The 57,671-nt window shown below is 35.9% G+C and carries 59 protein-coding genes; 25 read left to right on the forward strand and 34 right to left on the reverse strand.

What is annotated here, in order from left to right; all coding sequences use genetic code 11:
- Window positions 1-137: 137 nt before the first annotated feature.
- Window positions 138-743 (forward strand): superoxide dismutase, encoded by a 606-nt coding sequence (locus ABIZ51_10410; protein MEO7089192.1) that lies wholly within the window; start codon window positions 138-140, stop codon window positions 741-743.
- A 93-nt stretch (window positions 744-836) separates the two neighbouring features.
- Here ABIZ51_10410 and ABIZ51_10415 read toward each other — a convergent pair whose 3' ends face one another.
- The 24 genes from ABIZ51_10415 to ABIZ51_10530 all read right to left on the reverse strand — a co-directional run bounded on the left by ABIZ51_10415 (window position 837) and on the right by ABIZ51_10530 (window position 21,568).
- A complete protein-coding gene (locus ABIZ51_10415) occupies window positions 837-1,196 on the reverse strand; it encodes a DUF3127 domain-containing protein (protein ID MEO7089193.1) in 360 nt (119 codons plus the stop codon).
- 18 nt (window positions 1,197-1,214) lie between these two features.
- The gene (locus ABIZ51_10420) at window positions 1,215-2,105 is read right to left on the reverse strand and encodes a flavin reductase family protein (protein MEO7089194.1); all 891 of its coding nucleotides are present in this window, start codon (window positions 2,103-2,105) and stop codon (window positions 1,215-1,217) included.
- Window positions 2,106-2,218: 113 nt separating this feature from the next.
- Window positions 2,219-2,674, reverse strand: coding sequence for a hypothetical protein (locus tag ABIZ51_10425; protein ID MEO7089195.1), 456 nt, complete (start codon window positions 2,672-2,674; stop codon window positions 2,219-2,221).
- Between the two features lie 10 nt (window positions 2,675-2,684).
- Window positions 2,685-3,596 (reverse strand): hypothetical protein, encoded by a 912-nt coding sequence (locus ABIZ51_10430; protein ID MEO7089196.1) that lies wholly within the window; start codon window positions 3,594-3,596, stop codon window positions 2,685-2,687.
- A 215-nt stretch (window positions 3,597-3,811) separates the two neighbouring features.
- Window positions 3,812-4,444 carry an ice-binding family protein gene (locus tag ABIZ51_10435; protein ID MEO7089197.1) on the reverse strand — a complete coding sequence of 211 codons (633 nt, stop codon included), beginning with the start codon at window positions 4,442-4,444 and terminating at the stop codon, window positions 3,812-3,814.
- A gap of 458 nt (window positions 4,445-4,902) precedes the next feature.
- Window positions 4,903-5,256, reverse strand: a complete 354-nt coding sequence (locus tag ABIZ51_10440) for a hypothetical protein (protein ID MEO7089198.1) — start codon at window positions 5,254-5,256, stop codon at window positions 4,903-4,905.
- Between the two features lie 166 nt (window positions 5,257-5,422).
- Window positions 5,423-5,737, reverse strand: coding sequence for an HPF/RaiA family ribosome-associated protein (locus ABIZ51_10445; GenBank protein MEO7089199.1), 315 nt, complete (start codon window positions 5,735-5,737; stop codon window positions 5,423-5,425).
- A 67-nt stretch (window positions 5,738-5,804) separates the two neighbouring features.
- The gene (locus tag ABIZ51_10450) at window positions 5,805-6,188 is read right to left on the reverse strand and encodes a hypothetical protein (protein ID MEO7089200.1); all 384 of its coding nucleotides are present in this window, start codon (window positions 6,186-6,188) and stop codon (window positions 5,805-5,807) included.
- A gap of 216 nt (window positions 6,189-6,404) precedes the next feature.
- Window positions 6,405-6,821: a hypothetical protein gene (locus tag ABIZ51_10455; protein ID MEO7089201.1), complete on the reverse strand. Its 417-nt coding sequence runs from the start codon at window positions 6,819-6,821 to the stop codon at window positions 6,405-6,407.
- Entirely contained in the window at window positions 6,808-7,152 is a 345-nt protein-coding gene (locus ABIZ51_10460; GenBank protein MEO7089202.1) for a phage holin family protein, read from the reverse strand. The genes ABIZ51_10455 and ABIZ51_10460 overlap by 14 nt, the downstream gene beginning before the upstream one ends.
- Before the next feature lie 15 nt (window positions 7,153-7,167).
- Entirely contained in the window at window positions 7,168-7,437 is a 270-nt protein-coding gene (locus ABIZ51_10465; GenBank protein ID MEO7089203.1) for a YtxH domain-containing protein, read from the reverse strand.
- 28 nt (window positions 7,438-7,465) lie between these two features.
- Window positions 7,466-7,675, reverse strand: coding sequence for a hypothetical protein (locus tag ABIZ51_10470; GenBank protein MEO7089204.1), 210 nt, complete (start codon window positions 7,673-7,675; stop codon window positions 7,466-7,468).
- Window positions 7,676-7,845: 170 nt separating this feature from the next.
- The gene (locus ABIZ51_10475) at window positions 7,846-8,238 is read right to left on the reverse strand and encodes a response regulator (protein ID MEO7089205.1); all 393 of its coding nucleotides are present in this window, start codon (window positions 8,236-8,238) and stop codon (window positions 7,846-7,848) included.
- Between the two features lie 241 nt (window positions 8,239-8,479).
- Entirely contained in the window at window positions 8,480-8,635 is a 156-nt protein-coding gene (locus ABIZ51_10480; protein MEO7089206.1) for a lmo0937 family membrane protein, read from the reverse strand.
- Window positions 8,636-8,680: 45 nt separating this feature from the next.
- Window positions 8,681-9,283, reverse strand: a complete 603-nt coding sequence (locus tag ABIZ51_10485; protein ID MEO7089207.1) for a porin family protein — start codon at window positions 9,281-9,283, stop codon at window positions 8,681-8,683.
- Between the two features lie 59 nt (window positions 9,284-9,342).
- A complete protein-coding gene (locus tag ABIZ51_10490; GenBank protein ID MEO7089208.1) occupies window positions 9,343-9,813 on the reverse strand; it encodes a hypothetical protein in 471 nt (156 codons plus the stop codon).
- Between the two features lie 132 nt (window positions 9,814-9,945).
- On the reverse strand, window positions 9,946-10,683 hold the full coding sequence (gene mddA, locus ABIZ51_10495) for a methanethiol S-methyltransferase (GenBank protein MEO7089209.1): 738 nt from the start codon (window positions 10,681-10,683) through the stop codon (window positions 9,946-9,948).
- 46 nt (window positions 10,684-10,729) lie between these two features.
- A complete protein-coding gene (locus tag ABIZ51_10500) occupies window positions 10,730-12,700 on the reverse strand; it encodes an OmpA family protein (protein MEO7089210.1) in 1,971 nt (656 codons plus the stop codon).
- Window positions 12,701-12,720: 20 nt separating this feature from the next.
- Window positions 12,721-13,662, reverse strand: a complete 942-nt coding sequence (locus ABIZ51_10505) for a type IX secretion system membrane protein PorP/SprF (GenBank protein ID MEO7089211.1) — start codon at window positions 13,660-13,662, stop codon at window positions 12,721-12,723.
- Between the two features lie 36 nt (window positions 13,663-13,698).
- Complete coding sequence (locus ABIZ51_10510) at window positions 13,699-16,485, reverse strand: ice-binding family protein (GenBank protein MEO7089212.1); 2,787 nt, start codon at window positions 16,483-16,485, stop codon at window positions 13,699-13,701.
- 74 nt (window positions 16,486-16,559) lie between these two features.
- Window positions 16,560-18,074, reverse strand: coding sequence for a catalase (locus ABIZ51_10515; protein MEO7089213.1), 1,515 nt, complete (start codon window positions 18,072-18,074; stop codon window positions 16,560-16,562).
- Between the two features lie 107 nt (window positions 18,075-18,181).
- The gene (locus ABIZ51_10520) at window positions 18,182-19,789 is read right to left on the reverse strand and encodes an ice-binding family protein (GenBank protein MEO7089214.1); all 1,608 of its coding nucleotides are present in this window, start codon (window positions 19,787-19,789) and stop codon (window positions 18,182-18,184) included.
- 240 nt (window positions 19,790-20,029) lie between these two features.
- The gene (locus ABIZ51_10525) at window positions 20,030-21,067 is read right to left on the reverse strand and encodes a zinc-dependent alcohol dehydrogenase family protein (protein MEO7089215.1); all 1,038 of its coding nucleotides are present in this window, start codon (window positions 21,065-21,067) and stop codon (window positions 20,030-20,032) included.
- A 168-nt stretch (window positions 21,068-21,235) separates the two neighbouring features.
- Window positions 21,236-21,568 carry a four-helix bundle copper-binding protein gene (locus tag ABIZ51_10530; GenBank protein ID MEO7089216.1) on the reverse strand — a complete coding sequence of 111 codons (333 nt, stop codon included), beginning with the start codon at window positions 21,566-21,568 and terminating at the stop codon, window positions 21,236-21,238.
- A gap of 358 nt (window positions 21,569-21,926) precedes the next feature.
- Between ABIZ51_10530 and ABIZ51_10535 the strand changes: the two genes are divergently transcribed.
- Window positions 21,927-22,658 carry a hypothetical protein gene (locus ABIZ51_10535; protein ID MEO7089217.1) on the forward strand — a complete coding sequence of 244 codons (732 nt, stop codon included), beginning with the start codon at window positions 21,927-21,929 and terminating at the stop codon, window positions 22,656-22,658.
- 330 nt (window positions 22,659-22,988) lie between these two features.
- Here the strand turns inward: ABIZ51_10535 and ABIZ51_10540 are convergent, their stop codons facing one another.
- From ABIZ51_10540 to ABIZ51_10555, 4 genes are all read right to left on the reverse strand, one after another.
- Entirely contained in the window at window positions 22,989-23,474 is a 486-nt protein-coding gene (locus tag ABIZ51_10540; protein MEO7089218.1) for a hypothetical protein, read from the reverse strand.
- 106 nt (window positions 23,475-23,580) lie between these two features.
- Window positions 23,581-24,579 carry an NADP-dependent oxidoreductase gene (locus tag ABIZ51_10545; protein MEO7089219.1) on the reverse strand — a complete coding sequence of 333 codons (999 nt, stop codon included), beginning with the start codon at window positions 24,577-24,579 and terminating at the stop codon, window positions 23,581-23,583.
- Between the two features lie 483 nt (window positions 24,580-25,062).
- The gene (locus ABIZ51_10550) at window positions 25,063-26,172 is read right to left on the reverse strand and encodes an alkene reductase (GenBank protein MEO7089220.1); all 1,110 of its coding nucleotides are present in this window, start codon (window positions 26,170-26,172) and stop codon (window positions 25,063-25,065) included.
- Between the two features lie 141 nt (window positions 26,173-26,313).
- Complete coding sequence (locus tag ABIZ51_10555; protein MEO7089221.1) at window positions 26,314-27,237, reverse strand: slipin family protein; 924 nt, start codon at window positions 27,235-27,237, stop codon at window positions 26,314-26,316.
- 283 nt (window positions 27,238-27,520) lie between these two features.
- On the opposite strand from ABIZ51_10555, the gene ABIZ51_10560 reads away from it, so the two are divergent.
- The 5 genes from ABIZ51_10560 to ABIZ51_10580 all read left to right on the forward strand — a co-directional run bounded on the left by ABIZ51_10560 (window position 27,521) and on the right by ABIZ51_10580 (window position 32,728).
- Complete coding sequence (locus ABIZ51_10560; protein ID MEO7089222.1) at window positions 27,521-28,153, forward strand: TetR family transcriptional regulator; 633 nt, start codon at window positions 27,521-27,523, stop codon at window positions 28,151-28,153.
- A gap of 34 nt (window positions 28,154-28,187) precedes the next feature.
- Window positions 28,188-29,510: a TolC family protein gene (locus ABIZ51_10565; GenBank protein ID MEO7089223.1), complete on the forward strand. Its 1,323-nt coding sequence runs from the start codon at window positions 28,188-28,190 to the stop codon at window positions 29,508-29,510.
- 17 nt (window positions 29,511-29,527) lie between these two features.
- Window positions 29,528-30,574 (forward strand): HlyD family secretion protein, encoded by a 1,047-nt coding sequence (locus ABIZ51_10570; protein ID MEO7089224.1) that lies wholly within the window; start codon window positions 29,528-29,530, stop codon window positions 30,572-30,574.
- 34 nt (window positions 30,575-30,608) lie between these two features.
- Complete coding sequence (locus tag ABIZ51_10575; GenBank protein ID MEO7089225.1) at window positions 30,609-32,156, forward strand: DHA2 family efflux MFS transporter permease subunit; 1,548 nt, start codon at window positions 30,609-30,611, stop codon at window positions 32,154-32,156.
- A 62-nt stretch (window positions 32,157-32,218) separates the two neighbouring features.
- Window positions 32,219-32,728, forward strand: coding sequence for a GNAT family N-acetyltransferase (locus tag ABIZ51_10580; GenBank protein ID MEO7089226.1), 510 nt, complete (start codon window positions 32,219-32,221; stop codon window positions 32,726-32,728).
- A gap of 300 nt (window positions 32,729-33,028) precedes the next feature.
- Here ABIZ51_10580 and ABIZ51_10585 read toward each other — a convergent pair whose 3' ends face one another.
- A complete protein-coding gene (locus ABIZ51_10585; GenBank protein MEO7089227.1) occupies window positions 33,029-33,415 on the reverse strand; it encodes a hypothetical protein in 387 nt (128 codons plus the stop codon).
- A 334-nt stretch (window positions 33,416-33,749) separates the two neighbouring features.
- On the opposite strand from ABIZ51_10585, the gene ABIZ51_10590 reads away from it, so the two are divergent.
- The 7 genes from ABIZ51_10590 to ABIZ51_10620 all read left to right on the forward strand — a co-directional run bounded on the left by ABIZ51_10590 (window position 33,750) and on the right by ABIZ51_10620 (window position 40,772).
- On the forward strand, window positions 33,750-33,989 hold the full coding sequence (locus ABIZ51_10590; GenBank protein MEO7089228.1) for an acyl carrier protein: 240 nt from the start codon (window positions 33,750-33,752) through the stop codon (window positions 33,987-33,989).
- 25 nt (window positions 33,990-34,014) lie between these two features.
- Complete coding sequence (gene fabF, locus ABIZ51_10595; GenBank protein MEO7089229.1) at window positions 34,015-35,268, forward strand: beta-ketoacyl-ACP synthase II; 1,254 nt, start codon at window positions 34,015-34,017, stop codon at window positions 35,266-35,268.
- Between the two features lie 76 nt (window positions 35,269-35,344).
- Complete coding sequence (gene rnc, locus ABIZ51_10600; protein MEO7089230.1) at window positions 35,345-35,998, forward strand: ribonuclease III; 654 nt, start codon at window positions 35,345-35,347, stop codon at window positions 35,996-35,998.
- A 144-nt stretch (window positions 35,999-36,142) separates the two neighbouring features.
- Window positions 36,143-36,778, forward strand: coding sequence for an outer membrane beta-barrel protein (locus ABIZ51_10605; protein ID MEO7089231.1), 636 nt, complete (start codon window positions 36,143-36,145; stop codon window positions 36,776-36,778).
- A gap of 165 nt (window positions 36,779-36,943) precedes the next feature.
- A complete protein-coding gene (gene paaZ / locus ABIZ51_10610) occupies window positions 36,944-38,989 on the forward strand; it encodes a phenylacetic acid degradation bifunctional protein PaaZ (GenBank protein ID MEO7089232.1) in 2,046 nt (681 codons plus the stop codon).
- A 97-nt stretch (window positions 38,990-39,086) separates the two neighbouring features.
- Window positions 39,087-39,542, forward strand: a complete 456-nt coding sequence (locus ABIZ51_10615) for a hypothetical protein (protein ID MEO7089233.1) — start codon at window positions 39,087-39,089, stop codon at window positions 39,540-39,542.
- 24 nt (window positions 39,543-39,566) lie between these two features.
- Window positions 39,567-40,772, forward strand: coding sequence for a hypothetical protein (locus tag ABIZ51_10620; GenBank protein ID MEO7089234.1), 1,206 nt, complete (start codon window positions 39,567-39,569; stop codon window positions 40,770-40,772).
- On the opposite strand, the gene ABIZ51_10625 is transcribed toward ABIZ51_10620, so the two are convergent.
- Window positions 40,718-41,803, reverse strand: a complete 1,086-nt coding sequence (locus tag ABIZ51_10625) for a glycosyltransferase (protein ID MEO7089235.1) — start codon at window positions 41,801-41,803, stop codon at window positions 40,718-40,720. The two genes, ABIZ51_10620 and ABIZ51_10625, sit on opposite strands and share 55 nt — an antisense overlap.
- Before the next feature lie 599 nt (window positions 41,804-42,402).
- Between ABIZ51_10625 and ABIZ51_10630 the strand changes: the two genes are divergently transcribed.
- Together ABIZ51_10630 and ABIZ51_10635 are read left to right on the forward strand one after the other, a co-directional pair.
- The gene (locus ABIZ51_10630; protein ID MEO7089236.1) at window positions 42,403-43,227 is read left to right on the forward strand and encodes a hypothetical protein; all 825 of its coding nucleotides are present in this window, start codon (window positions 42,403-42,405) and stop codon (window positions 43,225-43,227) included.
- Between the two features lie 8 nt (window positions 43,228-43,235).
- Window positions 43,236-43,997, forward strand: coding sequence for an SDR family oxidoreductase (locus tag ABIZ51_10635; protein ID MEO7089237.1), 762 nt, complete (start codon window positions 43,236-43,238; stop codon window positions 43,995-43,997).
- Window positions 43,998-44,057: 60 nt separating this feature from the next.
- Here ABIZ51_10635 and ABIZ51_10640 read toward each other — a convergent pair whose 3' ends face one another.
- Together ABIZ51_10640 and ABIZ51_10645 are read right to left on the reverse strand one after the other, a co-directional pair.
- The gene (locus ABIZ51_10640; protein MEO7089238.1) at window positions 44,058-46,550 is read right to left on the reverse strand and encodes a TonB-dependent receptor; all 2,493 of its coding nucleotides are present in this window, start codon (window positions 46,548-46,550) and stop codon (window positions 44,058-44,060) included.
- Window positions 46,551-46,662: 112 nt separating this feature from the next.
- Complete coding sequence (locus ABIZ51_10645; GenBank protein ID MEO7089239.1) at window positions 46,663-47,205, reverse strand: hypothetical protein; 543 nt, start codon at window positions 47,203-47,205, stop codon at window positions 46,663-46,665.
- A 179-nt stretch (window positions 47,206-47,384) separates the two neighbouring features.
- Between ABIZ51_10645 and ABIZ51_10650 the strand changes: the two genes are divergently transcribed.
- The 9 genes from ABIZ51_10650 to ABIZ51_10690 all read left to right on the forward strand — a co-directional run bounded on the left by ABIZ51_10650 (window position 47,385) and on the right by ABIZ51_10690 (window position 56,467).
- Entirely contained in the window at window positions 47,385-48,098 is a 714-nt protein-coding gene (locus ABIZ51_10650; GenBank protein MEO7089240.1) for a DUF4290 domain-containing protein, read from the forward strand.
- Between the two features lie 27 nt (window positions 48,099-48,125).
- On the forward strand, window positions 48,126-49,433 hold the full coding sequence (murA, locus tag ABIZ51_10655; GenBank protein ID MEO7089241.1) for a UDP-N-acetylglucosamine 1-carboxyvinyltransferase: 1,308 nt from the start codon (window positions 48,126-48,128) through the stop codon (window positions 49,431-49,433).
- 121 nt (window positions 49,434-49,554) lie between these two features.
- Window positions 49,555-50,103, forward strand: a complete 549-nt coding sequence (locus tag ABIZ51_10660; GenBank protein ID MEO7089242.1) for a TlpA disulfide reductase family protein — start codon at window positions 49,555-49,557, stop codon at window positions 50,101-50,103.
- Between the two features lie 153 nt (window positions 50,104-50,256).
- A complete protein-coding gene (locus ABIZ51_10665; GenBank protein MEO7089243.1) occupies window positions 50,257-50,805 on the forward strand; it encodes a nucleotide exchange factor GrpE in 549 nt (182 codons plus the stop codon).
- Window positions 50,806-50,830: 25 nt separating this feature from the next.
- Window positions 50,831-51,982, forward strand: coding sequence for a molecular chaperone DnaJ (gene dnaJ, locus ABIZ51_10670; GenBank protein MEO7089244.1), 1,152 nt, complete (start codon window positions 50,831-50,833; stop codon window positions 51,980-51,982).
- Between the two features lie 23 nt (window positions 51,983-52,005).
- Window positions 52,006-52,953, forward strand: coding sequence for an ATP-binding cassette domain-containing protein (locus ABIZ51_10675; protein MEO7089245.1), 948 nt, complete (start codon window positions 52,006-52,008; stop codon window positions 52,951-52,953).
- A gap of 10 nt (window positions 52,954-52,963) precedes the next feature.
- Window positions 52,964-54,304, forward strand: a complete 1,341-nt coding sequence (locus tag ABIZ51_10680) for an ABC transporter permease (GenBank protein ID MEO7089246.1) — start codon at window positions 52,964-52,966, stop codon at window positions 54,302-54,304.
- A gap of 45 nt (window positions 54,305-54,349) precedes the next feature.
- Window positions 54,350-55,282: an exopolyphosphatase gene (locus ABIZ51_10685; GenBank protein ID MEO7089247.1), complete on the forward strand. Its 933-nt coding sequence runs from the start codon at window positions 54,350-54,352 to the stop codon at window positions 55,280-55,282.
- Between the two features lie 15 nt (window positions 55,283-55,297).
- Window positions 55,298-56,467, forward strand: a complete 1,170-nt coding sequence (locus tag ABIZ51_10690) for a sigma-54 dependent transcriptional regulator (protein ID MEO7089248.1) — start codon at window positions 55,298-55,300, stop codon at window positions 56,465-56,467.
- Between the two features lie 64 nt (window positions 56,468-56,531).
- On the opposite strand, the gene ABIZ51_10695 is transcribed toward ABIZ51_10690, so the two are convergent.
- A complete protein-coding gene (locus tag ABIZ51_10695; protein MEO7089249.1) occupies window positions 56,532-57,041 on the reverse strand; it encodes a DinB family protein in 510 nt (169 codons plus the stop codon).
- Between the two features lie 10 nt (window positions 57,042-57,051).
- Window positions 57,052-57,597 carry a DUF5606 domain-containing protein gene (locus ABIZ51_10700; GenBank protein MEO7089250.1) on the reverse strand — a complete coding sequence of 182 codons (546 nt, stop codon included), beginning with the start codon at window positions 57,595-57,597 and terminating at the stop codon, window positions 57,052-57,054.
- Window positions 57,598-57,671 lie beyond the last annotated feature (74 nt).

The raw sequence follows: 57,671 nt of genomic DNA on the forward strand, positions 1-57,671 counted from the left end.
GGCTTCAAAAAATTAATTTTTTGAAGCCGAAAAAATCCACCAAAATATTAAGAGGAATCTCTTTTTTGCTCCCAATTATTTATGTAATTTTGAGGCATCAATTTATTTCTCGGAACATTAACTAAAAAAATAAAATTATGGCTTTCGAATTACCAAAATTACCATATGATTACAAAGCGCTGGAGCCCTATATAGATGCTCGCACCATGGAAGTTCATTACACCAAACACCACAATGGTTATGTGACAAATTTAAACAATGCCATTGCGGGAACAGATGCTGAAAAGCTTAGCTTGGAGGAAATTTGCAAAAATATTTCCAAGTATCCAGTTGCTGTGAGAAACAATGCCGGTGGGCATTTTAACCATTCTTTGTTTTGGACGATCCTTTCGCCGAAAAAAAATGGAGAACCTACGGGAGCATTGGCTGTGGCTATTAATGCAGCTTTTGGCTCGTTCAACGATTTTAAAACACAATTTGCTGCTGCAGCCGCAACCCGTTTCGGCTCTGGCTGGGCGTGGCTTTGCGTATGCGATGGAAAATTATGTATTTGCTCTACTCCCAATCAAGATAATCCTTTGATGGATGTTGTTGAGAAAAAAGGCACGCCTATTTTAGGTTTGGATGTTTGGGAACACGCGTATTATTTGAATTATCAAAATCGTCGTCCAGATTACATTACTGCTTTTTGGAACATTGTAAATTGGGAAGAAGTTTCTGTACGATTTAATCACGCGAAATAATTTCTTAGTATACTTGAAAAAAGAGGCTTCGAAAAATTAATTTTTCGAAGCCTCTTTTTATGCCTTATTTTTCGGCATCAAAAAAATAATTTTTTAAAAAGGCAAATCATCTTCTTGTTGTGCTGCACTCACTACCGAGCTTGCAGATTCATTGTTTGGAGCATTTCCAGAAGCTTTAGAGCCTTCCAATTTCCATGCTTCTAAAGAATTAAAATATTTTAATTCTCCGTCTTTTGCCGTCCATTCTCTTCCGCGCAAATTGAAAAAAACTTTCACATCATCGCCCACATTGTACCCATCCATCAAACTGCATTTATCTTGCGTTAGTTGAAAAGAAATATGTTGCGGATATTGACTCGAATTATCAGTAATGACAAATTCTCTTTTTTTAAATTTTTCGGAAATTTGTTGTTCTTTTCCTTTTACTTTTAAGGTTCCTGTGATGTTAAACATGATTTATTTTTTTAAGATTTATGATTCATTTTCTATTGATAGCAACACATTCCAAGCTTCCGCCACTTTCCCTTCGTCCAATAATTTTTTGGCAGCGGAATGTAAATTTAATTTATTTTTTTCGGTTGTGAGAATTAATTTTTTAAACAATTCCGATTTTTTAAATAGAAAAATTTCTTCTGCAGAAGGAATTTTTTCCACATTCCCCAACTGCCCAAGGTTATTACCAGTAAGCACTTCGCTGTTGCGGATAAATTCAGGGATGGCATCCACGCCAATTCCGATTTTCGACAATGGTTTTTCCACTTCAAACAAGGCATTTCCGGAAGCTCTGCAATACCAGTCGCCACCCATTCTTCCCACTAAATCAATTTTATTCGGATCAATTTTTTGGTTCGCATCCAAAATAGATTCGTTGATGTGTATTAATACAATTTCGCAAATAATTAAATTGGGAGCACCGCCTAAATGCCCCATTTCTTTTACTTCTAACACTTTACACTCCATTTGTACTGGCGATTCTTTTACTCGAAAAGGTCTGACCAATTCCGATGCAATTGGTGTAAAACCAGCTTTTGCAAACTCGTTTACGCCTGTTGCATATTCGGTACTCGACAAAGAAGTTTGATGCACCATATCGTAATTTACCACGTTAATCACCACTTCCGGAACTTTTTTTATGTTTTCGTAGGTGTGTTTTAAGGTGTTTCCACGACCTTTTCGCGCTGGCGAAAAAATAGCAATTGGTGGATTGGCGCCGAATACGTTGAAGAAACTAAAAGGACTTAAATTTGGGTTTCCGTTTTCATCTATCGTACTCGCAAAAGCAATTGGACGGGGCGCAACGGAGCCCACTAAATAGTGTTGAAGTATAGGAATTGGAATTTCAGATGGTGAAATGCGTAACATTTTCTTGAATATTTATATTTCTCGCAAAGATAACCGAAAAATTATTTTTTCGGAAGATATAAAAGCGTGCAAAAAACTGTCTTGAAAAATTATTTTTTCGAGCGGTAAAACTATTAAGGTTTTCCTTGTGCTTTAAAACCAACGAGTATGGAAACGCAACCACTTTGCATTAATCCATCGGCTGCATCTGAGGGAGGAACTGTTACCTCAATGGTAAATTCCTGTGTTGTATTTACATTAAAATCCCAAAAATCGGGATCGTTATTTTGTGTACTATCGAAAATAACATGTTGTGCTTTATCTAATAATTTGAATTGAATAGTTCCTAAAACTTCCTGTGCGCATACCACGATGCGGTATGATTGCCCGGCATAAAAAGTCATTGGCATATCCGCTATTTGCCCCGAAGTCATCGTGGTGGTGTTCATTTGTCCGTTGCTAATAAAAGGCGCAATTTTATATTCGCAATGTTTTTTCACAAAACTTTTGCATTGCGCGAAAGACAAACAAGGCAAGGTGCAAATAAAGGCACTGAAAAAAATAATTTTTCGAACTATTTTTATTTTCATGGACAAGCTTTTAATATTGTTTGATGACATTATTTCGTATCGTTTCCACCTTATCTGCAATGGTTTTCAGCTGTTCATTTGTGATTGTTGTTTTGCTGTTATTTCCGATGGTGGTGATGTTGTGTGCTTTGTCGGTGCTAACAGTTGTTTTGGATTGTGTTGTTTGCAATACGGCAAAATCAGCATTCAATTCTTTTAATTGCACCAATAAATTACGAATGTCTTGATCCTGATTGCTGCTGTTTTGAAGTAAAGAAATTAAGTTTTGCAATGATGATTTTTGTTCCGCAATGCGTACCGCGATATTTTGATTATTGGACGAAACCGCAATTTTAGTGGCAATGTACAAGCCTTCTATCCAACCTCCGGCAATAATCATGGAAGAAGTATTGGGGCGCTGATTATCTTTTAAATAACTGTCTGCCGCCCAATATGCATCGGAAATAATGTGAAGCAAGGAGTCTTTGTTGTCCATATTTGCTTGCACGCGCGAAGTGGTAGATTCTCCAAAAGCCCCGTTAATACCTAATCCCGTGGCGAGTGTATTGGTGCATTTTAAATAAAACATGGATTCCTGTGATTTATCAAAAATGCTGGTGAAACTTAAATCCGTTCCATACACGCCTAAATTCAAGGCTTTCCCGTTAGAGGTAACATATTTGGAAACATTTTCAACCGGATTCAAATAATCTTTGTTATAGGTTGCACCGGCAGATTTTAATAACTGTCCAATTTCAATTGGTGAAGGAATAGAATAAAAAATATTTTTTGGCGCTATTTTTTTAGCAGCAGTATCTTGCGAAGCAGTGGCTGATAAATCATTCGCTTCCGATGATTTATTGGAATGACAAGCAAGCATTCCGAATGATAACAAAACAACAATAACAATGTTTGCTGAAGCAAAACGAGGAGTGAATTTCATAGGTTGAAAAAATTATTTTTTGAAAACGATTTTTCTCCCGAAGGAGGATGAAGCAAATGTATAAAAATATCTGTCAAGATGAATTTAGAATTCTATAAAAAAATAAAAAAAGGAAAGTACGTCCTTTCGGATATACTTTCCTTTGGAGTGGTCTCCAATTTAAGCTTAAAAAGGCATTTTAGAATATGCAATGTCTTTTATGGTTTTGCAATTATTTATTGTTGAACAATAGTGTTACCAGCTAAAGTAACAGCTGCAATTCTTGCTAATAATCGACCATCAACTGTGGCACCTGTTTGCAATGAAATGGATTGATTTGCCATAATGGTTCCTTTAAAAACAGACGTTGTTCCCAAAGTGGCAGAAGTACCTACTTGCCAAAAAATATTAGATGCAACTGCTCCACCACTTAAAATTACTTTCCGACCAGATGATGTTGTCAATGTAGATGCTATTTGTATAATAAATACAGCATTAGCATTACCATTTGCATTAAAAGTTAAATCGCCTGATGATATTTGAAGTGAACCACTTGACTTATAAAGACCTGGTGTAAGAGTCAAGCCACCAATATTACCAGCTAAGAGCACCATATCTGTGCAGGTTCTTCCTGCTGCATTATTATAGGCTGTTGTTAAATCACCTTTTGCTGTTGTCAAATTTGCTGGTGTAGGAACTCCATAATCTGCTGCGTACAACGACCCAGTTACTTGAGATGATGTTGCAGCTGCTGCTCCTGTGGGGTGAACCAAGGAAAATCCAGTAAGGAATGATCCTGCTGCAGGGCTTAAGCCAATATTTCCTGTAATGGCAGAAGTTGGAACATTGGAGACTTTCGATCCGGCCAAGATGACATAATTCCCAGCAGAAGCCAGATTTACAGGAAGCTGTACTGTAGTTTGAGTAGTGATTACGTTTGTATTAATTGTTCCTCCTGTTGGAGCCGGCGAATTGGTATCTTTCTTACATCCAGCAATTAAAACAACCGATATTATTGCAAGGCTTGTAAATAGGTTTTTAGTTTTCATTTTTTTCCTTTTTAGTTATACGCTATTGGCGCTCAGGTGTGAATTGTTTTCACATGGCAAAGATGAGCGGATAAGTATTGATAAGTGTTACAGAGTAAAATGAATTAGTTACATTATTCACACTTTTTCAAATGTGCTTAACTCTCCTTCCGAATATTATATTCTTGACTTTTCTAGTTCTTTATTTTTCAAAATGTTGCTGAGTATTAATAAAAAAGGGTAGAGTTTTAAAACTCTACCTTTTTTTATTGTTTACTTAAATCGGGAAACAAGTGCATTTAAGCCGTCTGTCCCTTTTTGATGATATCAATCACCTCTTCACGCTTTTTGCTCAGTCTATTTCCCATTCTGGTGAGCAATTCATTTTCTTTACCTGGTTCAAACTTTAAGTCTGTATCAGTAAGTTGTGAAAACTTTTTTTTCAGTTGATTAGATTGGTCTGACCAATTTCCGTTAATCTTAAAAGCATCATTACTTTTGTCTTGATTAAAAGTACCATTGCTTTTTTCTTGTTTTGAAGCATCGTTGCTTTTTTCTTGTTTAAAAGCATTGTTGTTTCTGTCTTGTTTAAAAGCATCATTGCTTTTGTCTTGTTTCGAAGCATCATCGCTTCTGTTTTCTTTTGTGCTCATGATTTTATAGTTTAATTTGTAACTGAATTATTACGATACAAAGGTGGCGCTCTATATAGTAAATATCATTACACTTTAACTGAAATGAAATACAGATATCACAGGTTTTCCAAATTTGTTCTACATTTTTGCGTCCTATTTTTTATAAAAGGAATTGGCAGTTTGATCAATGATTCTTTAACTTACTATCTATTTTTTCAATTGAAGCCTTTAATTTATCAAGAGCTTCGTTTAAAGCTTGCTCAATACTATTGGCATAACTGGTAACAGCAATAGGTTGCCTGTTTTCCATTCGGGCTTCCAGCATGCAACGTTTGTCGTTCTGTCCCGTTTTGCTTCCGTTTTCATCTGAAAGATGCACTTCGATGCGGGTGATGTGATCACTGAACCGCTCTAATTCAGCCCTTATTGTAGTATTGATAAATGCAGATATCTTTTGGGTTCCTGCTATGTTTTTGTCTGTATTAAATTGAATAGTCATCTTTTTAATTTTCTTAAGTTTGATTGAATTGTAGTGTTTTGCTTCAAGTTTTTATCGTTTGATAAAACTACTGCTTCGAGAAATGCGCTCTCACAAAAGCCTGCTTTTTATTCTCGGACATTTTATCGGTTGCCTGAACTTCAATTTTAATTTTTTCGAAACGATGATCAGTGCGCAATACATTTAACAACTCCGTTTTCGCATCAGTAGGTCCAAATAGAATCACTTCGTTATAAAGGATAATCACATCTCCCAGTTTTTTATAATAGGCCGCTTGATGTTGCTGCCTTTTATTATGCATCAAAAACTCTCCTTTGCTTAAAGCGAATTCCATATCATCATGGTTAAAGGTGTTGTTGATTATTGCTGTTGGCGAAGATTCGTTATTTAATTCTATCAGATGTGCCTCTGAATGATCCATCCAAATTCCCAGTTTATTTGTTGTTGGCATTACGTTTGTCGATTTATTATTTTGAGTTGGACATCTATTTCCTTAACGGCACAAAAGTGTGTCGTTTATCTGCCCGAACTGTTACACAATTAAAGATAAGAATTACATCATTCACATATTGAAACACGACAGATTTTCCAAATCATCCTTCTGCTTTTGTTTCAATTAATGATCATTTCTCGATTTTAAGTTTAAAGAGTATGATAGGCGGGATATTCACTTGGCAGTATTAGGTGGTGTTTCGTTTTTCGTTTCGGTTTTTACCAGTTTGGAAAAGCTTGTGATAATTTCTGAGAGTATTCCGCGATTGATCAGCGAAGTTGAAATTTTTTCAACGATGACAGAACTTAAATATCCTTTCACACTTTTTCTTCCCAAAACTTTTTCAATAATAAAATTAGTTCCCAAATTCAACCCTACCTTAAGGAGATCGTCTTTCACCTCTTTATCAACAACCATTTCATGTACTGATTTTTTCAGTATTAAAACAGGGTTGAGTGTTTCGGCAAATTCGCTGAATTTAATTTTGAGTTCAGCTTCCTGCTTTAACTTATCTATCCGCAGTTGCGCAATGCGCAAGGATAAATCATCACTACAGTTAATTTTTGAGGATGTCATTTTATTTTTTTCCAAATAATTTTTTAATTAAAAACACACGTATGGGAGTCTCTATCAGCTTTTTTCTGCCAATGACCATTATAAACATGAGTAGAAAATAAAAGCCGGCAACAATTGCGAACCCCTTGCAATTACTGTTGAGTAATACGGAAAGATAAAAACCTGCCCACATACTTATAAAGAAAACAAATAATGTAGCAAATAAGCCAATAATAAGCCCGCTGATAATTACGGAACCAATAATCGATGATTGCTGAGTGGCTTCCAACTTGAGTAACTCCGAATTGGTATTCAGGTAATTCTTCAAGCCTTCAGTAAGCTCTTCGGTTTTATTTTTTTCGGACATTCTAATTATATCTGTTTATACTTCGGACTTAATTGCTTCGGTAATTTCCTCCAGTTTTGATTCGGCAAGCTCTTCAAGTTCTGCTGCTTTGGCACGCAGAATTTCTGCTTCCTCTTTCAATTTTTTTCTTACGTCTTCTGTCAGGTCTTTTGCTCCTGTTAGGATTCTGTTTCGTGTAGTACTGCCTTTATCGGGCGCAAACAAAATTCCAAGCGCACCACCCACTAAGGCTCCCGCAACAAATGCTGCAATCATTTCGATGTTATTTGATTTTTTTGCTTCCATTTTTTGATTTATTAGTTATAAATATAAGTTATTTCTTTGCACTTTTCCAAAAAACAATGCAGCCAGCAGCTATTACTACTATCCCAAGCACGGGCGACCAACTGAAATTATGTGGTTTGTCTCGCGTAATTTCTACATTTCCAATATCAGCCACTTTTTTCTGAGTGAAAATTTGAGTAGAAGTAGTAACGGTTAATCCGATACCAATAATAATAAGGATGATTCCTGTTGCTTTCATAAGTGGATTCAATTTTTTTAATATCAAGCCAATATTGATATTATTTGAGCTTTAGCCGAACACATCAATATTACGGGACAAAGATAGCATTCATGTAATAAATATCATTACACTTTAGCTGTAAAGACTTACATATATCACAGGTTTTTCAATTTTCCTGAGATTAGGTTTTATCTGTGCCTATCGCTACCTGATTTCATCCATTTATCAGCCATTCTCAATAGATTTTCTAATTGGAATGGTTTAACGATATAATCATCGGCGCCAAGTTTTAATGCTGCCTTCCGATCAACCTTTTCGGAATTTGATGTACTAAAAATAAAAGGAATATCGTATGTTCTGGCTGTTTCTAAAAGCAAACGCAAAACCTCATGTCCATCCATTTCACGCATTAAGACATCACATATTATTAAATTGGGAATATGTTCTCTGGCAAGTTCAACTCCCATTTTTCCGTTGCCGGCTATAAGAACCTTGTACCCTTTTAGTTCAAAATATTCGGATAAATTCTCAAGAATATCATTATTGTCTTCAATAAGTAAGATTGTTTTCAATTGCATCATACTCCGTTTGGTTTTACTTTCAACTTGTGTTAAGTGTGTTGATAACGCTTTTTAAGAAAGCACACAAACATTAGAAAAGATATTTCGCCCCTCTCAAAATTTTATTTTATTCTCAAAATTTCTACGAAGTACTGCCATCACTACAACAAACCGCTATTGGAAACTCAAACTTTCATTTAAACAATTTTTTAATTTTTAAAAAGGGTGCATTGAATGTAAAACTCAATGCACCCTTTTTTATTTACAAAGATCTCCGCCCCTGAATAATTCTTAATAAAATCGCTATAATTGCAAGAACTAATAAGATATGAATAATTCCTCCTGCATTATATCCAAGAAATCCAACTGCCCAGCCAATAATTAATATTAAGGCTATAACATAAAGTGCGTTTCCCATAATTTCTTTGTTTTAATATTAAATTGTGATAATAAGTTCTATTTTCTAAAGTCTAAATCCGATGTCTATTTGACCGCTAACGTTTTTATACCTTGGCGAAGAAGATGTTCCATCGCCATTATTGTCCTGAACATCCCAACCTACTCTTCCGCTTAAAACAACAATTCCAATATTTATGTCCAAACCAGCCGCAATGCCAAATATATTTTTCCGTACGTTATTTAGTTCGAATTGCTGTTGTTGTTGGTAGCTCACAGCTGAACTTGTGAATACATCTTTTTGTTTCATGAGATAAGAATATTGAGGACCCACAAGCAAAGTAAGAAACGGACTTGGTTTAAGTGCAAGGAATATAGGGATATCTAAAAATGTACTTGTTCTGGTGAAAGTGTAAGGAAACCCTAATAAATCTCCAGTTGCTTTGAATCCCTTTTGCGTAACCAAAACCTCTGGTTGAACTCCCAAATATGTTCCGATGGGAATTGCTAAAAAAGCTCCACCTGTGAAACCCAATTTAGCATCAGCATTAAAATCCTGTCCTTGGGTGTCATATACATTCGAGTAGCTTCCGCCAACTTTTACACCTATCTGTAATGCATTACGATTATCAGTAGTGTTGTCCTGTGCGTTAACTATAGTTCCCAGCAACAGAAATAATGCGGTAATTTTAATTGTTTTTTTCATTTTTCTTGTTTTTTTAAGGTTAATTATTTTGTATTATTTGTATTACTTTTAGTTAGGTCTTTTAATGCTTGTTGTAGATTATCCATTTCGTGATTAAATCCAAGCTTAAAAGTTTCCCATTTATCATTGTCTTCTTCTTTGTAATTTGCTAATTCATTTTTCATTGCTTGATTTTTGGCTTCCAAATCATCTATCGTTTGTTCGTATCTGGCTTTCTCAGCCTTTTTCATTTTTTTGGAATCTTCCTTTAGTTCTGAAATGATTGAATCATTGGTTGCAATTTTTCGATCTGATTCCAATTTGAACGCGTTATATTCTGTTGTATAATTTGCTTCTGCCTGCTTCAAATTTTTAGAAGCCTGGTTTACATTTGCTTGAGCGGTGTCTACTTTTGCCTCAGCGGTATTTGCCTTTTCAGAAGAGGAGGAACAGCCTGTCATAATCGTTCCTGCAATAAAAGCGGTGAGCGCAAGCGTAAAAATTGTTTTTTTCATATTTGTTTTTTTAAGGATTTAATTGATTTCTTTATTATCATATATGATAAATTTTCATGCAACAAAGATGAGGAAGTAAATAGGGGTGAGTGTTACAGAAGGCTTATTATAAGTTACATCATTCACACATTGTTATTTGCTAATTTTAGTTAGCGGGAAAAACATTGGTACTTCCCTCTGATAATCTTCATAAGCCTTTCCAATAAGCTTACGAAGATCTTTTTCTTCTAAATATTTTACTGCAATGAAAATATAGATGCTTGTTATTATGGCAAACATAAGATGTCCGGAAGTCATGACGGGTGTTACCCAAAATGCGATAAGAAACCCTAACATCATTGGATGTCTAATAATTTTATATAAATAGTTAACTTTAAACGTAGGATTTTGAGTTTGTTTGTTTTTGAGATTATCAAAAACCTGCTTTAACCCAAACATCTCAAAATGACTGATCATAAATGAAGATAAAAAAGCAAGAAGCCATCCCAGAAGAAATACACCTGTTAAAGCGAAAGAGATATTTTCGTTTCCAACCTTCCAAATTACAGTCTTCATTGGTTGCCATTTCCAGTAAATAAATATTAATACCAAACTTGACGACAAAACATAAGTGCTACGTTCTATTGCAGGATTTACAAAAGCGGTAAGCCACTTTTTAAATGCTGGTCTGGCCATTACACTATGTTGTACTGCAAAAAGACTTAATAAGAAAACATTAACTATTATTGATTGTAATAATGTAGTTTCCGCTCCAGAATCGATTGATTTTGGCACAAAAAAGTTCCCGATAAATCCAATTGCATATAAAGTAGCTATAATAAAAAATGAATAGGCAATTATTCCATATAAAAAGAAGATTGATTTTTTCATTCTATTAATACCTCTCAGTTATTTTTTTCTATGAAAAAGTAGTGCATTACTTTTTTAAAACCACGGGACTACTTACAATGGTAAATTCTGTGCACCTGCTTTTTTGACGCTCATCATCAGAACAACTTGGCACAACATTTACATCACAAGAACATGCATTTACTAATTTTGCTTCGCCATATCCTTTACCCGAAATTCGTTTGGGATTTGTAATCCTTTCTTTAATATAATTCTCTGACGCATTTGCTCTTTCATCAGACAATTCTTTGTTATATGCTTCGGTTCCTCGACAATCCGTATATGATTTTAATTCAACTGTCATATTGGGATATTGGTTCAATACTTTAACTATTTTATTTAATTCCGTTTCAGCATCCGGACGGATATTGTATTTATCGAAATCAAAGTAAATGGTACTAAATTTCACTCCTTTTATCTTCCCTAAATCAGTCCTTTCTTGAGGACCTTCTTTTATTGTCTTGTCAATAACTTCTTCTTTTGCAAGGAGTATCACATCAGCTTTTACAAGACTATCCGTACCAAAGGTATTGGCAATGGTATCGCCATCCATATAGGCTGCTTTTTTACCAATTAATTTATAGTTTTGATCAGCATCTGCTAAAAAGCGATATGTTGCATCATTCTCAGTTGTTACGGTATCTATTGTATTTCCTTTATCATCCAGTAATGTCATAAATGTTTTAGCAACAGGATTTCCAGTTTCGTCTTTTGCAGTGCCTACTATCATTTTTCTAAGATCTACTCCTTTTAAAAATTGAACGGAATAAATATCGTCATCTCCTTTTCCTCCAACTCTGTTAGAAGAAAAATATCCTTTCATTTTATCGTCAACAATCATAGCAAAATCATCATACTGCGTATTTAACGGGGCCCCTGCATTATATACAGAATCAATTCCCAAACTATTTTTTTTAGAAATAAATATATCTAAGCCGCCAAGTCCAAAATGCCCATCAGAAGCGAAGAATAAGGTTTTGCTGCTTTCTTCATAAAATGGGAATAACTCATCGCCTTCTGTATTTATCTTATTACCAAGGTTAACAGGAGTTGTCCATATCCCTTTTGCATCTTTTGTTGTTTTATAAATATCTACTCCTCCAAAACCTCCCGGCATATCGCTTGCAAAATACATCGTGTTTCCATCTGCTGATAAACAAGGGTCTCCAACCGAGTATGCATCATTATTATAAGTAAATGGTTCTGGTTTCGACCATTTCCCATCTTTAAAATTACTAAAGCAGATTTGGAGATCTATCACTTTATCTTTTCTTTTATCATGTTTGATGTTTCTAGTAAATGCCATAAAAGTGCCGTCTTTACTAAAACTTGCAGGCCCATCGTGCATTTTACTGTCTAAACTTTTATCGAAAATATGCGGCTTTTCTAATTGACCATTCTTAACATCTGAAACATACATTTTCAAGAATGGTTTCCCATTCAAATTGTATGTTCTTTTAATCCACTTAGGAGTAGCTCTTGTAGATGAAAAAACAATTTTATCTTTATAAAAGCAAGTACCAAAATCTTGGTCATCAGTATTAAAATCAAGATCAAGTAATTTGTATTTACCGTCATCTTTTACTAAATCATTCAACTTGCCTTTGTTTGCTTCATAATCCTTTGCTCGCAAATCAGTTGGTTTTAGTTCATAGAACTTATCCATTTCTTTGTTGGATTCTTCATATTTACCATTGCTTCTCAAAATCATTGCATAATTATAATAATCTTCTGGTAAGACGCCCTGGGAATTGGTTATTAATTTTGAATACACGACTTCTGACTCTACGTTTTTACCAACAGCCCGATAACTTTGAGCCAACTTTCGCTGTCCATCAACAGTTAGGTTTTTTGTGTGTGTATACGCATCAATGGCATCGTTATACGAATAACTAAAAGCATATTTATCTCCTCTTTTTTCTTTGCGCGACTTTTCTTGAGCCTTTGTGTTTATACTAATACTAATTAGCACGATTATTGGAATAATTATTTTTTTCATTTGAGTATGTTTTTATTTTTTTAAAAATATCTAGGAGAATGTATTTGTTTGTCGCTTGGAAATATAAAATCGTATCTCAATACAATTTCATTACTTCCCTGGTTATACCGGGATGTTGCTAATCCAAATGACCAATCGTATGAATAGCCAATATGAAACTGTTCTGTAATATTTACACCAACTAAAGCGCCAAAAGAATCGCCAGTGCGAAACATGGCACCAAGCAATAATTTTTTCATGATAACGAAAGAAGCTGTAAGATCAGCCTGAGCAGGAGCGCCAGCCGTTACTTTCAGAAAAGCTGTTGGTTTAAACCCAAGGTTATCGCTAACTTTAAGCATTGCTCCTGTAATCAGAAAATAAGTTCTTTGCTCGTTTCCTACCAATGTACTTCCATCTGGCTGATTTATTACAGAATAATTATTCTGTAATAAATCAGGTACTGAAATACCTGCATAAAAGCTTTCTCTGTAATAATATGCGCCAAAACCAAAATTAGGTGTAACGTGGCTATTGATATTATTTTGAAATACGACATCATTTTGTTGATCCAGATTCAGGGTATTCAGGTTCGCCTGAAACATATCTGCACCAGCACTTATACCAAGTGCTAATTTGGACACTGCATTCATTTTCATGATGTATGCAAAATCAACTGCAAACGATGTATTATTTATAGGACCTATTTTATCATTCAATACAGACAAGCCTATGCCAAGATGCTCGTTTTGCAAAGGTGCATGTATGGTTAATGTTTGGGTCGTTGGCGCACCACTAAAACCAACCCATTGGTCACGGGCGAGTGCCGTTACGGTCAAAGCCTCTCTGCTTCCAGCATAGGCCGGGTTAATAGCTAAGGTATTATACATATAATGGGTAAACAAAGGAGCTTGTTGTGCACGAACTGTTATATTTCCTAAGGCTAACACCAATACAGGAATTATTTTTTTTAGTGTTTTCATGTGTTTTTATTTTGATGGTTATTTTTTTATTTTATTTTATTTATTGAGATAAATAGTTCCTTTAAAAATGGTTGATCCATCGCCCAAATCAAGTATATAGAAGTATGTTCCAACTGGTAATACATCTCCTCCAACTCTCAATCCTATGGCACATCTGCCATCCCAGTTGTTTTGATAAGGACTCGCTTCAAATACTTTATCTCCCCAACGATTATAAATCTCAAATTTATTTTTAGGATAATATTCAATTCCTCTGATTACAAACAAATCATTTATTCCGTCACCATTAGGAGAGAAGCCCTCAGGAATATTAAAATCGGTTGGAAAAGTTTCGACAGTAGAAGTATTGTTTGAGAGATTTCCGTCTGCTTGATTACCAGAAACAAACACTGTATTAACATAATTTCCCCCTGCAATCACCTTAGCAGTAATTGTTAAGGTATCAGATGTTCCACCTGGTATCGTTCCGATTGTCCATAAGCCAGTTGAAGAACTATAACTTCCAGATGTTGTTGTTGATGAAACATAGGCATATCCACTTTGCAATGCTTCATTAACTACTACTCCTGTTGCATTTCCTAAACTATTATTTGTAACAACAATAGTAAATACGACCGTATGTCCGATAAAAGGGGTTGTAGTACTTACTGTTTTGACAACACTCAAATCAACATTACAGTTGTTTACTACAACTATAGTAGTAGAAGGCGTAGATGTACAACCACCATCTGTTACTGTTAAAGAATAGGTGCCTGCATCTGATAATGCTACTGGATTAATTACTGGATTTTGTAAAGATGATAAATAACCGTTTGAGCCTGTCCATGAATATGTTGCTCCGACTACAGTTGAAGCTGTTAACATAATTGAGTCGCCCGAACAAACAGGAGAGTTACTTCCGGCTATAGCAATTGGTAGCGGATTAACTGTAAGCGATACATTTATTGAAGTATCATTTCCGCAAGCTCCACTAACAATAACATTATAGTTCAATGCAGCATCCAAAACAGTAGCAGGATTAATTGTAAGAGTTGCAGAAGTTGCACCTGAAATATTTCCACCATTTATTAAATTTACAGTTCCTTTTCTCCACTGATAAGTGAGTGCTCCTCCCGTTGCTGTTACAGAGAATGTAATTGAATCTCCTACGCAAGCAATTTTATTATTTGGCTGAGATGTAATAATGGTAGCAGGATTAACTGTAAGCGATACATTTATTGAAGTATCATTTGGCGGTGTTGATCCGCTAACAATAACATTATAGTTCAATGCAGCATCCAAAACAGTAGCAGGATTAATTGTAAGAGTTGCAGAAGTTGCACCTGAAATATTTCCTCCGTTTATTAAATTTACAGTTCCTTTTCTCCATTGATACGTTAAACCTGTTCCTGTTGCAGTAACTGAAAAGCTTATAGAATCACCGGCACATACAATTTGATTAACCGGTTGTGTTGTAATAATAGGAGGAGCAGCAATTACACAAGTACCCACAGGAACCAACACGTGGGTTGAAAAAGTATTTATGGCACCCACAGATGTAAGCACTCTTCCTTCTATTTGAACTCCTGTTTTTAAGGTGATGGCTCCTGTTGAAACAATTGTTCCTTTAAAAACGGAAAAATCATTTATAGTAGCTGCACCACTAATTTTCCAAAATACATTTTTTGCCTGTGCTCCATTTTGTAATACAACAGTTGAATATGTACTGGTAGAAAATGCTCCATTTACCTGGAGAACAAATACAGCAGCAGGATCTCCTTCTGCATTTAAAAAGAGAGTATCTGTAAATGTTACGGCAGAATTCATAACATAAGTATGTGGTGTAAGAACGAGACTATATCCAAAATTGGCAGGATATAACAATTCGATATCACTCGGTAATAAATTCAAATAATTATAAGCAGGCCCGATATCAGTTGCACATGCATTTGTAGAACCATCAGGACTCGAATGAATAGTGCCTGTTACTTTCAAAGGGTCATAACCAAGTGTTGACCCTAAATTAGTTCCTACATCTCCAGTAACAAATGAAGCAAAATCATCTGTAACAGGTCCGTCAGCAGAAAATATTGCATAACATGCTGCTGAAGCAAGATTCGGAGGTATGGGTCCAGTAAGCGTAGGGCTTCCACAACCAATGGGTGTAAAAGCGACAAGGCCTGTATTAACACTGATAGCACCTGTTGTAGAAAGTGCTCTTCCTTCCAGCAAAACACCTGTAGCGATATTAATAGCAGCATTATGAACTATAATATTTCCTCTCATTTTAGTTCCGGTAGCAATATTTACTACGCCTTCTACCAGCCAAAATACATTGCACGCCTTTGCTCCGTTAATTAATTTAACTTCAGAAGCAGGTCCTGTAGAAAAGTCAGATCCTAATTGGAATAAGAAATAAGCATTCGGGTTTCCTCCACCATCTAAAGTAAGTACACCTACAAGTGAAGGAGTAGCAGGTAATGTAATGGAATATATTCCAGGAGATAAAGTTTCTCCTCCCAATAATGGAACATGTGGTGTAGCTGGTCCCTGCGCACTTAGGTTAAGATAAACCGTATTCAAATCAGCAACTGCTGTTGCCGTAACACCATCTCCAGCGCGCATTACGCCATCTACATTTCCAAAACCGGAATTGCCACCTATTTGTGAACCTACATCTCCTGTAATGTGAGAGTTTATTCCCGCACCAGTGTGAGTAATTGCTCCATTTGAGGAAAAAATAACAAACTGACTGACAGTTCCTAAGCTGGGTGCTTGTCCAAAATTTACTTTTGGAAAACACAAAGTCACAGCTGTTATTATTAGTAATAATTTATTTTTCATAATTTAAAATTTTATTTGTGAATTAATTATCACGGAGCAAAAATGCGGCAGAAAGAGGCGCTATGTTTTACATATTAAAAAGATGTTGTTACATCATTCACACATTTCAATTCTTTCATTATCTTATTTATATCAATACCTAAGCCTTTGGAAATTGCCATTCCAAGCTTTGTATCCAAGCGAAAAAAATAACACAATTGCCGGTTGATTATTAATTCCTTTTTTTCTCCGTCAATTCGACTCATGGAATCAACAATGTTTGAAACTAAATTATGTCTGTCGTAATCATTCATAGCATTATTGAATAAGCATCCAGCTTGTGTGTAATGATCATCTTCACCTTTCCCGTTTCTGTCATACCAATCAGCAATAGTATTATCTAAAGTCATTGCGAATTCTTTGTATTTTTTATCAGCATAGATAGTATCAAAACGATTTGGCGAATAATTTGGGGCATCTTCTCCATTGTTGCCCATTGTCATTGCACCATCGCGTTCGTAATTAGCAATCATATAAGGACATTTATTTACTGGAATCTGTTCGTAATTTACTCCCAAACGATAACGATGTGCATCGGGATAAGTAAGTAAGCGCCCTTGTAATAATTTATCGGGAGAGTAACTAATGCCATCTACAATATGTGCAGGTGCAAATGCCGATTGCTCTACTTCGGCAAAATAATTTTTTGGAATTTGATTTAATTCCATTGATCCTACCTCAATCAATGGATATGTTGCATGAGGCCAAACTTTTGTAATGTCAAATGGATTGAAAGAAAGGTTATTCGCTTGCTCGTTTGTCATCACTTGTATTTGTAATTTCCATTTTGGAAAATTCTTTCTGTCAATGGCTTCCACCATATCGCGTTGTGCAAAATCAAGATCTTTACTTTTCATTTCAGCCGCTTCATCATTGGTGAAGTTTTTTATTCCTTGCACTGTTTTAAAATGAAACTTCACCCATATTTTTTCATTGTTTTCATTTATCATTGAGAATGTATGTGAGCCATATCCATTCATGTGTCTATGTCCATAAGGCGTTCCTCTATCACTCATCAAAATCAAAACCTGATGTAAACTTTCTGGATTTAAGCTAAAATAATCCCACATCATAGTTGGATTTTTGCAATTCGTTCGCGGATCTCTCTTTTGAGTATGAATAAAATCGCTAAATTTTTTGGGATCTTTTATAAAAAAAACAGGAGTATTGTTTCCCACTAAATCCCAATTACCATCTTCTGTATAAAACTTTACAGCAAAACCTCTTGGATCTCTTTCGCTATCAGCGCTGCCTTTTTCACCACCCACCATCGAAAAACGAGCGAACACTTTTGTTTGTTTTCCTATTGTATTAAATAGTTTCGCTTTTGTATATTTTGAAATATCATTTGTAACCGTAAATGTGCCAAATACCCCCGTTCCCTTAGCGTGAACAACCCTTTCGGGAATTCGCTCACGGTTGAAGTGAGCCATTTTTTCATGAAGAATATAATCTTGTAAAAGCAATGGACCTCGAACTCCTACACTCATTGTGTTTTCATCTTCGGTATAAGGTCTGCCCGATGCAGTAGTTAATTTTTTGTTTTTCATTTTTAAGTATATAACAGAAAAAAAGCCGCTATTTAAAAATACCGAATGTTATTTTCGAGATTTTTAAATAGCGGCTTTTTTTCCAATGTTTTAGAATAGATATCTATTTACTGTAATGAAATCAGCTTGCCTGATTGTATTACAGTATTGTCTTGAATCACTTTATAAAAGTAAATACCAGAAGGAAGTGAATTAGTTCCAATTATGGTGTTTGAATTATTAATAAGTGTATTCATTACTTCAACACCAAGAACATTATACATTATAAATTCACATTTATTGATTTGTGTGGAATTGTTTTTAATGTTAATTTGGTTGCTAAAAGGATTAGGAAAAACACTAATCAATTCTTTTTTATCAACTACAGGAACGCCAGTTGCTGTACAAATAGGAGCCATTGTAGTGCTAATTGAATCAGTAGTAAAAGACCCGCTCGTTGTATAAACTCTTCCGTTAATTGTAGCTTCTTTGTCTAAACTAACGGCACCGTTATTACAAACTATTGTTCCATTGAAATCCGAATAATTATTTATTTTTACTGCACCATTCACTACCCAAAATACATTTTTTGATTGTGTTCCGTTAATCAAAATAACTTTTGAATAAGTGCTTGTTGCAAGTGCTCCATTTATCTTGATAACAAATACCGCATTCGCATTACTTTCCGCATTCAAATAAAGAGAATCTGTAAATGTTGTTGCGGCATTCATAATATAAGTATGTGGTGTTAAAACTAAATTCCTTCCAAACTGTACAGGATACAACAACTCAATATCAGCAGGTAATGTGTTCAAATAAGTATAAACATTCCCCAAATCTGTTGCACATATTGCTGTAGATGCGTCAGGAGTTGAATGAATTGTCCCTGTTACAAATAAGGGAGTAAAGCCAGTAGTTAAACCTACATTTGTTCCAACATCCCCCATAACATGTGTAACGCCAGTATTTGTAAGTGATCCGTTACCAGAAAACAACGCATAACAAGCAGTTGAAGCTAAGTTAGGATAGGCAGGACCCGTTAGTAAAGGACTTCCGCAACCAATCGGCGTATAAGCAAGTACTCCGTCAACAGTAACAGAGCCTGCAGTAGAAAGAGCTCTACCTTCAAGAGTATCGCCCGTATTCATATTAATTGCCGCATTATTCGCAACTATAGTTCCTTTCATAAAAGTTCCTGCCGCCATACTTACCAAGCCTTCCACTTTCCAATATACATTACATGCCTTAGCACCGTTAATCAATTTTACTTTTGAATCAGCAGAGGTTGAAAAAGAGCCTTGAATTTGAAAAATAAATACAGCATTCGGATTTCCTTGTGCATTCAAATAAAGATTTAAGTTAAGTGTTGTTGCCGCGGAAATAGAATACACACCAGCAGTAAGCGTGTCTCCGTTACCTAAAAGAGGTGCAGGAAAAAAAGTTGGAGTGGTAGCATTTAACTGATTATACGCATTCAGCAAATCAGTTGAACATTGCGCACTTGCTGCATCTCCATCATGCATAACACCATTCACATTTCCAAACCCAGTACTCGATCCGTTGTTCGTACCTACATTTCCTGTAATCTGTGAAATACCCGAATTAGTTACAGCGCCATTTGTTGTGAAGAGTTCAAAATCTGCTGCGGTACCGAGATTAATAGCTTGTCCGAAATTAATTATTGGAATTAAAAGCAGAGCAACTACAATTAATTTAGTTAGTATTTTAGTTTTCATTTTTTTGTTTTTTAGTTATGCGTTACTGGCGCTCAGGTGTGAATTGTTTTCACATGGCAAAGATGAGCGGATAAGTATTGATAAGTGTTACAGAGTAAAATGAATTAGTTACATTATTCACACATTTTAAACAGCCCCCAATAAAAAAAGCCGAACTTAAAAGCTCGGCTTTTTCAGTACTTACTTGTCATAGCAAACAAAACCCGCATCGCGCATCGTGAAAATTATTAACTCCTGATTTTATGAATTTGTCAAGATGACCTTCATTGCTTTTTCTTTTGATGCATTTCCAAATACTTCATAAGCATGAAGCATTTCATCTAATTTGAAATGATGTGTTATTAATTTCTTCGGCTCTATTTTTCCTGAAGAAACGGTTTTTAATAACATAGGAGTTGTGTTTGCATTTACCAATCCCATGGTTAAGGTGATGTTACGAATCCACAAGTTTTGAATTTGCAAATCCACACTCTTACCATGCACACCTATGTTAGCGATGTGTCCACCTGGACGAACAATAGATTGACAGATGTCGAAAGTGGCAGGCGCGCCTACAGCTTCAATAGCTACATCAACACCGTCTTTCGTTTCTGCTAATATCTTTTTAACAGCATCTTCTTTTCCTGAATTGATACTATCTGTTGCACCGAATTTTTTAGCCAATTCCAAACGATTTTCATCTATATCAATAACATAAATTTTAGCCGGAGAATAAAATTGTGAAGTAAGTAAAACTGACATACCAATTGGTCCTGCTCCCACAATTGCAATTGTATCGCCTGGTTTTACACATCCATTCAATACGCCAATCTCATGACCAGTAGGCAAAATATCACTTAGCATAACCATTGCTTCTTCATCAGCTTCTTTTGGAATCGGATAAAGACTATTATCAGCATGAGGAATACGTACATATTCTGCTTGTGTACCATTTATAAGATGACCCAATATCCAGCCGCCATCTTCACAATGACCATACATCTGTTTCTTGCAATATTCACAAGTACCATCAGATGTTATACAGGATATAATTACATGATCTCCTTTTTTAAAGCTGTTTACCGATGAGCCCACTTCTTCAATTACACCAACGCCTTCATGTCCTAATGTGGTACCAGGTTTACAGGTTGGAGTTTTACCATGCAGAATACCTAAGTCAGTTCCGCAAATAGTTGTCTTTAAAATTTTCACCAAGGCATCTGTTGGTTTTTCAATAACAGGTTTTGGTATTTCTTTCCATTCTATTTTCTCGAGTCCGCCATAAACAAGACCTTTCATCGTTTTCTTGTTCTCATTAGAAGAGTGGTTTGATTCTTCTTTTTTAAATGGCGCTGCTGTAGTTTCCATTTCTTAGGAGTTTAGTTTGCAACAAAATGATAGAGAAAGGAAGCAAAATAAAATTTATCGCACTTGAACTATTTTTCGAGCAAGTGCGATAATTTTTATTTATAAAGCTACTGCAAGCATACTTTTGCATTCTGTCGCACATTTGCGACAAGCTGCTGCACAATCTTTGCAATGCTGCATGTCAGAATGCTTTTCACATTCAGTTGAACAAGCAATACAAGCGTCTTCACATTTTTTGCAAAGGGCTTCTAAATTTGCAGAACCGTTTTTACTCGCAGTGATTAAATTACTACAAGCATCTTTGCAGGCAATACAAAGTCTTATGGAATTTTCCATTCCAGTTTTACCTTTGTTTTCTGTTGAACAAGTACCACAAGTGTCAACGCACTTTTGACAAGCGGCAATGCAGCTTTCAATTTTTTTAGTTTCCATTTTTTTATGTTTTATTTGTAACTGAATTATTACTCGACAAAGTTGATTCCATTATAATTGATAAACCTTACATAAGTCTATACTATTAGTTATATCATTCACACATTAGGGATGTGCTTTCAAAAGGAGCGTTTTTAGCACTCCGAAAAGAAGAAGATAAAGAGAGAAATGCAAATTTTCTGATAATACAGGATAGCTAATTAAATAGGATTAATTTTTTGGAAACTGACCATTCAAAATGTATTTATATTTGTCAGCTAAAGAAGTCCACTTTTATTTGAAAGAATAGAACTCTGATACGAATAACAATTTCTATTCTTTACACAATTTTAATAGGATATTTTTAGTGTAATCTCTTATGAAGAAGATACTTAATTTGGTTTTATTCTCCTTGTTTCTTTTTCCGACATCATTATTGGCTGGACCTCCTTATGATACGGATGATCCAGTACCAGTTGATTTCCATCATTGGGAATTCTATTGTTCATCTGTCGGTTTTGTCAATGAAAATACGGTAGTAAGTACTGCTCCACATATTGAAGTAAATTATGGACCATTTCACAATGTGCAATTACACATCATCACTCCCATGTCGTATGTTACTGATAAAGAGAAATCTGCTTATGGATATGGCGATACCGAATTAGGGATGAAGTTTAGATTTGTTAATAGAGATTCAGGACGTTTTCAAATAGGGGTTTTCCCATTAATAGAACTACCGACAGGCAATGCAAATAAAGACCTCGGAAGTGGCAACACCTCCATTTATATTCCGATATGGATTCAAAAAGCAATTGGTAAGTGGACTTCTTATGGCGGTGGTGGATATTGGATAAACCCAGGTAAAGGAAACCAAAATTATGAATTTGTTGGTTGCCAAACTCAGTACCAAATTATAAAATCCACAAGTATTGGATGCGAAGCATATTACGTTACAGCAAGCCAAATAGGAGGAAAGGGAGACTTTAGATTTAGGCTTGGTTCCGTAATTGATTTTAATGATTATCACCATTTATTGTTTTCAATAGGTCGAAGTATTATCGGTGATACAAATCTGCAATGGTATTTAGGCTACCAATTAACTATTTGAGGCTTGTGAACAAACAACGCACAAAAAGCTTTTGAACTTATTATGCCTCGTAGGCACATGTGTGTGAGGGCTTGTTTTTTTGTGCTTCGAAAAAATAATTGCACTTTTGGTTGATAAAGAAAAGATCTTTTTTGGATAGAAAGCATACAAGTTTAATGTATCACGAAGCACAACGCACAAAGCTAATCCTTCAGCTTTGCGTTTACAGGGTAGGAACAGAATAGAATTTTCAAGTGCATTTATAATTCCTTTAGAATGTCTTTTGGCTAAAAGGAATCCTAAAATTCAATTCAAATAGATGTAGTTTAAAAAGAGTTCTGAAACTAAAAATTATTTAATACTATCTTGCTGTGTAGTAGTAGGCGTAATTATAGTATTTGAATCAATTTCTTTGTGCATGATTTTCCCACCAAGATAACCGACATAAGCCATTCCAATAAATGAAATAATTGAAACGAGGAGTGTTGCCCGAATGAGGAAAGTGGTGTATTTCATTTTCTTATAGTCAACATAAATATACGCGAGAGCAAGAATCCCTGTTAGTTCTACCAGCCAAAATAAGCTGTCAGCCGCCTCATCGTGATTATGTATATCTGTTTTGTTTATACCCGGAAGCATTTTAACAATGTGCGCTGTCCCATCACCCGTTAGATAAACAACAATAGTGATTAAGGCAATAATGACTAAAAAATACATAGATATAGTAATAACTTCCTGTTTTTTCCTGAACGTGCCATAAGCCAAAATGCTGGAGACAATTAATAACCCAACAATGGGAAAATGATTTAGCAGTAAGTGTATATGAGCTGGATCCATAAGAATATTATTTTAAATTAAGAACAAATTAAAGCTATTTTTCAGTTGGTTGTGATATAAAAATTATAAATTTAAATGATACTAATTTCGGTGGAAGCTGATAAGTTTAGGCTTCAACAATCATTTTACCTGTATTTTCACCTTTAAATAAGCCTAATAAGGCTTCCGGTAATTTATCAAATCCTTTAATTATTGTTTCAGTAAATTTCAATTTATTTTCTTTTACCCATTGTGTTAATTGTTTAATGCCTTCCGGAAAATCATTTTTATAATTACCAACAATAAAGCCCTGCATTAATACACTTCTGGTAAGTAGCATAGGTTGCAGTCGAGGACCCATTGGTATTTCGGTAGTGTTATATAGAGATATTTGTCCGCATAAAGGAATACGAGCATTAAAATTAATATTACTAATAACAGCATCGGATATTTTGCCACCTACTCCATCAAAATAAATATCAACCCCTTTAGGAGCGGCTTCTGCAATAGCATCGGATAAGTTGGCGACAGTTTTGTAATTGATAGCTTCATCAAAACCATATTTTTCTTTTAGTAATTTTATTTTTTCATCAGATCCTGCAATGCCAATTACACGACAACCTTTTATTTTTGCAATTTGTCCCACTACTAAACCTACTGCACCAGCCGCTGCCGATACAACAACTGTTTCGCCCGCTTTTGGTTTACCTATGTGTATTAAGCCAAAATAGGCGGTTAAGCCCGTCATTCCTAAAATATCTAAATGATAACTTATAGGAGCTATTGAAGGATCAATTTTTTGTAAGCCTTTTTCTTGTGTAATGGTTTGCTCGCGCCAAGGTAACATACCTGCAACGATATCACCTTTTATAAATTTATTTGTTTTACTTTCAATAACTTTTGCAATAACCCCACCTTCTATAGCTTGATTGAGCAGAAACGGTGGAACATACGATTTTGCATCGTTCATCCTGCCTCGCATGTATGGATCTACTGAATAATACAAACTCTTCAATAAAACTTCGTCCTCCTTTATTTCAGGCAAATCTATTTCTTCGAGTTTGAAATTATCAAGCCTTGGTGTGCCTTTTGGTCTTGATGAAAGTATAAATTGTTTTGTGTTCATGAGATAGTTTTTTTTAGGATTAGTTTCACAAAGGAAAAAACATCTAATTTATATAGCATTGTATATTAATAAAGAAAACTTGCATATATCACAGCATCTTTAATTTGAAAGATTTGTTGAACAATTCAAGAGCCTATTTGAATAAGTTATTTTTTATTGAATTCAGGGTAAAGGTAACGCATATCTTGCTATTGTATATGACGTTTATCATCTCAGGATTCAAAAAAACATCAAGATTATTATGGATTTTACTTGTCATTTTTTAACCAACGAAATGCACTTCCCTTAAACATTATATAGTGTTCAAAATGTAATTATATTTGTCAGCTAAAGCAGTGTACTTTTATTTGAAAGAATAGAACTCTGATACGTCAGCTTCGCGTCCACGGGGCTTTTGGTTTTGTGAATTGAAAAAATAATTTTTCAACCCACGTTTTTCAATTGCAAAATAATCCTTTTACTAGAATGTTCTAAGTTTTAGATTCACTTGGCAATAGGAGCAAGTAATGGCTCGTAAATTGGATAATCAGTATATCCTTCTTTGTTAGGGGTATAAAATAAATCCATCCGTAAATCTTTTGATACAGGCCAGTCATGTTTATATCTTTCAACTAAATCAGGGTTACAAATAAACGGGCGACCAAAAGCGATAAGATCAGCTAATCCACTTTCAATATCGGCTTCTGCTCTTTCCTTATCATAATTACCGGATTGTATAATAGTGTTTTTAAATATCTCTCTAACAGCTTTTTTTATTTCCATCGGCACTGTAGGCGCACCCATTGCTGAATGATCAACAAGATGTATATAGGCTATTCCCAGTTTATTAAGCTGCTCGGCAAGGTATTTATAAGTTGCATCAATTTCAGGATAGGGTTTCATATCATTTGTCACTCCGAAGGGCGATAGGCGAATTCCAGTTCTTCCTTCTCCAATTGCTTCGGCAACAGCTGCTACAACTTCAATAACAAACCTGCAACGGTTTTCAATAGTTCCTCCATAAATATCCTTGCGCATATTACTTTGTGGCGAAAGGAATTGTTCAAGTAGATAGCCATTGGCGCCGTGTAGTTCTACTCCATCAAAACTCGCCTTCATTGCATTTATAGCGGAATCTACATACTCTGCTTTTGTATGAGTAATATCCTTAATGGTCATTTCTGTTGGAACAGGAAAGTCTTGCAGTTGCTTTGTATCAGTAAACATTTGACCTGCCGCTTTTATTGCCGATGGTGCAAGTATAGTAGAACCTTTCGGCATATTAAGGACGTGACTTATTCTTCCGGTATGCATAAGTTGAACAAATATCTTTCCTTCCTTTTTATGCACTGCCAAAGTTGTTTTTTTCCATCCTGCAATTTGCTCTTTACTAAACATGCCTGGTATACGTGCATAGCCGAGCCCGTTAGGCGATGGTGAGGTGCCTTCAGTTATAATGAGCCCTGCATCTGAACGTTGCTCATAATATTCGGACATTAATTCATTTGGGATATTGCTAATAGCTCTGCTTCTGGTAAGCGGACACATTACAATCCTGTTCTTAACCTTTATTTCGCCAACTGTAAATGGCGTAAATAATTTGTATTCTTTCATATTCCCTTTAATTTAATTAGTTATGACAATCGTGTTGCCTCTTGTATTCGCAAGATCTTTGTTGCTAATTGTGATAGCATTCAATAAAACTGTTATACTGAACAATTTTACTTTAAAGCATTTCCTGTTTTGTATACTTTCTTAGACATTATCTGCCTTTGTTTTATCACTTTCTTTATTTATTTTTTCCTGCCCAATTCCCATGGTCAACGCTGTTAATCCTGCCATGCTGCCCAGTTGCATCGTATCCACTGCTGAGCTTGGAACAATTACAATAGTTGAATTTTCTTTTAGTCCTTCATAGAGCATATTCATCGCCCGTAAATGGAGGGCTACCGGATTATTTGCATAGGTTAAAGCTGCCTCCGCAAACTTCTCCGCAACTTGTCTTTCTGAATCGCCTAAGATTACACGTGCTTGTCGTTCACGCTCTGCCTGAGCTTGCATAGACATTGCATCTTCCAATGAAGGCGGAATTAAAACATCTTTTATTTCAACAGAATTAACTTTAATACCCCAAGGTTCCGTGCGATCATCAATAATTTTTTGCAGTACACTGCTAATTTTATCTCTACCTTCAAGCATTTCAGACAGCATCGTTTTTCCAATAACATCACGTAATGCAGTTTGAGATGCCCAGCTAATCGCGCTAATATAGTTTGCCACTTCAAGAGCCGCTTTTTTGGGATCTAATACTTTCCAAAACAATACAGCATCAACATCTACCGGCACGGTATCTTTTGTCAGGGTTTTTTCCGCAGTAAATGTAGTGGTGATAACACGTGTATCAATACAATAAGGAATAGTATCAAGGATAGGAATGATAAAAAATAATCCGGGACCTCTGAGTGATTGAAATTGACCGAGGCGCAACACTACCATTTTTTCCCATGGGTCAGCAATTCGGATGGAGGATGAAATTATCAGTGCAAGCACAAAAGCGCAAACTGCAATAATATCACATTCTATAGTATTTGAAGCGTTACTATAGGAATAAGACACTAACAAACCAGTGCCAAAAATCACTATAAATATGAGTACGGAAAATAAACTTTTAGTTTTCATTGTTAGCTTTATTTTTGATTAAGTTATTTGATATAAATTATATTTCGACTTTATTTATCCCAATCATTTGGACTGTTCTTTATGCTACAGGGATTCTTTACACACTACAAATTTGCCCGTATCTCTTTTAAAAAACATTACATTTTTCTTAAAATAAGTTACATTGTTTACAGATTTGTTTTTGAAGGAATAACTGATTTTTCTCCTCATTCGTCTAAAAGGCGAAAAATAAAAAAACTAAACGCTTGTTTAAATTAAACGTTTGTTTAGTTTTGCGCCCGCTATGAAAGAAGTGCCCCTCAAAAAAGAAGCATTGTTAGAAGTTGCCGAAGTTCTTTTCGCCGAAAAAGGCTTCGAAGGAACTTCCGTGCGCGACATTGCTCTAAAGGCAAACGTAAACGTAGCGATGATTTCTTATTATTTCGGCTCAAAGGAAAAAATGTTGGAAGCCTTGATTGAATATAGAAGTGTGGAGGGATTCAAAAAATTAGAAGAATTAAATGCCAACCAACAATTGGATCCAAAAAGCAAGATAGAGCGTGTGGTGGATTTATATGTAGATAAAATTTTATCCAATCAGCCTATCCATAATATTATGTCGCGCCAACTTTCTTTATTAAAAGATGGAAATGTTCGAGATAAAATAATTGCTTTTAAAATGAAAAATGTGGAGGAAATCCGAAAAATTATTTTAGACGGACAAAAGAAAAAAGTATTTCGAAACATAGATGTGGAAATGACGATTAGCACACTTGTTGGAGCTATTTCGCAAATTACAATGTCCAAGCCCTTTTATTGTAGCCTTGCTAACATTGATTTTTCGGATGATGCGAGCTACACTAAAAAAATAAAACCACGATTAAAAAAACATTTAAAATCTATTCTGTTAGCGCATTTAGATATAAAAAGCAAGTAAAATGAACTCGATAAAATCAATTTTTAAAGTACGTATGAAAAATTATTTTTTGGCAGTACTCGGAATTTTGTTTAGCAGCGCCTTGTTCGCACAACAAACGCAACAAATTTCGTTAAACGATGCCATTCAATTAGGACTAAAAAATAGTCATCAACTAAAATTGGTGCAAGCAAAAATAGCTGCTGCCGTTGCCACAGCCGCAGAAGACAAAGATTATACCTTGCCTTCTGCAAAAGCGAATGCCGGATATTCGCGTTATGATGTGGTTTCGCCTTTCGAATTAATTTTTGGCGGAAATCCTCATCCTTTGTTTACACTGGAACCGAGCATTTTTAACGCTTACATGGGATCTGTGTCTGTAAACGAAGGACTATTTGAAGGATTCAAATTAAAATATTTGCGTCAATCTGCGGATTACTTGCAACAGGCTGCAAAAATGGATGCAGACAAAGATAAAAACGATTTTATTTTCAGCATCGTGGAAGCCTATTACAACATCTACAAAATGGAAGCCTCCAAAAAAGTAATTTCTCAAAGCCTTGATCAAACTGCGCAACAGGTAAAAGAAGTACAAGATTTTTTGAATCAAGGATTGGCAACCAGCAACGACTTATTGAAAGTAGAATTGCAACAATCCAATATCCAACTTTCGGAAATGGACGTTGACAATACGCTCAAAATTATTCGTTACAATTTTAATTTAATGATTGGATTGCCCGATAGCACTAATATTTCCATTGATACCACTATTGCTGTATCTGCAAAAACAATTTCGCCCTTTGCCAATTATTTGCAAAATGCGATGGACGGAAGAAGCGAATTAAAGTCCTCTGATTTGCAACTGAAAGCGGCACAAGCCAATATCGGAATGATTAAAAGTGTGTATTATCCTTCGGTAGGACTTGGTTTGGGTTATAATTACATCAACCCAACCAGCGATTTTATTCCAGCAACCGATCAATTTATTTCGGCTTGGAACGTAGGAATTAATGTGTCTTACAACATTGCTTCGCTGTACACAACAAAAAATAAATTGGAGGTTGCAAAAGCACAATTGGCGGAAATACAAGAAGGACAAGATCAAATTTCGGACGGAATAAAAATGGAAGTAAACACTGGTTTTGTGGAGTATCAACAAACACAAGAAAAAATAACGGTGTTGCAAAAATCGGTGGAACAAGCTACCGAAAATGATCGCATTGTAAAATCGAAATTTGATAATCACGTGGCTTTATTGTCGGATTTATTGGATGCCGATGTTGCATTGTATCAAACAAAAATAGCACTCGCAACGGCACAAGCCGATGCAGAAATCGCTTACAACAAACTTTTAAAATCAATAGGGAGTATTAAGTAATCAATAAAAAAACAAAAATGGAAGCAACAGCAAAGAAGAAAGTTTCACCTAAAAAAATGATGCCAATAATATTGGGATTGGTATTGCTAACAGCCCTTATTTTTGGGGTGAAAGAATATTTATATCTTCAAAAACACATTGATACAGACGATGCGCAAATTGATGGCGATTTGGTTCCTGTGATATCTCGCGCCGGCGGATACGTTGAAAAAATAAATTTTCAAGAGAATGAAAAAGTAACAAAAGGACAAGAACTTGTTACTTTAGATAATCGTGATTATTTGATGCGAGTGGAAGAAGCGAATGCTTCATTGACGGCTGCTAAAACAAATGTAAATGTTTCGAAAGCTTCGGTAGAATCGGCTCAAGCAAATATTCCTACCGTTTCGGATAACATCGCTGCCGCGAAAGTTCGTGTGTGGAAAGCCACGCAAGATTTTAATCGTTATCAAAATTTATTAAACGATCATTCCATTACACAAGCGCAATTTGATGCCGTAAAAGCAGACAAGGAAGCAGCAGAAGCACAATTGGCAGCTACTGAAAGTCAATCGTCTGTCATCAACAAACAAGTACAAGCGGTGCAACAACAAGTGGATGCTACTTCTACCAACATTGCGGTACAACAAGCAAATGTGGATTACGCAAATCTTCAATTATCGTATTGCGATATTACGGCTCCTGCAAGCGGAATTGCTTCGAAAAAAAATGTGCAAGTGGGACAATTGGTTCAACCCGGACAAATGCTTTTTGCCATTGTGAGCGACAGCGATATTTATGTTACCGCCAATTTTAAGGAAACCCAAATGGACAAATTAAAGGTGGGTGAAAAAGTGGATATCAAGGTGGATGCGTATCCTGATATGCAATTAGAAGGCGAAGTATTTAATTTTTCTCCAGCAACAGGCGCCAAATTTTCATTGCTTCCGCCGGACAATGCTACTGGAAATTTCGTGAAAGTAGTACAACGTATTCCTGTTAAAATAAAAATTAATGCCGACAAAGCTAAAATGGCATTGTTGCGTCCTGGGATGAGCGTAAATATTTCGGTTAATGCCGAATAACTGAATACGGAGGATTTAAAAAAAGCTTTTTAAAATGCCAGAAGTTGGAATACGGAAATGGATTGTAACCGTTACGGTTATTACCGCTGCGCTGCTCGAGCTGATTGACACTACAATTGTCAATGTTTCGCTTCCGCAGATTATGGGGAATTTGGGCGCAACGTTAGAAGAAGTAAGTTGGGTAGTAACGGCTTATGTTGTTGCCAACGTAATTGTGTTGCCGATGTCCGGCTGGCTCGGAAATACGTTCGGTCGGAAAAATTATTTTTTGACTTCCATCATTGCTTTTGTTATCGCTTCCTTTTTTTCCGGACACGCGGAAACGTTAAATCAACTAATTTTTTTTAGAATTTGTCAAGGTTTAGCTGGTGGCGGACTTTTATCTACTGCACAAGCGATTTTGTTGGAAGCTTGGCCTCCCGAAGAAATTGGAATGGCAACCGCCTTATTTGGATTGGGAGCGGTTTTCGGTCCAACTGTTGGTCCTACTATTGGAGGATATATTACAGATCATTTTTCTTGGCCTTGGATTTTTTATGTAAACATTCCAGTTGGTGCCGTAGCTGCTTTTTGCGTGGTTACTTTTATTCGAGATACCGAATCGAGAGCGCCCAAAACGAAAATCGATTGGTGGGGAATTTTATGTTTGGCTGTTGCCATTGGTAGCTTGCAAGTAGTGTTGGAGCGCGGGGAGCAAGACGATTGGTTTTCCGCAGCTTATATTGTTGTGCTTTCAGTTGCTGCAATTGTGTTTGGTTTGTTTTTTATCTGGCGCGAATTAAGCATCGAATATCCCGTCGTTAATTTTAAGATTCTGAAACATCGAAGTTTTAGTATTGGCATGGCAACTTCTTTTGTGTTGGGTTTCGCGATGTACGGATCTGTTTTTGTGTTCCCTATTTTCTGTCAAAATTTATTGGGATTTTCTGCACAACAAACGGGAGAATTACTATTTCCGGGAGGAGTTGCAACTATTTGTATGATGCCATTTGTAGGTATAATGCTAAAAAGAGGTGTCCCTGCGCAAATTCTTTCCACTTTCGGGATGGCATTGTTTTTTTGGTTTTCTTATTTGATGGGAAGTTCTACTGTCGAATCTGGACCTACTGATTTTTTCTGGCCTCTTATTGTTCGCGGACTTGGAATGGCTGTTTTGTTTGTGCCACTCACCGTTTTAGCAGTTCAAGATTTACGCGGAAAAGAAATCGGACAAGGAACAGGCTTAAACAATATGGCGCGGCAATTAGGCGGCTCCTTCGGAATTGCACTGATAACAACCTTTTTAACTAATCGTATGGCATTGCATCGCGACCGTTTAATAGAAAATATCAATCCTTACAACAACGCATATATACAACGTTACAGTATGATTCAACATGGATTTATAGCGAAAGGTTATTCCACATTAACTGCGCAAAAAATGACAAGCGGAGCCATTGAAGGAACGGTAATGAAACAAACAATGCTACTTTCGTACAACGATGTGTATTTATTTGTAGGTGTTTTTATGTTGTGTTGCATTCCGTTACTCTATTTGCAAAAATTTAAACGACCAGCACCGCTTCCCTTAGATGTGCATTAAAAAAATCTTTTTTCGAGCACTAAATTTTTCATCTTCAAAAAAATAATTTTTCAAACGATAAAATGTCCGCAGCAATTTCAGTAACAACAGCAAGGCTTTTAATAGAGCCCTTATCGCTCAACGACACAAAATTTATGTTGGAATTAGTGAATACCGATGGATGGATTCGGTTTATCGGAAACCGAAATATATTTTCGGAAGAGGCTGCAAATGCGTATATCCAACGAATAATAGACAATGAAACAATTACGTATTGGACGGTGAAATTGAAAACTAAAAAAACAAAAATCGGAATCATTACTTTTATCAAACGGAATTATTTAGAACATCCTGATATTGGTTTTGCCTTTTTACCAAATTTTTGCAACAATGGCTATGCTTACGAAGCTACTGATGCAATTCTAAACAATCTGATTTCCACACATAATTTATCGCATATTTTGGCAACAACAATTCCCGAAAATAGTTCTTCCATTAAATTGCTGAAAAAATTAAATTTTCGGTTCGAAAAAGAAATGCAAGCAAACGAAACATTATTGCATGTGTATGGAATTTCGGGGGACAAAAATTGATATTCAAAAAATTATTTTTTTGAATATCAATTTTTATGACATCTGGTTTCGAATAAAATTTTAGTGAAATGAAGTCGTGATGAGATGGGAAGTTCCGAGCGTGCGGGGAAATCACCCAACGAATAGAATCAGGAAGATAAAATGAAAAAACAAAGCCTTAAATTTTTCTTTGCTTCTTTCATTTGTTTTCAAGACAAAAGAAAGAAGAACATAGATAAAGAGGTTCGAAAAAATTATTTTTTCAACCTTGGTTTTCTGTACACAAAAGAACAAAGAAATTATTTGGTACAAATTGGGGTGTTACTGACACCACCCACTTTTAAATAAAAAGAATATCCCAGCAAAATATAATATAGCAACCGCAATTGCAATTCCTTTTATATTTGATTTGATAAACATTTGTTCTAATTCTTTTTGTTCATTTGTATATTCTGTATTATCGGGTTTTAATAAAAGCACAAGTCCAATTGTGAAAGCAAAAGGAATTAATAAACAAATAGTAAAAATAAAATAAAGCGAAAAAAAATCAGTTGAAAATAAAGATTTAGCCACAGCTATAGATAGGCAAAAGAATCCTAAAAAAGCCCCTACAACTGAACGATTAATAGTATCACTTATAAGTATGTTATTGAATGAATTGGTCGGATAATAATATTGCATAAATGTATTTTTCCAATAACTCTTCATCGTCCAACGAACATTAAATATAGAGACTATAGTCATTATAAATCCAGCAGTCCAAAAATTTAGGAAGTTGTGCATATTAAATCTTTTTCTCAAAAATAATAAAAATAGAATCCTTTCTAAAAAACCTGTTTGAAAAATTATTTTTTTGAGACCATTTTTTTCGAAAAAAAGTGCTTCGAAAAATTATTTTTTGAACGATCTTTTTTATTGATTCAATAGATCCTATTAAAATATCGCCGAAAAGGCTGAAAAAACGTCCGAAAAAATTTTTTTTTGAAATTCGAGCTATAAATTTATCTTTGCACCGAAATTTTAACCATTAAAAGGAAAAAAAATGTCAGATATCACAACAAAAGTAAAAGCGATCATCGTTGATAAATTAGGAGTTGACGAAAAAGAAGTTACGCCACAAGCCAGCTTTACCAATGATTTGGGCGCAGATTCACTTGACACAGTTGAGTTGATTATGGAATTTGAAAAAGAATTTAACATCGCTATTCCGGATGATCAAGCGGAGAAAATAGGCACCGTTGGTGAAGCTATTTCTTACATCGAAGCAAACGTAAAGTCGTAAAAAATAAGTTAATCTTACTGAACACATGGAGTTAAGACGCGTAGTTATTACCGGTCTTGGCGCAATTACTCCTTTAGGCAATTCTGTTCCTGAATATTGGGACAATTTGCTTAAAGGTGTGAGTGGCGCCGCGCGTATCACGCGTTTTGACCCTTCTAAATTTAAAACGCAATTTGCGTGCGAAATAAAAGGGTTTAATCTTGAAAATTATTTCGACCGTAAAGAAGGCCGTAAGTTAGATCCGTATGCACAATATGGTTTGGCGGCTTCAGCAGAAGCTATGCGCGATTCTGGCATTGATGTTACGAAAGTGGATTTAGACCGTTCAGGCGTTATTTGGGGTTCGGGAATTGGTGGATTAGAAACTTTTTTAAACGAGAGTATTAATTTCGCAAAAGGCGATGGAACACCACGTTTCAACCCGTTTTTTATTCCTAAAATGATTGCCGATATTGCTTCGGGACATATTTCTATTAAATACGGTTTTAGAGGACCCAATTTTACGGCTGTTTCAGCTTGTGCTTCTTCTACCAACGCCATGACGGATGCTTTTAATTACATCCGTTTAAGCAAAGCAGATATAATGATTACAGGCGGCTCCGAAGCTGCCGTAAACGAAGCTGGTGTTGGCGGGTTTAACGCCATGCACGCACTTTCCGAGCGTAATGATTCTCCTCAAACAGCTTCTCGTCCTTTTGATAAAGACAGAGATGGTTTTGTATTAGGAGAAGGCGGCGGCGCAATTATTTTAGAAGAATTGGAACACGCTTTAAATAGAGGTGCTAAAATTTATGCTGAAATGGTTGGCGGAGGTATGTCTGCAGATGCACATCACATCACTGCGCCACATCCAGAAGGATTGGGAGCCATTAATGTAATGAAAAATGCCTTGTCGGATGCTGGTTTAACACCTGCCGATATTGATTACGTAAACGTTCACGGAACTTCTACTCCGCTGGGAGATATTGCTGAATCGAAAGCGATTTTGAAAGTTTTTGGAGAACACGCGTATAAATTAAACATCAGTTCCACCAAATCCATGACAGGTCATTTATTGGGCGCTGCAGGAGCAATCGAAGCCATTGCTTGCATTATGGCAGTTAAAAACGATATTGTTCCTCCGACCATTAATCACTTCACAGACGACCCGGAATTTGATCCGAAATTGAATTTCACATTTCATACGCCTCAAAAACGCATAGTACGTGCAGCATTAAGCAACACTTTTGGTTTTGGAGGACACAATGCTTCTGTGATTGTAAAGAAATTCAGCCGCTAAAAAATTGTTTCCATTACTGAAATTCGTTTTTTCTTTTTCTCCATCCGAAAAAAAAATTTTTCGATCGCTTAAAAACGTGCTTGGGTTTTATCCTGATAATTTAGCGCTTTACGAACAAGCTTTGCGCCACAGTTCTGTCGCTAAAGAAATAAAAGAAGGTGTAAAAGACAGCAACGAACGCTTGGAATACCTCGGTGATGCTGTACTTAGCGCGATTGTAGCACATTATCTTTTTCAATTATTTCCATTTAAAGACGAAGGTTTTTTAACCAAAATGCGCTCTCGCATGGTGAGTCGCGTACATCTCAATAAATTGGCAGTAAAAATGGGATTAAACAATCTTGTTACCAGTAATTTAGACAATCATCCAAAAAATTATTCCATTTATGGTGATGCCTTCGAAGCCTTGATTGGCGCCATTTACGTAGACAAAGGATATATTTTCACCAAAAAATTTATTTTGGAACGGATCCTTCAACCGCATGTGGACATGGATGACATGGAACACACCGAAACCGATTTTAAAAGTCGGTTAATTGAATGGGCGCAAAAAGAAAAAAAGGAAGCTAAATTTACAGTTGTTGAAGAAAAAAATTCGGCACGCGAAAAAGAATTTTTGGTGCACTTAATTATTGAAAACGAAATTAAAGGCAGCGGAACACATTTTTCAAAAAAGCGCGCCGAACAAATGGCTGCTGAGCAAGCCTGTAAAGAAATGGAGCTAATTTAAGCTTTATTCAGATTCGAGGTAAAACACTCAGTTGCTTAGTCAATTCATTTTCTCAAAAAATAACTGGCAAAAGAGGTATATAAATATATTTATTGTATAATTGTATTTTGAATATAAAACAATTATTAACTTAAAACGAAAAACATGAAAAAAACATCCTCTTTATTTATTGGAGTTGCGATTGCTTGCTTTTCCTTATTTGGAAGCCAAAAGGCAAACGCACAAAAAGAAGCTGGACAATCCGTTGTTACTGTTGGTGCAGGTCAAAGTTTAGTCGGCTCTTTGTTTACCATTGCTTCGTCAAATGGGAATAGTAATTTATCCAGCACTCCTGCTATTTTAGCAATGTATGATTATGGCATTAGTGATAAATTTAGTTTAGGTGGCGCCTTTTCCTATCAATCGTTTTCGTCCAGCTATACAAATTCGAGCTATACATATACGAATTCCAACGGACAGACTGTTTATGAAAGCTCGTGGTCAGACAAAATTACACGTATGAATTATGCGGTAAGGGCATTGTTCCATTTTGGAGAAAATAAAGATTTTGATCCTTATTTCGGCGTGCGTTTGGGCTTTACAAATTGGTCTGCTTCTACTACAAACACAGACCCTAACTACAACAATTATGGTGTTGGAATTAAAACCTTATTTGCTCCTCAAGTGCTTTTCGGCGTGCGTTATTTTTTCACCCCGCTTATTGGTGTGAATGCAGAGGCGGCTATTGGTTCTCCTTATTTTATAGCTGGTGGTGTTAATTTCAGGTTCGGTGGAAAATAAAAAGTGCTAATTATTTTATTTCTTAAAAAGGGTTTGAAAAATTAATTTTTCAAACCCTTTTTTATTCCCACACAGACTTCCGCGCCCTAAAATTTATTATTCCATACATTTTAAACAGTTTCTTACTTTTGATGAATCAAAAAAATAATTTTTAATCTCGACAAAATGAAACTGCAAAATTATATAGAAGGAAAATGGATTTCTGGAGAAGGCGAAGGACAAGCACTTTACAATGCCATTAACGGAGAACTTGTTGCCACAGCAGGAAGCAAAGGGATTGATTTTGGCGCAATGCTTAATTATGCGCGCAAAACTGGCGGACCAAAATTGCGCAAAATGACTTTCCACGAACGCGGCAGAATGTTGAAAGCATTGGCGATGCACTTGCAAAACAAAAAAGAGATTTTCTATAAAATAAGTTGGGCAACAGGCGCAACACGCGTAGATAGTTGGGTGGATATTGAAGGCGGAATCGGAAATTTATTTTCGTACGCCAGCTTGCGCAGACAGTTTCCAGACGAAACTTTTTGTGCCGATGGCGATGTAGCGAAACTTTCTAAAAACGGAACTTTTATCGGTCATCATATTTGTGTGCCGAAAGAAGGTGTTGCCATTCATATCAATGCTTTTAATTTTCCTGTTTGGGGAATGTTGGAAAAAATTGCGGTTAATTTATTAGCCGGAGTTCCTGCGGTGGTAAAGCCAGCTACGATTACTTCGTTTTTAACGGAAGCGGTGGTGAAAGAAATTATCGCTTCTAATATTCTGCCAGAAGGCGCATTACAACTCATCTGCGGAAGCGCGAATGGAATTTTAGATCACGTGATGAATCAAGATATTGTAACATTCACTGGTTCGGCAAGTACCGGAAAAATGTTGAAAGCACATCCGCGATTGTTAGAAGAATCGGTGCCGTTTAATATGGAAGCCGATTCGCTGAATTGCAGTATTCTCGGCACTGACGTGAAAGTGGGTTCGCCCGAATTTGATATTTTTATTAAGGAAATTCAACGCGAAATTACCACCAAAGCCGGACAAAAATGTACCGCCATTCGCAGAATAATGGTTCCTGAAAAATTAGTAGAGGACGTACAAATAGCACTGGGCAAGCGTTTGGCGCAAACTCTTATTGGCGATCCAAATGTAGAAGGTGTGCGAATGGGCGCTTTGGCAGGAAAAGCGCAAGTAAAAGAAGTAACGGAAAAAATTTTACAACTGAAAAAATCACAAGAAATAATTTTCGGTGATTTGGAAAATTTCACAGTAACAGGTGCCGATAAAAACAAAGGTGCGTTTATGTCGCCAATTATTTTTCTGAATAAAAATCCATTTAAAAATACCGATTGTCACAGCATCGAAGCGTTTGGTCCGGTGAGTACAATTATGCCTTATAAAAATACGGAAGAAGCAATTGAATTGGCAAAAATGGGCAAAGGTTCTTTGGTAAGTTCCATCATTACTGGCGATGATACGATTGCAAAAGAATACGTGCTGGGCGCAGCATCCATGCACGGTAGAATTCTAATTTTAAATAGTGATTGTGCCAAAGAAAGCACTGGGCATGGTTCTCCGATGCCTTTGTTGGTTCATGGCGGACCGGGCAGAGCAGGCGGCGGAGAAGAGATGGGCGGAAAAAGAGGCGTGTTTCATTATTTGCAACGCACCGCCATTCAAGGTTCTCCGACTACAATTAGCAATGTGTTGAACAATTATCAATACGGTGGAAAATACATCGAGAAAGACATTCATCCGTTCAAAAAATATTTTGAAGATTTGGAAATTGGCGAAACGTTGATTACTGCGAAACGCACTATTTCCGAAGCAGATATTGTAAATTTTTCCAACGTAAGTTGGGATCATTTTTATGCTCATACAGATGCAACTTCTCTGGAAGGCACTATATTTACTGGACGCGTTGCTCACGGTTATTTTATTTTATCGGCTGCTGCCGGATTATTTGTAGATGGGAAAAAAGGTCCGGTTTTATTAAATTACGGTTTGGACGAATGCCGCTTTACAAAACCTGTATATCCCGGAATGACAATAGGAGTGAGGCTTACCGTAAAAGAAAAAACCGATCAAGAGAAAAAAAATCCGGAAGATATTGCCAAAGGAATTGTAAAATTTTTGGTGGATGTGTACGACGAAACGAATGAAACCGTTGCCATTGCTACTATTTTAACAATGGTGAAAAAGAAAAATCAAGAATAAAAATTTCGTTAAAAATCCTTAATTTATTCATTCATCTGCCGAATGTAATATCTTTGTGTTTGAAATTAGAATTCGACTTTAGAAAAAATATATTATTATGATAGCAAAATTTGAAAAATTAACGGCAAGCGAGCAAGAACTACTTCTCAATGCAACTGTATTCGTTTCGTTATTGGCAGCCAGTTCCGACCACGAAGTTTTTGAGGAAGAAAAAGCAGATGCCATTAAATTAGCTCATTTACGCACTTTTACTTCCGACCCTGTGTTGCATGAATATTATGTAGAAGTGGACAAACACTTTACCCGCAATTTCGAAGCGTTCGATAAAAAATTACCAAAAGGAAATGATGAACGCGAAAAAATACTACGCGAAAAATTAACTCAGGTTAACGGTCTCCTACTTAAATTAGGTCCCGATTATGCAGAAGTTTTTCACCGTAGTTTGGACAGTTACGCGCGTCATGTTGCCAAATCACATCGCAATGCTTTAGAGTTTTTTTTCATCCCGCTTAACATAAACGGAATTACCGATCAGCGGACAATGAACAACTAAATGATGTATTTGAAAAATATTTTTTTGAAAAATTATTTTTCTTACGGCATTTTTTTAGCAATCATTTTGCGATTGTGTTTTTGCTTTTTCGAACCTTCTCTTTTTAGCAATTTTACGCGTTTTGTGTGGGACGGAAAATTATTTTCGCACGGCATTAATCCATTTATTTATTTGCCGAGCTTTCTCATAAACACTGGAAATTCTGTTACTGCCGGCGTAGATTATGATTTTTTTTCTTTGCTTAATTCGCCCAATAATTACACGTCTTACGGACCTTTTTTACAATATTTTTTTACTTTCGCAGAAAAAATATTTGGCACGAACACGTTTGAAAAAATAATTTTTTGGCGCTTGTTAATTGCCACCGCAGAAATCGGCAGCGTGTTTTTTATGTTGAAAATATTGCACTTTTTCCAACTCTCCGAGAAAAATATTTTCTGGTATTTACTCAACCCTCTCGTTATTTTTGAGTTGTACTCAAATGTACAGTTAGAAATAATTCCTATTTTTTTTTTAATAGTTTCGATGTGGCTTTTCCTTTGTCAAAAAAATATTTTCTCAGCATTGTCTTTGGCTTTAGCTGCGGCTTGTAATCTACTTTTCTTACTGCCATTACTCTTTTTATTGCCGCGTCTAAATATTCAAAAAATAATTATTTATTTGACACTCTTTTTTGCACTCTTAGCAATTTTATTTTTTCCTTTTTTAGCAGATGGAAAATTAATTCATTTACTCCGGTTCAATGCAACAGGGTTTTTCGCTATTGGAGAATTTAACAGCGCGAGTTACAAAATAGTTTATTGGTTACAGGGCTTGCTAACAAACAGTATTACATCTTTTCAAACAGGATTAATTTTATTCGAAATGGGCGCTTTGTCTTTGCTTTTTTTCACCTTCAATCAACAAGAAAAAAAGGATGTTTCGGTTTTGAAAAATATTTTTTTCGGCTTTCTTATTTGCCTTATTTTTTCCGCAGCTATTCGTCCTGCCGATTTTATTTTACTGTTGGCATTGAGCGTTTTTATTCCGTATCGTTTTGTTTTTGTATGGTCACTTTTTGCGTTATTATCCTATCTTTCGTACAACTATTTTCCGGTGCACGACAATCTTATTTTGCTGATTACCGAATACCTCAGCGTAAGTGGAATCCTTTTTTATGAGTGGAAAAAAGAGCGTCAAAAAAATATTTTTTCAAGCCAAGTACCCAGCACTTTTTCAAACAAAAAATAATTTTCAGAGGACGTAAAACCTTTTGTTTTATAAGCTTCGAGAATCGCATTTTGTAAATTAAATTTATTTTGTTCGACCGAAAAAATAATTTTTTGAGCGGATAAATAATTCGCCAAATATTCTTGCTCCGTTTGTCCAGGCGTTGGAATTAAAACAGCTTTTTTCTCAAGTCGTGCTAAATCCATAATTGTAGAATATCCCGAACGACTGATAATTATTTCGGAAGCCGAAATATAGCTTTGCATTTCTTCAGAATTCAAATGTGAAAAGATTTTTACATTTTCTGAAAGATTTATTTTCTCAGTGCTTTCAGGGATTCCGCGAACAACAATTGCTTTTAGAGAAGTATTTTTTAATTGTTCAAAAATTAGTTGCTCGAAAGTTGTTCTTTGCGGTTCCGGACCAGAAATAATTACCATTACATCGTACTGAAAAATTATTTTTTCAGAAGGCTTTTTTTCAAATCGTGAAAGCGGTCCGATAAAATAAATATTCGGAAGTAAATCAATTCCGTGCGACAAATTTCCTGATAAATTATTTTTTTCTGCCACATCCGGAATCCAACATTCATCGTATTTTTGGAGGTATGAAAAAATAATTTTTCGAAGTGCTTTTTTTCCGAAAGGAGTTTGAATAGTTAATTGATGTGTGATAAAAACGCTTGGAATTTTTTTCGTCCACAAACCGTAACGATTATCTGAAATAACAGCGTCAATGCGGTTTTTAAAAATTATTTTTTCGAGTTGTGCGTGTTCTGATTTTATTTTTCTGATTATTTTAGGAATCTGCGAAAGCATTTTCAAAACCATAAAATCTTTGTCAGGATACGTAATTTCATAACCTGAAAAACGAATAAATTCTAAATCGGGAAATTCTTTTTTCAATAATTCCAGCGGAGCTTTATCGGCAGCAATAATTACTCCCATGTTTTTTTGTTGCAAAAAACGAATAATCGGAATGCAACGCGTTGCGTGTCCAAGTCCCCAATCGAGCGGACAAACAAGAATTCGTTTTTTAGAAATTGGCTGCAAGAAAAATAATTTTTCAAACGAAAGTAGCGGTAAATTTTTATTTCTTCGTTCTTTTTTCTTGAAAAAAAAGAACCAAAAATTCAAGGCTGTTTATTCTTTTCCAAGATTTCCACATAAATGTTTTTCCACGCAGCCAAACTCATCCGCAAAAAGCGGATTCAAACAAGGCTGCTTACAAAAGCCCTGGCTAAAAACATTTACTTGAAAGCTAAATGAAAACAATAAAATGCCCCTTTTCAATTCTAAATTCTTAATTTCTAATTCTCCATTTTTTTACGGCATCGGATTGCGAATAAAATTTTAGTAAAATGAAAGTGTGATGAGATTGGGAAGTTCCGAACATGTGAGGAAATCGCCCAACGAATAGCTTTCAGGAAGCTAAAATGAAATGAGGAATCCAAGCCTTGAATTTTTCTTTGCTTCTTTCATTTGTTTTATGACAAAAGAAAGAAGAAGTAAAAAAATCATTTTTGTTTTTCTAACTTTGTTTATTGATTTTTTTTGCCATCAAAACAAGATTATCTAAAAAATAAAATTTGAAAAAAATATTTTTCTGCTCTATTCCATTTATTTTTTACTTGTGTTTTGGCATAAGTTTAATGAATTGTACTACCTCAAAAATAAACACCTATGATAACCTGCGAACTCAAAAAATAGAATACCGAGACAGTTTGTGTATCATGTACACTATAAAGCTGTGGGTTGATAGTAATAGTCCAGGATTTGGTAGCTATTCAGAAATGTACGAAATTTCAAATTCGCAAGTTAAGTACTATTTTGGCGGCACATTTTACAGCCCTGACAAGAAAAAAATAATTGTTTGGATAATTGATAAAGAACCCAACATAGCTACAAAAGTTATTTATGATAAGAAAAATCCTGCTGCCGATGTAAATAAACTTTGTGGTGCTTCTGGCGACACTGTTTATGGAGGGACGGCAATAATAGGATTCAGGAATGATAGTAATGAGATATGGAATTTGTATCCTCTTTGTAATTATACGGTATCTTGTTATTCTTCAAAAGCGGAAGTGATTAACCTTATGGGGCAATATTATTTTGGAAGTATGAAATATAGTTGTCCAGCTGACGTTTATTCAAAAAATTTAGATACAACAAAATATGGAGGAGAAGTTAGATGGGATTTGGAGAGACGATCAAAAAAATATGGATTAGACTACGTTTCTGGTGCTCGAGAAGGTGGTTATGTGCTGGAAAATTTAGGATATAATTTGCAGGAGAAAGATTTTTGGGACCAGAGTTTGCTTTGGGAAAAAGGCGCAACAGTTAAAGGATATTATCTTTTTCAATTAGCAGGAAATGGAGAACCCGATGAAACAAATCCTGCTATAAAAATGCCTAAAATAAATTATCCAAATAGTATTTTAAAATTATTTTCAGATTTAACAGATTCAAAAAACTAAAAAATAAAATTATGAAAATAGCACTTATCACAGGCGCAACAGCAGGAATAGGAAAAGCAACTGCCGAATTATTCGCGAAAAACGGATACAATATAATTATTACTGGTCGCAGAAAAGACTATTTGCACGGAATAGAAAACGAATTAAAATCGCTTTACAAAGTGCAAGCAATTTCACTTTGTTTTGATGTGCGAAAATTAAGTGAAGTGGAAAATGCGATTCAAAATCTTCCGCCTGAATGGAAAAATATTTCTGTGCTTGTTAATAATGCTGGTTTAGCAGCCGGTCTCAGTTCCATTCAGGAAGGTTCTATTGATGATTGGGAGCGAATGATTGACACCAATGTGAAAGGATTGCTTTATGTAACGCGGCAAGTAGCGCCTTTGATGATAAAAAATGGAGCGGGACATATTATCAATATTGCTTCTATCGCGGGCAAAGAAGTGTATGCGAATGGAAATGTGTATTGTGCCAGCAAACACGCGGTGGACGCGCTTTCGAAAGCGATGCGAATTGATATGTTGAACCAAGGAATTAAAGTAACGAACATCGCGCCTGGTTTAGTAGAAACAGAATTTTCTATGGTCCGATTTGACGGAGATAAAGAGCGCGCAAAAAATGTGTACAAAGGTTTTCATCCGCTAACTGCGGAAGATATTGCCGAAACAATTTTCTGGACAGCTACTCGTCCGGCACACGTAAATATTAACGATATTGTTATTACGCCTACTGCACAAGCCAATTCAACAAACGTGTTGCGGAAAAATTAGCAAAAAGAAAGGCTTTCAGAATATATTCTGAAAGCCTTTCCCCAAAAATAAAATTTTAACTTAAAAATTAAACGGAACAATCACTTTTATGCTGACGTTTGTTCCCATATTAAAAACACCCACTCTGTTGGTGGTATTGTTTACTGGATAATATTTGAAACGACTCATGTAATCCATGTAAACGGTGTTAAAAATATTATTAACACTCAGATATAAGCGACAAATCGAATGTCCTTGGTGCTGAATATTGCCTCCGAATCCTGCATTAAATAATACATATCCCGCTGTAGCGGCTTTGCTGGCGGCATATACCAATGGGCTATTGGCAGTGTTTAGTCCGTTGTAAATGGCGTATTGCTGATAAATACTATTTTGTTGGAAGCAATCTTGCATTCCAATTTTCAGATACGCATCTTTTATTTTAGAACTAATTTTTTTGATGTGGAATCGAAGTTCCGAAGTGATGCGTGTAGGAGGCACAAATGGCAATACTTTGATGGAATCCGGAGCGTTTGTTAAACCTCCGCTTACCATACTCAAAGTAGTGTTTAAATCCAACCACGACATAGCGGATGGATGGATGTCTAAACTAACTTCTCCACCATACAAATTGGCACTCCCTTGTGTGTATTTATACACTGGAGCAGCGCCCAATCCGGCTGCATTTAGCGAATTATTAATAGAATCGCCTGTCCCAGCAATTTTGCTTTGCAATCCTTGTGCATAGATAAAACTGCTAATGCTATTATTGAATACGTCCGCTTCGAAACCGATGTCTTTTGAGTTGATTCCAAAAGTAAAATCTTCTTCCAAACTTGTTTCTGGTTTCAAATTTGGGTCTCCCAATTCATACACTACCGTGCCATCGTGTACTCCATTCGCACCACATTCTGCCACATTTGGTGCTCTGTACCCTTGTGCAATATTGCCTTTCAAAAAAATATTTTTTGAAACGTTGTAAACTGCACCAAAACTTCCGGATATTCCGCTAAAGTTGGAAGTAAATCCTTGAAATTCGTGAATTCCACCTGGAGTGTTTTCAGGAACAGGGTTTTGTGTTGAATCTACCCAATGATCTATTCCATTAAATGTCCTCGTATCGTAACGTAATCCACCACTAAGAACGAATTTTCCGATTTGTTCATTCGCAATAGCGAAAGCACCTATTTGAAATAAATTATAATTTGGAATCAACATCAAAGTACCTAAACTTTGGGATTGTTGATACGCGCCGTTCACACCTCCCGAAATATTAAAGTCTCCCATTTGTGGAGAAATATAACGCAGATCATACGTTGCTGCGTTGGAATTATAATAAATATCTGGAGTATTCGGCATGGTTGGGTCATTTGTTTCTTGGCGTTGGTTGTGTTGCCACGAAAAAATTCCGGCAATACGTCCGCTGCCTACGGCAACACTATTGTCCCAAACTACTTTGCTGTGGCGAATTCGTTGGTTAATGACAAAAGGAGTATAAGAAGTTTGTTCCTGATGAGTAGGAAGTTCGTACGAAGGCGCTCCTCCGTTCAAATCAGGATACGCCAATGCTCTTTCCATTTGACCGCTTGCAGAATCCCTTGTTCCATCTACAATTCCAGTAGCCATATCAAAATAGCTGGCGTGAATTTGGGAATATCCCCATTTACGATGAAGTCCGATAGTTCCATCTGCATTAAAATTACTGAATTGAGAATTTAATACATAACCATCTGCAGCATTTTGGTAAGCATGCGCCATAATATTATCTACGCGCCCGCTCCAGGAAATCCCGTTGCTTGTGCCTGCCAAATGCACCATATTGTTAATGAGTCCGTTGTTGGTTTGGTAATTAAACAACACATCGCCTTCTTTCTGTCCTTCCGGCAGAGCTTGTTCTGGAATCAAATTTACAACTCCAGAAATGGCATCGGAGCCGTACGCCAAGGAAGCGGGACCTTTTAAAATTTCTACACGGTTTACTGCATCCGGATCTGCTTCAATCCCAAACTCATCAAACCATGCCTGATCCATTTGTTCCACACCGTCATTAACCGTCAATACTCTGTTATACCCTAAACCTCTGATAACAGGCTTTGAAATACTTTGTCCGTCCGTCATGGCAGATACTCCAGGTACTTTCGAAATAGCATCTATCACATTCGTAGAGGCATTTTCATTGAGGTATTCGTTGGTTACTTCCGTAGTTGGTTGTGGTGTTTTCGAAGAAGTGCTTGCTGCCGAATTGCCTGTAACAACTACTTCTGTTTCTTCCACATACGATTGCAGAAGTGAAATATTCCGCGTAGTAGTTCCTTCAATTTTGATGGAAAACGCTTCGGTTCCGTATCCAATTAAATGTGTTTCCACGATGTAGGTTCCTTTCGGGATGTCTTTTAAGAAGTATTCTCCTGTTGCTCCTGAAGAAGCGCCAATATGTAAATCAGGAATGTAAATAGTTGCACCTGGCAAAGTTATCCCGCTGATGCTATCTTTCACCGTTCCGGTAAGTGTATTTTGTGCCGTTGTTGCATTGATAAATGAAACAGACAGCAAAAACATGAATATTTTTTTCATATAAATTTATTTTTTTAAATAACATACTCGTTTGCTGATTTTTCCAATCGTGCAAACAAAAATTTAGTAAAAAGGTATTTGCCAAATGGGCGAATTTCTTTTTTAAATAAAACTAAACCAATATGTATTTAGGCGGAGGAACGGGGACTTTCCCGTGAGGAGAATTATATTCTGCTTGAAAAAATATTTTTTCGAAGCCTATTTTTCCAGGAAAAAAAGTGTTCAAAATCCGCGAATGCGTACAATATAATTTATTGAAAAAGCTATTCAGAAAATTATTTTTTTGAGTGTTATTCGTGTCGTTCGAATGAACGAAATTATTAATTTGGTTTGTCAATGCAGTCGATAAGGAACTGTCGTTTTCATCCTCATAACAATAAAAAACAGTTTCATTTTTTGTTTTATGTTGGCGCACGATGTCGTACATTTTTCCTTTGTAGCGAAATTCATCGGAATTTTTTTTCTGAAAAACGGAAGTGTTTTCCATTTCTTCGTTTGAAATACGAAGCGTTTTGAATTTCGAAAAATTATTTTTTTGAACGAGCGAAAAAAATGTTTTTTGATTTTGTTTATGCAGCACCACGTAGGCTACATAAAATCCGCCAACGTTAAACAAAAACAAGACAAGTAAAAAAAAACTCAGTGTTTTTTTCAAAGATTTCGAATTAAATATATTACAAATATATTATTTTTTTAAATCTGGGATTTGAAGAAAGAAAAAACAGAAATAGAAGAGCGAAGAACGAAGGATTGCGTGAGAGGAGGGATTAGGCGTAGCTCCTATTTTGCCAATTCGCTAAATTCAGCTACTTTTGGAGAAATTAAATTAAAAAAATGGATTACAATACCTCTCTCCCAAAAATGATTATTCCTGAATACGGCAGAAACATTCAGCGAATGATTGATCAAACCGTTGCCATTGAAGACCGCGAACAGCGCAATAAAAATGCGAAAGCGATTATTGCTGTAATGGGACAAATAAATCCACATTTGCGTGATGTAGCTGATTTTAAACACAAATTGTGGGATCATTTATTTATTATTTCTGATTTTAAATTGGATGTGGATTCTCCTTTTCCGAAACCAACGCGCGAAACTTTTATTTCTAAACCCGAAAAAGTGGCGTATCCTGCTGGAAATATGCGCTATAAACATTACGGAAAAAATATTGAACGCATAATAGCGAAAGGAAAAGAATTTGAAGAAGGTCCTGAAAAGGAATATTTCACGCAGTTGATAGCCAACATTCTCAAAAAATCATATTTGACTTGGAACATTGACAGCGTAAGCGATTCCGCAATTGTCAATCATTTAAAAGAACTTTCTGGCGGAAAATTAGATTTGAAGGACACTTCTAAAATGATTAAAACAGAAGAGGTACTTGCGAAAAATGCCGCTGCTGCCGCTGCTTCCGGAATAAAAAAGAAAACACGCATGAAGAGCAATAATGGAAAACAATATTCCAATTTTCAAAATAATAATAATCAGAATAACAACAATAATCAGAACAATCGGAACAACAATAATAATAACAGACGTAAATTTTAAAAATAATTTTGCGAAAAAATTTTTTCGATGGGCAGTTTTGAAATACATGGAGGAAAAAAATTAAAAGGAGAATTAGTTCCACAAGGCGCTAAAAATGAGGCATTGCAAGTTATTTGCGCTGTTTTACTGACGCCCGAAAAAGTAACCATCAGCAATATTCCAAATATTGTAGATGTCAATAAACTGATTGATTTATTGCGCGATTTGGGCGTAAAAGTGGAAAATACCGCGCACGAAACATTTACGTTTCAGGCAGATAATGTAAACATCGAATACCTCAATTCAGCCGAATTTAAGAAGAAAGGCGCGGCACTCAGAGGTTCTATTATGATTGTTGGTCCATTGCTTTCTCGTTTTGGAAGAGGCTATATCCCGCGCCCAGGTGGAGATAAAATCGGTCGTAGAAGATTGGATACTCATTTTATTGGTTTCGAAAAATTAGGTGCAAAATTTATTTACGATGCAAAAGATGAATTTTATAAAGTAGAAGCTTCCAACTTAAAAGGCTGTTATATGTTGCTGGACGAGGCTTCTGTAACAGGAACTGCAAATATTATTATGGCAGCCGTAATGGCGAAAGGCATCACCACCATTTACAATGCAGCTTGCGAACCGTACATTCAGCAATTGTGTAAAATGCTCAACAGCATGGGCGCAAAAATTTCAGGCGTTGGCTCTAATTTATTAACGATTGAAGGCGTAGAATATCTGAAAGGTTGCACACATCGCTTATTGCCAGATATGATTGAAATAGGCAGCTTTATTGGGCTTGCCGCGATGACGAAATCGGAAATTACAATTAAAAATGTGGCGTACGAAGCACTCGGTGTAATTCCAGATGTTTTTCAACGACTCGGCATAAAAATGGAACGCAGAGGCGATGATATTTTTATTCCTTCGCAAGAAAATTACGAGATTGATACGTTTATTGACGGCTCTATTTTAACCATTGCAGACGCCATTTGGCCTGGATTAACACCCGATTTATTAAGCATCGTTTTAGTAGTTGCCACACAAGCAAAAGGCACCGTTCTCATTCATCAAAAAATGTTTGAAAGCCGTTTGTTTTTTGTAGATAAATTAATTGATATGGGCGCACAAATTATTCTTTGCGACCCACACAGAGCAACGGTTATCGGATTAAATCGCCAGAATTCATTAAAAGGAATTTCCATGACATCACCGGATATCAGAGCCGGCGTGGCTTTGCTGATTGCCGCTTTATCTGCCGAAGGCAAAAGTACCATTCACAACATCGAACAAATTGATCGTGGGTATCAAAATATTGATGTGCGCTTAAACGCATTGGGCGCAGATATCAAAAGAAATCCTTAATTTTCTTACTCGTTTTTTAAGCCTTCGAAAAAATAATTTTTCAAACTCCTTTTTTTTGATAAAATTTGACCTCTTCTTTACCAAAAAAAGCGTAATTTTACAGACACAAAAAATAAAAATCATGAAAAAAGTAAATCTTATATTGATATTGGCTGCGTCAGCAATGCTGACTTTCGGCTTTATATACAGCAAAACATCCGAAGGGCAAACGGGTACAACAGTGGGCACAAACATTGGGAACAAAGCACCTGAATTAAAATTTAAAGATCCTTCCGGAAAAGAAATTGCTTTGTCATCTTATCATGGAAACATTGTATTGGTTGATTTTTGGGCATCTTGGTGTCGTCCTTGCCGCATGGAAAATCCGAATGTGGTGGCAGCTTTCAACAAATACAAAACTGCAAAATTTAAAAATGCAAAAGGTTTTGTGATTTACAGTGTTTCTTTAGATCAACAACACGATGCTTGGGTAAATGCAATTAAACAAGACAATCTTTCTTGGCCCACGCAAGTGAGCGACTTAGGCGGATGGCAATCTAAACCTGCTGCGCTTTATGGCGTTCAGTCTATTCCGACTAATTTTTTATTGGATGACAAAGGCGTTATTATTGATGAAAATTTAAGAGGCGAAGCCTTGGATATGGCGCTGGATAAGCTTTTGAAAAAATAATTTTTCAACCGTCAAAAAAATAATTTTTTGAAGCAGAGATTTTTCTCTGCTTTTTTAATTGGGATAAAACCTGACAATTTGACGCATTCGCCTTGATGGCAAAGAATTTGAGAATAATAATCGCAAATGAAAATCAAAAATTTCTATAAAAAAATGACCGAAAAAAACAAAGAAATCATAAACGAGGAAGTGCAGGAAAATAATTCCGAAGAAACACAAAACGAAAAAGACAATTCGGAACAGCCTGCTATCAGCGAAACTGAAGCTTTACAAGCAAAATACGACGAATTAAATGATAAGTATTTGCGCTTGTTTGCGGAATATGAAAATTACCGAAAACGCACTGCCAAAGAGCGCATCGAGCTGATAAAAATTGCCGGAGAAGATGTTTTTAAAAGTTTCTTGTCTGTAATGGACGACTTGGAACGCGCCATGAAACTCAGCAAAGACGCCAAAGACATCAAAGCCGTAAACGAAGGAATTGAATTAATTTATTCAAAATTAAAAAGTAATTTGAAGCAAAAGGGCTTGGAAACTATTGATTCTTTAGGAAAAGAATTTAATACCGATTTGCACGAAGCCATCACCAATATTCCCGCGGAAACAGAAGATATGAAAGGGAAAGTAGTGGATGAATTAGAAAAAGGGTATTTACTTCACGGAAAAGTTATTCGTTTTGCAAAAGTGGTTATCGGCGCATAAATCATAAATTTCATATCCAATTAAAATGTCAAAAAGAGATTATTACGAAATATTAGGAATTCAGAAAAATGCGAGTGCGGAGGAAATAAAAAAAGCCTATCGGAAAATGGCAATTAAATACCATCCCGATAAAAACCCTGACGACAAAGAATCCGAAGAAAAATTTAAAGAAGCAGCGGAAGCTTATGAAATATTGAGCGACGCTAACAAGCGTAGCCGATACGACCAATTCGGACATGCTGGAATGGGTAGTAATGGCGGCGGTGGACAAGGTTTCGGCGGAATGAATATGGACGATATTTTCAGTCAGTTTGGAGATATTTTCGGCGGACATTTTTCAGGTTTTGGTGGCGGTGGTGGCGGCGGAAGACGTGAAAGACGCGTAAACAGAGGTTCTAACCTGCGCGTAAAAGTGAAAGTAACCTTGGAAGAAGTCGCAAAAGGCGTTGAGAAAAAAATAAAAGTAACGAAATATGTTCCTTGCGAACCTTGTCATGGTTCTGGCGCTCAGAACGGTTCTTCGTTCAACAAATGTGCTACTTGTCATGGTTCCGGACAAGTTACACGTATCGCAAATACGATTCTCGGACAAATGCAAACTACTGGCACTTGTCCTGCTTGCGGCGGCGAAGGACAAACGATTACAGACAAATGTAAAAGCTGTCATGGCGATGGAATTGTACGTGGAGAAGAAGTCATCACGATTAAATTACCAGCAGGTGTAGAAAATGAAATGCAACTTTCCATGGGCGGAAAAGGCAATGCAGGCGCAAGAAGTGGAGTTCCGGGTGATTTAATTATTGCCATTGCGGAAATAGAACACGAAAATTTGACAAGAGATGGACATAATTTATATTACGATCATTTTGCAAGTATTACTGATGTTGCTTTGGGCGCATCTGCAGAAGTGCCAACGGTAGAAGGAAAAGCAAAAATAAAAATTCCGGCAGGCACACAAAGCGGAAAAGTATTACGCCTAAAATCACAAGGTTTGCCCGATATCAACGGTTATGGAAAAGGAGATTTATTTGTTACCATCAATGTTTGGACACCTCAAGCACTTAGTCACGAAGAGAAAAAAATAGTGGAAAATCTGCAAAATTCTCCTAATTTTAAGCCCAATCCAACTTCGAAGGATAAAAATTTTTTCCACCGAATGAAGGAATATTTTGAATAAAAATAATTTATAAGCCGCAAAAAATGGATTTGTTTCAAGCCTCCGAAATCGTAAAGAAATACAACAATTATACAGCACTCGATAAAGTAAGTATCAACGTTCCTCAACAAAGTATTTTCGGTTTATTAGGACCAAACGGCGCCGGAAAAACTTCTCTCATTCGTATCATCAATCAAATTACAGGACCCGATAGCGGAGAACTTTTTTTTGAAGGGGAGAAACTTTCACAGAAACACATCGGAAACATTGGTTATTTACCAGAAGAAAGAGGATTGTATAAAAAAATGAAAGTTGGAGAGCAAGCCATTTATCTCGCCCAATTAAAAGGAATGAGTAAAAATGATGCACTCAAAAAATTAAAAGAGTGGTTCGTTAAATTTGAAATTCAAGCATGGTGGGATAAAAAAATAGAAGACCTTTCAAAAGGAATGCAGCAAAAAGTACAATTCATTGTTACTGTTTTGCACGAACCAAAATTACTGATACTCGATGAGCCTTTCAGCGGTTTTGATCCTATTAATGCGAACTTGGTAAAAAATGAAATTCTGCGTTTGCGCGAAAATGGATCTACAATTATTCTTTCCACACACAACATGAGTTCGGTGGAAGAATTGTGTGATCACATTGCACTCATCAATAAATCAAAAAAAATATTGGATGGAAAAGTGAATGAAATCCGCCAAAATTACAAGCAAAATATTTTTGAAATTGAATTTACTGGCAATATGATTGGCTTTACCAACGCGTTGTGGGGAGGTTTTGAACTTGTCGACAAACAAGAAAAAGAAGGTATTTCGAAAGCAAAAGTAAAATTGATTGGAAAAAGCACATCGAATGATTTATTGCAAGCCGTGTTGCCAAGTGCTAAGATACTGGGCTTCCGCGAAATTATCCCCAGCATGAGCGATGTTTTTATTGCCAATGTAAGTGCTAAAGCAGACGTTTCACAAGCAACAGGACTAACCGAATAATTTTTCTGAGATGAATAAAATACTTCTTATCATACAACGCGAATACCTCACACGAGTTAAGAAAAAGTCGTTTATTATTATGACTTTGTTAGGACCCATTTTAACGGCGGGTGTTTTTATTGTGCCGGTTTTATTGGCTTCTCAAAAGCAAGAAAAACAAAAGATAGAAGTGATTGATGACAGTTTTTTGTTTGTCGATAACATTCAAGGAAATGACAATATCAATTTTGACTATCCGCCTGTTTCTATCGAACAAGCACGCCAAGGTTTTTACAATACCAATTACGCAGCCATTTTATACATCCCGAAAGATGTGATAGACGGGCACGTTCCGGTGAGTTTATTTTATAAAAAAGAACCTGGTACAGGAACGGAAGATTATATTAAAAGCAGTATCGACAAAACTATTTTCAGTTTAAAATTGAGAAAAAATAATATCAATCAAGACGAAATTGAAAATGCAAAAACATCTGTTGATTTGCTCACTATACAACAATCCGAATCAGGCAAAGCGGTTAAAACAAATACCGGTTTGTTTATGGGAATTGGTTATGCGGCGGGAATGCTTATTTATTTTTTTATTTTTCTTTACGGAGTTCAAGTAATGTCGGGCGTTGTAGAAGAAAAAACAAGTCGCATTATCGAAGTAATTATTTCTTCTGTAAAACCTTTTCAACTGATGATGGGAAAAATTATCGGCGTGGCATTGGTAGGATTAACACAGTTTATTCTATGGGTAGTCTTGAGTTTTGGAATTTATTCTTACGCACAATCAACCGTTCTCAGTAAAATAAATCAAGATTATCAAACGGAAACCCAACAACAACAACAAGTATTTAAAAAAGGGTCTGATTTGAAAACCATTGCTGCCAACAAAACACATTTACCAAATCAATTGAATAGCATTTTGGACGGACTCGATTCCATCAATATTACGGATATTGTATTGTGCTTTTTATTTTATTTCCTTGGCGGATATTTATTGTACAGTGCCTTGTTTGCTGCTGTTGGTGCAGCTATTGATAGCGAAGCAGACAAACAGCAATTCATGATGCCGATTACATTGCCACTTATTTTTTCCATTGTGATGGCGTCTACCGTCGTGCAAAATCCAAATAGTTCCATCTCTTTTTGGCTCTCCATGATTCCGTTTACCTCGCCGATAATTATGATGGTTCGTTTGCCTTTTGGAGTCCCAATGTGGCAAGTAGGGCTTTCCATGACATGTTTAGTTGCCGGATTTATTTTTACAACTTGGCTTGCTGGAAGAATTTACCGCATCGGAATTTTGATGTATGGAAAAAAAATTACCTACGGAGAACTCTGGAAATGGCTTTTCTACAAAGGTTAATTTTTTGAGTAATCTTTTTTTCATCTGTCAAAAAAATAATTTTTCATGCGCATTGCCATCATCGATTTAGGCACCAATACGTTTAATTTGCTCATCGCGGAAATTTTTCCCGATGGACACAAAAGAATATTCAATACTAAAGTTTCTGTCAAATTAGGCGAAGGTGCCATTAATAAAGGCTTTATCGCAGCCGTTCCTTTTCAGCGCGGCATTATTGCTTTAATCGAATACAAAAAAATAATTTTAGAACATCGCGTTGAAAAAATAATTTCCATCGCTACTTCTGCCATCCGAAGCGCTTCTAACGGAAAAGAATTTATTCAAGAAGCAAAAAAAAATGCAGGCATTGATATTGAAATGATTTCTGGCGATCGCGAAGCAGAATTAATTTATTACGGCACACGCAAAGCCTTGAACATTGGCAATAGCAACGCTTTGATTATGGACATTGGCGGAGGTAGTACCGAATTTATCATCGCCAACAACGAAAAAATAGTTTGGAAAAAAAGTTTTTTGCTCGGTGCTGCACGCTTGCTCGAAAAATTTTCTCCATCAGAACCTATTTCTAAAAAAGAAATTTTAGAACTCGAAAATTATTTAAGAGCGGAACTTTTTGATTTGGAAATGGCTCTGAAAAAATTCCCTGTGGCTGAATTAATAGGTTCTTCGGGCGTGTTCGATACCTTTGCTGAAATGTGTGTTCTTCAATTTCATCCAAAAATTTTATTGCACGAACATACCGAATATATTTTTGATTTGAATGAGTTTGAGAAAATCCATCAACAAATTATTCGTTCTACAAAAGAAGAGCGTCATTGCACTCCGGGGCTCATTGAAATGCGTGTGGATATGGTCGTCATCTCCAGCATTTTTGTAAATTTAATTTTGAAAAATTTCTTTTTGAAAAAAATGCGACTCTCCGCCTACGCTTTAAAAGAAGGCGTTTTATGGGAAATTCTTCATACAAAAACACTTTAAAAAAATATTTTTTCGATGGCAAAAATTTTAATTATTGACGATGAAAAAAGTATTCGCAAAGCATTGCGAGATATTTTAGAATACGAGAAATACAAAGTAGACGATGCCGCTGATGGCGCGGAAGGACTTGTCTTTTTTGAGAAAGAAAAATACGATGTTATCTTGTGCGACATTAAAATGCCGAAAATGGATGGCATGGAAGTACTTCAAAAAATAACAGCTCTTAATAACGATGTTCCAGTGGTGATGATTTCTGGACACGGAAATATTGAAACTGCAGTGGAAGCCGTAAAAAAAGGAGCATTTGATTTTATCGAAAAACCGCTTGATCTCAATCGTTTGTTAGTAACTATCCGCAATGCGCTGGACAAATCTACACTCGTAACGGAAACAAAAGTATTGAAGAAAAAAATTTCTAAAACTTTTGATATGATTGGCGAATCGAAAGGTATTTCGCAAATAAAGGAAATGATTGAACGTGTAGCTCCGACCGATGCGCGCGTATTAATAACAGGAGGAAACGGGACGGGAAAAGAATTGGTGGCGCGTTGGTTGCACGAAAAAAGCACTCGCGCTGCTGCACCTTTAATAGAAGTAAATTGTGCCGCTATTCCAAGCGAATTGATTGAAAGCGAATTATTCGGACACGAAAAAGGTGCCTTTACTTCTGCCATTAATCAACGAAAAGGAAAATTTGAACAAGCGGAAGGCGGAACACTTTTCTTAGATGAAATTGGCGATATGAGTCTTTCTGCACAAGCAAAAGTATTGCGCGCATTGCAAGAAAATAAAATTGCGCGTGTAGGTGGCGACAAAGAAATAAAAGTGAATGTGCGCGTGATTGCCGCTACCAACAAGGATTTGAAAAAAGAAATTGCTAACGGAAATTTTCGTGAAGATTTATACCATCGCCTCAGCGTCATTTTAATTCATGTGCCTTCCTTGAACGATAGAAAGGATGATATTCCTTTGTTGGCAGAACATTTTTTAAAATTAATTTGCGAAGATTATCGGATGCCACAAAAAAATTTCTCGAAAGAAGCCATCAAAGAATTGCAAAAAATAAATTGGACAGGAAATATTCGAGAGTTCAGAAATGTGGTGGAACGCTTAATTATATTGTGCGATAAAACTATTACGGATAAAGACATTTCGTCTTACGCGCGACCTTTAAATGCGAATTAAAAAAGGGCTTTGAAAAATTAATTTTTCAAAACCCTTTTTTATGAAAAAATTTCAAGAGCGTTTTTTACAAATACATTTCTTTTAAAAAATTCAAATGATGAATTTCGTGTGCCGGAATAAAATACATCATGGCAAGTGTCGTAACTTCATTTCCACTTGCAAGTCCCTTTCGTTGCAGCATTTCATCTGTAAAAGATGAAAATAAAGCGATGTTTGATTTTCGAACAAGTATAAATTCGCTCAATAAATTTTTGATATTTTGAGAACTGAAATTGGCATTGGCAACAAACGCATTGTCATCAAATCCTTCCATATTTTTCTTGTCGTTTCGTGCAATGCGAAGTGCTCGATAAGCCATTATTCTCTCGGTGTCAGTAATGTGTCCGATGACTTCTTTTACTGTCCATTTGTCAGGGGCATAACGGAAATCTTCTTTTTCAACAGGAATTTTTTTTACAAATTCTTCCATCAAAAAAATATTTTTCTCCATCACTTTTAACGGATCTTTTTCCGGAATAAGCTGAACGTATTTTTCAAAATACGGAGGATAATCTCCTGCTTGCAGTTGAATCATTTTCTTATTTTTAAGCTCCGTTTTTACGAACAGTTTGTGGTTTTACTTTCGAAGAACTTGTTTTTACACGACTTGTTTCTTTCGATTTTACTTTCGGAATAACGATTTTTGATTTTTCTTCCAAAGCTGCTTTTACGTCCACGCCTTCTTTATCGCTTTCTTTTTTCTCTTCTTCTTTTTTCAGCCAACCGCTTTTTTGAAGAATATTATACCATTGAATCACTTTGCGAATGTCAGAAATATGCACACGTTCTTGATCATAATTTGGAAGTGCTTCCAAAAAATATTTTTTCAGATCTGCTTCAGCAGCTTTGTGTTCAATGGCTGCACCGAGTTTTTCTTTGTCTGCAATTTTAGTAAATACTTCTTTCAAAGGGATATCATCACCAGTAGAAAAAACACTAATTTCCTCCAAGCCACTGATTTTATAATTTGAATATGCAGGAATCCTTTTTTTATCCACCAACGATTCAACTATGATTCCATTTTTTGATTGAGCCACTACTTTGTAAAGTCCGCTCATTCCACCAATTGAGATTATTCCGCTTAAATCCATTTTTAATTTTTTAGTTTGTACAAATGTAAAAAAAAAGCATTTAGTATGTTGAAATTAGTCGTTTGAAAAATTAT

Source organism: Bacteroidia bacterium (genome assembly GCA_039924845.1).
Taxonomy (GTDB): Bacteria; Bacteroidota; Bacteroidia; order DATLTG01; family DATLTG01; genus DATLTG01.

Coding starts and splice junctions, on each gene's coding strand:
- ABIZ51_10410 (MEO7089192.1), top strand. CDS start 138: ATGGCTTTCGAATTACCAAAATTACCATATGATTACAAAGCGCTGGAG.
- ABIZ51_10415 (MEO7089193.1), bottom strand. CDS start 1,196: ATGTTTAACATCACAGGAACCTTAAAAGTAAAAGGAAAAGAACAACAA.
- ABIZ51_10420 (MEO7089194.1), bottom strand. CDS start 2,105: ATGTTACGCATTTCACCATCTGAAATTCCAATTCCTATACTTCAACAC.
- ABIZ51_10425 (MEO7089195.1), bottom strand. CDS start 2,674: ATGAAAATAAAAATAGTTCGAAAAATTATTTTTTTCAGTGCCTTTATT.
- ABIZ51_10430 (MEO7089196.1), bottom strand. CDS start 3,596: ATGAAATTCACTCCTCGTTTTGCTTCAGCAAACATTGTTATTGTTGTT.
- ABIZ51_10440 (MEO7089198.1), bottom strand. CDS start 5,256: ATGAGCACAAAAGAAAACAGAAGCGATGATGCTTCGAAACAAGACAAA.
- ABIZ51_10445 (MEO7089199.1), bottom strand. CDS start 5,737: ATGACTATTCAATTTAATACAGACAAAAACATAGCAGGAACCCAAAAG.
- ABIZ51_10450 (MEO7089200.1), bottom strand. CDS start 6,188: ATGCCAACAACAAATAAACTGGGAATTTGGATGGATCATTCAGAGGCA.
- ABIZ51_10460 (MEO7089202.1), bottom strand. CDS start 7,152: ATGTCCGAAAAAAATAAAACCGAAGAGCTTACTGAAGGCTTGAAGAAT.
- ABIZ51_10465 (MEO7089203.1), bottom strand. CDS start 7,437: ATGGAAGCAAAAAAATCAAATAACATCGAAATGATTGCAGCATTTGTT.
- ABIZ51_10470 (MEO7089204.1), bottom strand. CDS start 7,675: ATGAAAGCAACAGGAATCATCCTTATTATTATTGGTATCGGATTAACC.
- ABIZ51_10475 (MEO7089205.1), bottom strand. CDS start 8,238: ATGATGCAATTGAAAACAATCTTACTTATTGAAGACAATAATGATATT.
- ABIZ51_10480 (MEO7089206.1), bottom strand. CDS start 8,635: ATGGGAAACGCACTTTATGTTATAGCCTTAATATTAATTATTGGCTGG.
- ABIZ51_10490 (MEO7089208.1), bottom strand. CDS start 9,813: ATGAAAAAAACAATTTTTACGCTTGCGCTCACCGCTTTTATTGCAGGA.
- mddA (MEO7089209.1), bottom strand. CDS start 10,683: ATGAAAAAATCAATCTTCTTTTTATATGGAATAATTGCCTATTCATTT.
- ABIZ51_10500 (MEO7089210.1), bottom strand. CDS start 12,700: ATGAAAAAAATAATTATTCCAATAATCGTGCTAATTAGTATTAGTATA.
- ABIZ51_10505 (MEO7089211.1), bottom strand. CDS start 13,662: ATGAAAACACTAAAAAAAATAATTCCTGTATTGGTGTTAGCCTTAGGA.
- ABIZ51_10510 (MEO7089212.1), bottom strand. CDS start 16,485: ATGAAAAATAAATTATTACTAATAATAACAGCTGTGACTTTGTGTTTT.
- ABIZ51_10515 (MEO7089213.1), bottom strand. CDS start 18,074: ATGAAAAACAAAAAATTAACTACTGCATCGGGCAGACCTTATACCGAA.
- ABIZ51_10520 (MEO7089214.1), bottom strand. CDS start 19,789: ATGAAAACTAAAATACTAACTAAATTAATTGTAGTTGCTCTGCTTTTA.
- ABIZ51_10525 (MEO7089215.1), bottom strand. CDS start 21,067: ATGAAAGGTCTTGTTTATGGCGGACTCGAGAAAATAGAATGGAAAGAA.
- ABIZ51_10530 (MEO7089216.1), bottom strand. CDS start 21,568: ATGGAAACTAAAAAAATTGAAAGCTGCATTGCCGCTTGTCAAAAGTGC.
- ABIZ51_10535 (MEO7089217.1), top strand. CDS start 21,927: ATGAAGAAGATACTTAATTTGGTTTTATTCTCCTTGTTTCTTTTTCCG.
- ABIZ51_10540 (MEO7089218.1), bottom strand. CDS start 23,474: ATGGATCCAGCTCATATACACTTACTGCTAAATCATTTTCCCATTGTT.
- ABIZ51_10545 (MEO7089219.1), bottom strand. CDS start 24,579: ATGAACACAAAACAATTTATACTTTCATCAAGACCAAAAGGCACACCA.
- ABIZ51_10550 (MEO7089220.1), bottom strand. CDS start 26,172: ATGAAAGAATACAAATTATTTACGCCATTTACAGTTGGCGAAATAAAG.
- ABIZ51_10555 (MEO7089221.1), bottom strand. CDS start 27,237: ATGAAAACTAAAAGTTTATTTTCCGTACTCATATTTATAGTGATTTTT.
- ABIZ51_10560 (MEO7089222.1), top strand. CDS start 27,521: ATGAAAGAAGTGCCCCTCAAAAAAGAAGCATTGTTAGAAGTTGCCGAA.
- ABIZ51_10565 (MEO7089223.1), top strand. CDS start 28,188: ATGAAAAATTATTTTTTGGCAGTACTCGGAATTTTGTTTAGCAGCGCC.
- ABIZ51_10570 (MEO7089224.1), top strand. CDS start 29,528: ATGGAAGCAACAGCAAAGAAGAAAGTTTCACCTAAAAAAATGATGCCA.
- ABIZ51_10575 (MEO7089225.1), top strand. CDS start 30,609: ATGCCAGAAGTTGGAATACGGAAATGGATTGTAACCGTTACGGTTATT.
- ABIZ51_10580 (MEO7089226.1), top strand. CDS start 32,219: ATGTCCGCAGCAATTTCAGTAACAACAGCAAGGCTTTTAATAGAGCCC.
- ABIZ51_10585 (MEO7089227.1), bottom strand. CDS start 33,415: ATGAAGAGTTATTGGAAAAATACATTTATGCAATATTATTATCCGACC.
- ABIZ51_10590 (MEO7089228.1), top strand. CDS start 33,750: ATGTCAGATATCACAACAAAAGTAAAAGCGATCATCGTTGATAAATTA.
- fabF (MEO7089229.1), top strand. CDS start 34,015: ATGGAGTTAAGACGCGTAGTTATTACCGGTCTTGGCGCAATTACTCCT.
- ABIZ51_10605 (MEO7089231.1), top strand. CDS start 36,143: ATGAAAAAAACATCCTCTTTATTTATTGGAGTTGCGATTGCTTGCTTT.
- paaZ (MEO7089232.1), top strand. CDS start 36,944: ATGAAACTGCAAAATTATATAGAAGGAAAATGGATTTCTGGAGAAGGC.
- ABIZ51_10615 (MEO7089233.1), top strand. CDS start 39,087: ATGATAGCAAAATTTGAAAAATTAACGGCAAGCGAGCAAGAACTACTT.
- ABIZ51_10630 (MEO7089236.1), top strand. CDS start 42,403: ATGAATTGTACTACCTCAAAAATAAACACCTATGATAACCTGCGAACT.
- ABIZ51_10640 (MEO7089238.1), bottom strand. CDS start 46,550: ATGAAAAAAATATTCATGTTTTTGCTGTCTGTTTCATTTATCAATGCA.
- ABIZ51_10650 (MEO7089240.1), top strand. CDS start 47,385: ATGGATTACAATACCTCTCTCCCAAAAATGATTATTCCTGAATACGGC.
- murA (MEO7089241.1), top strand. CDS start 48,126: ATGGGCAGTTTTGAAATACATGGAGGAAAAAAATTAAAAGGAGAATTA.
- ABIZ51_10660 (MEO7089242.1), top strand. CDS start 49,555: ATGAAAAAAGTAAATCTTATATTGATATTGGCTGCGTCAGCAATGCTG.
- ABIZ51_10665 (MEO7089243.1), top strand. CDS start 50,257: ATGACCGAAAAAAACAAAGAAATCATAAACGAGGAAGTGCAGGAAAAT.
- dnaJ (MEO7089244.1), top strand. CDS start 50,831: ATGTCAAAAAGAGATTATTACGAAATATTAGGAATTCAGAAAAATGCG.
- ABIZ51_10675 (MEO7089245.1), top strand. CDS start 52,006: ATGGATTTGTTTCAAGCCTCCGAAATCGTAAAGAAATACAACAATTAT.
- ABIZ51_10680 (MEO7089246.1), top strand. CDS start 52,964: ATGAATAAAATACTTCTTATCATACAACGCGAATACCTCACACGAGTT.
- ABIZ51_10685 (MEO7089247.1), top strand. CDS start 54,350: ATGCGCATTGCCATCATCGATTTAGGCACCAATACGTTTAATTTGCTC.
- ABIZ51_10690 (MEO7089248.1), top strand. CDS start 55,298: ATGGCAAAAATTTTAATTATTGACGATGAAAAAAGTATTCGCAAAGCA.
- ABIZ51_10695 (MEO7089249.1), bottom strand. CDS start 57,041: ATGATTCAACTGCAAGCAGGAGATTATCCTCCGTATTTTGAAAAATAC.
- ABIZ51_10700 (MEO7089250.1), bottom strand. CDS start 57,597: ATGGATTTAAGCGGAATAATCTCAATTGGTGGAATGAGCGGACTTTAC.